The 57,489-nt window shown below is 58.2% G+C and carries 52 protein-coding genes and 2 tRNA genes (1 of these 54 only partly in view); 36 read left to right on the top strand and 18 right to left on the bottom strand.

Going from position 1 to position 57,489, the window contains the following annotated elements; all coding sequences use genetic code 11:
- From dnaE to ARC85_RS14825, 16 genes are all read left to right on the top strand, one after another.
- Positions 1–2,160: the 3' portion of a DNA polymerase III subunit alpha gene (gene dnaE / locus ARC85_RS14900; protein WP_286715278.1), read on the top strand. 1,323 nt of this gene lie to the left of the window's left edge; the window shows 2,160 of its 3,483 coding nt (coding positions 1,324–3,483); the start codon falls outside the window, past its left edge; its stop codon occupies positions 2,158–2,160.
- 102 nt (positions 2,161–2,262) lie between these two features.
- Positions 2,263–3,216 (top strand): acetyl-CoA carboxylase carboxyl transferase subunit alpha, encoded by a 954-nt coding sequence (gene accA, locus ARC85_RS14895; protein WP_011784433.1) that lies wholly within the window; start codon positions 2,263–2,265, stop codon positions 3,214–3,216.
- Positions 3,161–4,537 (top strand): tRNA lysidine(34) synthetase TilS, encoded by a 1,377-nt coding sequence (gene tilS, locus ARC85_RS14890; protein WP_353744306.1) that lies wholly within the window; start codon positions 3,161–3,163, stop codon positions 4,535–4,537. The genes accA and tilS overlap by 56 nt, the downstream gene beginning before the upstream one ends.
- Positions 4,538–4,625: 88 nt before the next feature.
- Positions 4,626–6,254, top strand: coding sequence for a CTP synthase (gene pyrG, locus ARC85_RS14885; RefSeq protein ID WP_011784435.1), 1,629 nt, complete (start codon positions 4,626–4,628; stop codon positions 6,252–6,254).
- 2 nt (positions 6,255–6,256) lie between these two features.
- Complete coding sequence (gene kdsA / locus ARC85_RS14880) at positions 6,257–7,102, top strand: 3-deoxy-8-phosphooctulonate synthase (protein ID WP_199451760.1); 846 nt, start codon at positions 6,257–6,259, stop codon at positions 7,100–7,102.
- Positions 7,103–7,350: 248 nt separating this feature from the next.
- Entirely contained in the window at positions 7,351–8,646 is a 1,296-nt protein-coding gene (gene eno / locus ARC85_RS14875; protein ID WP_011784437.1) for a phosphopyruvate hydratase, read from the top strand.
- Between the two features lie 199 nt (positions 8,647–8,845).
- Positions 8,846–9,118: a septum formation initiator family protein gene (locus ARC85_RS14870; protein ID WP_011784438.1), complete on the top strand. Its 273-nt coding sequence runs from the start codon at positions 8,846–8,848 to the stop codon at positions 9,116–9,118.
- 144 nt (positions 9,119–9,262) lie between these two features.
- Positions 9,263–9,964 carry a 2-C-methyl-D-erythritol 4-phosphate cytidylyltransferase gene (ispD, locus tag ARC85_RS14865; protein ID WP_199451761.1) on the top strand — a complete coding sequence of 234 codons (702 nt, stop codon included), beginning with the start codon at positions 9,263–9,265 and terminating at the stop codon, positions 9,962–9,964.
- Between the two features lie 34 nt (positions 9,965–9,998).
- Positions 9,999–10,478, top strand: a complete 480-nt coding sequence (gene ispF, locus ARC85_RS14860) for a 2-C-methyl-D-erythritol 2,4-cyclodiphosphate synthase (protein WP_199451762.1) — start codon at positions 9,999–10,001, stop codon at positions 10,476–10,478.
- Complete coding sequence (truD, locus tag ARC85_RS14855) at positions 10,475–11,530, top strand: tRNA pseudouridine(13) synthase TruD (protein WP_199451763.1); 1,056 nt, start codon at positions 10,475–10,477, stop codon at positions 11,528–11,530. Before ispF ends, truD begins: the two co-directional genes overlap by 4 nt.
- A 20-nt stretch (positions 11,531–11,550) precedes the next feature.
- Positions 11,551–12,321, top strand: coding sequence for a 5'/3'-nucleotidase SurE (gene surE / locus ARC85_RS14850; RefSeq protein WP_286715276.1), 771 nt, complete (start codon positions 11,551–11,553; stop codon positions 12,319–12,321).
- The gene (locus ARC85_RS14845) at positions 12,318–12,974 is read left to right on the top strand and encodes a protein-L-isoaspartate(D-aspartate) O-methyltransferase (RefSeq protein ID WP_014421914.1); all 657 of its coding nucleotides are present in this window, start codon (positions 12,318–12,320) and stop codon (positions 12,972–12,974) included. Before surE ends, ARC85_RS14845 begins: the two co-directional genes overlap by 4 nt.
- Complete coding sequence (locus ARC85_RS14840; protein WP_286715274.1) at positions 12,974–13,963, top strand: DUF368 domain-containing protein; 990 nt, start codon at positions 12,974–12,976, stop codon at positions 13,961–13,963. The genes ARC85_RS14845 and ARC85_RS14840 overlap by 1 nt, the downstream gene beginning before the upstream one ends.
- A gap of 287 nt (positions 13,964–14,250) precedes the next feature.
- Positions 14,251–15,024, top strand: coding sequence for a peptidoglycan DD-metalloendopeptidase family protein (locus ARC85_RS14835; protein WP_041656697.1), 774 nt, complete (start codon positions 14,251–14,253; stop codon positions 15,022–15,024).
- 194 nt (positions 15,025–15,218) lie between these two features.
- Positions 15,219–16,217, top strand: a complete 999-nt coding sequence (gene rpoS / locus ARC85_RS14830; RefSeq protein ID WP_011784446.1) for an RNA polymerase sigma factor RpoS — start codon at positions 15,219–15,221, stop codon at positions 16,215–16,217.
- Between the two features lie 195 nt (positions 16,218–16,412).
- A complete protein-coding gene (locus tag ARC85_RS14825; protein ID WP_011784447.1) occupies positions 16,413–16,988 on the top strand; it encodes a chalcone isomerase family protein in 576 nt (191 codons plus the stop codon).
- Positions 16,989–17,061: 73 nt separating this feature from the next.
- Here ARC85_RS14825 and nth read toward each other — a convergent pair whose 3' ends face one another.
- From nth to metG, 8 genes are read right to left on the bottom strand one after another with little or no spacing between them, the layout of a single operon-like run.
- Entirely contained in the window at positions 17,062–17,700 is a 639-nt protein-coding gene (gene nth, locus ARC85_RS14820) for an endonuclease III (RefSeq protein ID WP_011784448.1), read from the bottom strand.
- Between the two features lie 16 nt (positions 17,701–17,716).
- Positions 17,717–18,433 (bottom strand): electron transport complex subunit E, encoded by a 717-nt coding sequence (locus tag ARC85_RS14815; protein ID WP_011784449.1) that lies wholly within the window; start codon positions 18,431–18,433, stop codon positions 17,717–17,719.
- Positions 18,434–18,435: 2 nt separating this feature from the next.
- A complete protein-coding gene (rsxG, locus tag ARC85_RS14810; protein WP_011784450.1) occupies positions 18,436–19,137 on the bottom strand; it encodes an electron transport complex subunit RsxG in 702 nt (233 codons plus the stop codon).
- 2 nt (positions 19,138–19,139) lie between these two features.
- A complete protein-coding gene (rsxD, locus tag ARC85_RS14805; RefSeq protein ID WP_011784451.1) occupies positions 19,140–20,192 on the bottom strand; it encodes an electron transport complex subunit RsxD in 1,053 nt (350 codons plus the stop codon).
- A 20-nt stretch (positions 20,193–20,212) separates the two neighbouring features.
- Complete coding sequence (gene rsxC / locus ARC85_RS14800; protein ID WP_011784452.1) at positions 20,213–22,042, bottom strand: electron transport complex subunit RsxC; 1,830 nt, start codon at positions 22,040–22,042, stop codon at positions 20,213–20,215.
- A complete protein-coding gene (gene rsxB, locus ARC85_RS14795) occupies positions 22,042–22,620 on the bottom strand; it encodes an electron transport complex subunit RsxB (protein WP_199451764.1) in 579 nt (192 codons plus the stop codon). Before rsxB ends, rsxC begins: the two co-directional genes overlap by 1 nt.
- 15 nt (positions 22,621–22,635) lie before the next feature.
- On the bottom strand, positions 22,636–23,217 hold the full coding sequence (gene rsxA / locus ARC85_RS14790) for an electron transport complex subunit RsxA (RefSeq protein WP_022990084.1): 582 nt from the start codon (positions 23,215–23,217) through the stop codon (positions 22,636–22,638).
- Positions 23,218–23,239: 22 nt separating this feature from the next.
- A complete protein-coding gene (gene metG, locus ARC85_RS14785; protein ID WP_011784455.1) occupies positions 23,240–25,276 on the bottom strand; it encodes a methionine--tRNA ligase in 2,037 nt (678 codons plus the stop codon).
- Between the two features lie 180 nt (positions 25,277–25,456).
- On the opposite strand from metG, the gene apbC reads away from it, so the two are divergent.
- From apbC to ARC85_RS14765, 4 genes are all read left to right on the top strand, one after another.
- Positions 25,457–26,557, top strand: coding sequence for an iron-sulfur cluster carrier protein ApbC (gene apbC, locus ARC85_RS14780; RefSeq protein ID WP_041656205.1), 1,101 nt, complete (start codon positions 25,457–25,459; stop codon positions 26,555–26,557).
- Between the two features lie 260 nt (positions 26,558–26,817).
- Positions 26,818–27,384 (top strand): dCTP deaminase, encoded by a 567-nt coding sequence (dcd, locus tag ARC85_RS14775; RefSeq protein ID WP_011784457.1) that lies wholly within the window; start codon positions 26,818–26,820, stop codon positions 27,382–27,384.
- Complete coding sequence (locus ARC85_RS14770; RefSeq protein ID WP_011784458.1) at positions 27,381–27,980, top strand: YjaG family protein; 600 nt, start codon at positions 27,381–27,383, stop codon at positions 27,978–27,980. Before dcd ends, ARC85_RS14770 begins: the two co-directional genes overlap by 4 nt.
- A gap of 63 nt (positions 27,981–28,043) precedes the next feature.
- Positions 28,044–29,321, top strand: a complete 1,278-nt coding sequence (locus ARC85_RS14765; protein ID WP_286715272.1) for a valine--pyruvate transaminase — start codon at positions 28,044–28,046, stop codon at positions 29,319–29,321.
- Here the strand turns inward: ARC85_RS14765 and ARC85_RS14760 are convergent.
- The 3 genes from ARC85_RS14760 to purM form a co-directional block, all read right to left on the bottom strand.
- Positions 29,318–30,058, bottom strand: a complete 741-nt coding sequence (locus tag ARC85_RS14760; RefSeq protein ID WP_199451766.1) for a DUF3108 domain-containing protein — start codon at positions 30,056–30,058, stop codon at positions 29,318–29,320. The two genes, ARC85_RS14765 and ARC85_RS14760, sit on opposite strands and share 4 nt — an antisense overlap.
- Positions 30,059–30,131: 73 nt before the next feature.
- On the bottom strand, positions 30,132–30,794 hold the full coding sequence (purN, locus tag ARC85_RS14755; RefSeq protein WP_014421897.1) for a phosphoribosylglycinamide formyltransferase: 663 nt from the start codon (positions 30,792–30,794) through the stop codon (positions 30,132–30,134).
- Entirely contained in the window at positions 30,791–31,855 is a 1,065-nt protein-coding gene (gene purM, locus ARC85_RS14750; protein ID WP_199451767.1) for a phosphoribosylformylglycinamidine cyclo-ligase, read from the bottom strand. Before purM ends, purN begins: the two co-directional genes overlap by 4 nt.
- 188 nt (positions 31,856–32,043) lie before the next feature.
- Between purM and ARC85_RS14745 the strand changes: the two genes are divergently transcribed.
- The 5 genes from ARC85_RS14745 to ARC85_RS14725 are packed head-to-tail and all read left to right on the top strand — an operon-like array spanning position 32,044 to position 35,833.
- Entirely contained in the window at positions 32,044–33,363 is a 1,320-nt protein-coding gene (locus ARC85_RS14745) for a DUF2066 domain-containing protein (RefSeq protein ID WP_153741331.1), read from the top strand.
- Between the two features lie 21 nt (positions 33,364–33,384).
- A complete protein-coding gene (locus tag ARC85_RS14740) occupies positions 33,385–33,945 on the top strand; it encodes a CDP-alcohol phosphatidyltransferase family protein (protein WP_011784464.1) in 561 nt (186 codons plus the stop codon).
- A complete protein-coding gene (gene hda, locus ARC85_RS14735) occupies positions 33,942–34,640 on the top strand; it encodes a DnaA regulatory inactivator Hda (protein ID WP_153741332.1) in 699 nt (232 codons plus the stop codon). The genes ARC85_RS14740 and hda overlap by 4 nt, the downstream gene beginning before the upstream one ends.
- Positions 34,641–34,683: 43 nt before the next feature.
- Positions 34,684–35,481, top strand: a complete 798-nt coding sequence (locus tag ARC85_RS14730; protein ID WP_286715271.1) for a ParA family protein — start codon at positions 34,684–34,686, stop codon at positions 35,479–35,481.
- A 10-nt stretch (positions 35,482–35,491) separates the two neighbouring features.
- A complete protein-coding gene (locus ARC85_RS14725; RefSeq protein WP_022991712.1) occupies positions 35,492–35,833 on the top strand; it encodes a YqcC family protein in 342 nt (113 codons plus the stop codon).
- A 16-nt stretch (positions 35,834–35,849) separates the two neighbouring features.
- Here ARC85_RS14725 and nadC read toward each other — a convergent pair whose 3' ends face one another.
- The gene (nadC, locus tag ARC85_RS14720; protein ID WP_023011365.1) at positions 35,850–36,689 is read right to left on the bottom strand and encodes a carboxylating nicotinate-nucleotide diphosphorylase; all 840 of its coding nucleotides are present in this window, start codon (positions 36,687–36,689) and stop codon (positions 35,850–35,852) included.
- A 223-nt stretch (positions 36,690–36,912) separates the two neighbouring features.
- Between nadC and ARC85_RS14715 the strand changes: the two genes are divergently transcribed.
- The 4 genes from ARC85_RS14715 to ARC85_RS14700 all read left to right on the top strand — a co-directional run bounded on the left by ARC85_RS14715 (position 36,913) and on the right by ARC85_RS14700 (position 42,964).
- Positions 36,913–39,213, top strand: a complete 2,301-nt coding sequence (locus ARC85_RS14715; RefSeq protein ID WP_153741334.1) for a DUF1631 domain-containing protein — start codon at positions 36,913–36,915, stop codon at positions 39,211–39,213.
- A 105-nt stretch (positions 39,214–39,318) separates the two neighbouring features.
- Complete coding sequence (gene ampD, locus ARC85_RS14710) at positions 39,319–39,930, top strand: 1,6-anhydro-N-acetylmuramyl-L-alanine amidase AmpD (protein WP_114435067.1); 612 nt, start codon at positions 39,319–39,321, stop codon at positions 39,928–39,930.
- Positions 39,930–40,817 (top strand): histidine kinase, encoded by an 888-nt coding sequence (locus ARC85_RS14705; RefSeq protein WP_199451768.1) that lies wholly within the window; start codon positions 39,930–39,932, stop codon positions 40,815–40,817. Before ampD ends, ARC85_RS14705 begins: the two co-directional genes overlap by 1 nt.
- Positions 40,818–40,933: 116 nt before the next feature.
- Entirely contained in the window at positions 40,934–42,964 is a 2,031-nt protein-coding gene (locus ARC85_RS14700; protein WP_011784472.1) for a methyl-accepting chemotaxis protein, read from the top strand.
- 30 nt (positions 42,965–42,994) lie between these two features.
- Here the strand turns inward: ARC85_RS14700 and ARC85_RS14695 are convergent, their stop codons facing one another.
- The 5 genes from ARC85_RS14695 to ARC85_RS14675 form a co-directional block, all read right to left on the bottom strand.
- A complete protein-coding gene (locus ARC85_RS14695; protein ID WP_011784473.1) occupies positions 42,995–43,552 on the bottom strand; it encodes a cob(I)yrinic acid a,c-diamide adenosyltransferase in 558 nt (185 codons plus the stop codon).
- A 23-nt stretch (positions 43,553–43,575) separates the two neighbouring features.
- Entirely contained in the window at positions 43,576–44,460 is an 885-nt protein-coding gene (locus ARC85_RS14690; RefSeq protein ID WP_286715268.1) for a ketopantoate reductase family protein, read from the bottom strand.
- A 4-nt stretch (positions 44,461–44,464) separates the two neighbouring features.
- On the bottom strand, positions 44,465–47,317 hold the full coding sequence (locus tag ARC85_RS14685; protein ID WP_286715266.1) for a valine--tRNA ligase: 2,853 nt from the start codon (positions 47,315–47,317) through the stop codon (positions 44,465–44,467).
- Positions 47,318–47,720: 403 nt separating this feature from the next.
- Positions 47,721–48,230: a DNA polymerase III subunit chi gene (locus ARC85_RS14680; protein WP_286715265.1), complete on the bottom strand. Its 510-nt coding sequence runs from the start codon at positions 48,228–48,230 to the stop codon at positions 47,721–47,723.
- Positions 48,220–49,710, bottom strand: a complete 1,491-nt coding sequence (locus tag ARC85_RS14675) for a leucyl aminopeptidase (protein ID WP_041656703.1) — start codon at positions 49,708–49,710, stop codon at positions 48,220–48,222. The genes ARC85_RS14680 and ARC85_RS14675 overlap by 11 nt, the downstream gene beginning before the upstream one ends.
- A 225-nt stretch (positions 49,711–49,935) precedes the next feature.
- Between ARC85_RS14675 and lptF the strand changes: the two genes are divergently transcribed.
- Positions 49,936–51,039, top strand: coding sequence for an LPS export ABC transporter permease LptF (gene lptF / locus ARC85_RS14670; RefSeq protein ID WP_114435061.1), 1,104 nt, complete (start codon positions 49,936–49,938; stop codon positions 51,037–51,039).
- Positions 51,032–52,093, top strand: coding sequence for an LPS export ABC transporter permease LptG (lptG, locus tag ARC85_RS14665; RefSeq protein WP_022991724.1), 1,062 nt, complete (start codon positions 51,032–51,034; stop codon positions 52,091–52,093). Before lptF ends, lptG begins: the two co-directional genes overlap by 8 nt.
- An 8-nt stretch (positions 52,094–52,101) precedes the next feature.
- On the opposite strand, the gene ARC85_RS14660 is transcribed toward lptG, so the two are convergent.
- Positions 52,102–52,638, bottom strand: coding sequence for an RDD family protein (locus ARC85_RS14660; RefSeq protein ID WP_011784480.1), 537 nt, complete (start codon positions 52,636–52,638; stop codon positions 52,102–52,104).
- A 158-nt stretch (positions 52,639–52,796) separates the two neighbouring features.
- Here ARC85_RS14660 and alaS point away from each other — a divergent pair, with 158 nt between their 5' ends.
- The 5 genes from alaS (at position 52,797) to ARC85_RS14635 (ending at position 57,489) form a co-directional block, all read left to right on the top strand.
- A complete protein-coding gene (alaS, locus tag ARC85_RS14655) occupies positions 52,797–55,427 on the top strand; it encodes an alanine--tRNA ligase (RefSeq protein ID WP_199451769.1) in 2,631 nt (876 codons plus the stop codon).
- Between the two features lie 105 nt (positions 55,428–55,532).
- Positions 55,533–56,771, top strand: coding sequence for an aspartate kinase (locus ARC85_RS14650; RefSeq protein WP_011784482.1), 1,239 nt, complete (start codon positions 55,533–55,535; stop codon positions 56,769–56,771).
- A gap of 172 nt (positions 56,772–56,943) precedes the next feature.
- Positions 56,944–57,141, top strand: coding sequence for a carbon storage regulator CsrA (gene csrA / locus ARC85_RS14645; RefSeq protein WP_011784483.1), 198 nt, complete (start codon positions 56,944–56,946; stop codon positions 57,139–57,141).
- A gap of 126 nt (positions 57,142–57,267) precedes the next feature.
- Positions 57,268–57,357 (top strand) — tRNA-Ser (locus tag ARC85_RS14640).
- Positions 57,358–57,412: 55 nt separating this feature from the next.
- Positions 57,413–57,489 (top strand) — tRNA-Arg (locus ARC85_RS14635).

Raw genomic sequence — 57,489 nt, 5'->3', positions numbered from 1 at the left:
GTGGTGCGGGATGTGGCCCGGGTACAGGGCAAATCCTACGGACTGGCGGACAAGCTCTCCAAGCTGATTCCCTTTGAAGTGGGCATGACCCTGAACAAGGCGATCGAGCAGGAGCCCCAGCTCAAGGAATTTCTGGAACAGGACGAAGAAGCCCAGGAAATCTGGGAGATGGCCCTGAAGCTCGAAGGCGTGTGCCGTAACGCCGGTAAGCACGCCGGGGGGGTTGTGATCGCGCCCACCAAGATCACCGATTTCTCACCGCTTTACTGTGATGATGAAGGCGGCAGTCTGGTGACCCAGTTCGACAAGGGCGATGTGGAAGACGCCGGCCTGGTGAAATTTGACTTTCTGGGGCTGCGAACCCTGACCATCATCAAATGGGCCCTGAACATGATCAACCCGCGCCGGCAGCAGCGTGGGGAAGGCGAGCTGGACATCAGCGCGATCCCGCTGGACGACAAGCCCTCTTTTGACATGCTCAAGAAGGCAGAGACCACGGCGGTATTCCAGTTGGAATCCCGGGGTATGAAAGACCTTATCCGCCGCCTGCAACCGGACTCCCTGGAAGACATGATCGCCCTGGTCGCCCTGTTTCGGCCCGGTCCGCTGCAGTCCGGCATGGTGGACGACTTTATCGACCGGAAGCACGGTCGGCAGCCGTTGTCTTATCCGCATCCCGATTACCAGTATCAGGGCCTGAAGCCGGTTCTGGAGCCCACCTACGGGGTTATCCTGTACCAGGAGCAGGTCATGCAGATCGCTCAGGTGATGGCGGGCTATACCCTTGGCGGCGCCGACATGCTGCGCCGGGCCATGGGTAAGAAAAAGCCGGAAGAAATGGCCAAGCAGAAAGCCATCTTCCTGGACGGTTGTGAAAACAACGGCATCGACAAGACCCTGGCGGAAAACATCTTTGACCTGGTGGAGAAATTCGCCGGTTACGGCTTCAACAAATCCCACTCTGCCGCATACGCACTGGTGTCGTACCAGACCCTGTGGCTGAAAGCACACTATCCGGCCGAATTCATGGCTGCGGTTCTCACCGCCGATATGCAGAACACCGACAAGGTGGTGACGCTGGTGGAAGAGTGCCGCAACATGAAGCTGGACTTGCTGGTGCCGGACGTCAGCCGGTCCGCTTATACCTTTACCGTTAACGATCAGGGCCAGATTGTGTACGGCCTGGGCGCAATCAAGGGCCTGGGTGAAGGTCCCATCGAGAGCATTGTGGAAGCGGCCAAAGCAGGCCCCTTCCAGGATATCTTTGATTTCTGCCGCCGGGTGGATCTGAAAAAGGTCAACAAGCGGGCCATGGAAGCCCTCATTCGCTCTGGCGCCATGGATAAACTGGGTGCCGATCGCGCCAAGCTGATGGCCAGTATCGACAAGGCCATCCAGCAGGCAGACCAGCAGTCCCGCAACGATGCCGCCGGCATGGTGGACATGTTCGGAGAAATGCTTGAGGGCGGTGGCGACGATGAAGACACCTATGCGGACGTTGCCCACGTTCGGGAGTGGCCGGAGAAAGAGCGCCTGAAAGGCGAAAAGGACACTCTGGGCCTGTACCTTACCGGCCACCCATTTGATGAATACGAACGGGAAGTGCGTCGGTTTGTCCGTTGCTCAATCGCCGATCTGAAGCCCAACAAATCGCCCCAGCGGGTGGCCGGGCTGGTGGTGGCCCAGCGCACCATGAAGACCAAGACCGGCTCTACCATGTGCTTCATTACTCTGGATGATCGCAGCGCCCGGATCGAGGCTACCCTGTTTTCCGAGGCCTTCTTCGAGAACCGGGAGTTACTGCAGTCGGACCAGGTAATTGTGGTGGAAGGACAGGTCAGCCACGATGATTATTCCGGCCAGATGAAAATGCGGGTCAGCAGCGTGATGGATGTGGCGACCGCCCGTCAGCAGTTCAGCCGGGGTATCAAACTGGCGTTGCGTTCAGAGCAGTTGCAGAATGGACTTCTGGACAAGTTGGACGATACCCTCAGGCCGTTTCGCAGTGAAGGCAGCCCGGTCTGGATTGAGTACCGCAGTGCCGAGGCCAGCACCCGTATTGAACTGGGTGAAAGCTGGCGGGTACAGCCAGACGACACACTGTTGTTCGAGCTGAAGCACCTGGTGGGCGACCAGTCTGTGGAACTGGTCTATGATTAAGACCAATGTCCGCTTTAGCCTTGCCGGCAGCGCTGCTATCTTTGTCCCAAATTCTGGTTTTGGCGGGTTTCGGCCCGCCTGGCAATAAAATGATGGAACATCATGAACCCTAACTACCTGGATTTCGAACAGCCGATCGCCGACCTGGAAGCCAAGATTGAAGAGCTTCGCATGGTGGGTAACGACACCGATATCAATATCACCGACGAAATCAGCCGCCTGAAAAAGAAGAGCATCAGTCTGACCGAGTCGATCTTCTCCGACCTTAAGTCCTGGGACATTGCCCGTCTGGCCCGGCACCCGCGCCGGCCCTATACCCAGGATTATATTGACCTGATCTTCGAGGATTTTGACGAACTGCATGGTGACCGACGCTACGCCGATGATCTGTCGATCATTGGCGGCACCGCTCGCCTCGATAACACGCCGGTCATGATTATCGGCCACCAGAAGGGTCGTGAAGTGCGGGACAAGGTCAAGCGCAACTTCGGGATGCCTCGTCCGGAAGGTTATCGCAAGGCTCTGCGCCTGATGGAAATGGCTGAACGTTTCAAAATGCCGATTCTGACCTTTATCGATACCCCGGGTGCTTATCCCGGTATCGGTGCCGAAGAGCGCGGACAGAGTGAAGCCATCGCATTCAACCTCGCGGTGATGTCGAGACTGAAAACTCCGATTATCTCTACCGTGATCGGCGAGGGTGGTTCCGGTGGCGCACTGGCGATCGGTGTCTGCGACCAGCTCAACATGTTGCAGTACTCCACCTACGCCGTTATTTCTCCGGAAGGCTGCGCCTCCATCCTCTGGAAGAGCGCCGAGTACGCTGCTCAGGCGGCTGAGGCCATGGGCGTTACCGCCGATCGTCTGAAAGAGCTGGGTGTGGCGGATCACGTGATCGATGAGCCGCTGGGCGGCGCTCACCGTAATCCGGAAAAAATGGCGGAAACCCTGAAGACGTCGCTGGCCCAGGGCGTGGCTGAGCTGAGCCGATTGCCGCTGGATGAACTGGTTTCCCGCCGGTACGAGCGTCTTACCCGCTATGACGGCGGGCGGTAACACCGCTCGACGGGATACCTGGCCCGAAGACCTGATCGGGCCGGTTCAGAAACTTCCCGCCTGTGATGAACTCTGGGTCGCCCTGAGCGGCGGCCTGGACTCATCCCTGCTTTTGCATGTCGTTGCGGCCGCCTATCCGCGCGTCAGAGCGTTGCATATCAATCATCAGTTACAGTCCAATCACGATCAGACGGAGCGCGCCTGTATCGATCTCTGTGCTGGACTGGGCGTCGAACTTCAGGTGCGTCGAGTGAATGTAGCTACGGGCTCGGGGAGCCTCGAAGAGTCAGCAAGAGCGGCGCGCTACGAGGTCTTCAGGGAGGTTCTGGGAGACAACGACCTTCTACTGATGGCGCACCATGCAGACGACCAGGCAGAAACGGTTCTGTTCCGGCTGCTGCGTGGCACTGGCGTAAACGGTCTGGCCGGAATGCCTGCCGCCCGGTCGCTCGGGTTGGGGCATCTCTACCGGCCCTGGCTTGGCGTATCCCGCAGTCGATTGGAGCAGGTGGCGCGTGAGCAGGGGGTAAGCTGGGTAGAAGATCCTAGCAACCAGAGTGAAGTACACGACCGCAATTATCTGCGGCACTCGGTAATGCCGGGCCTTAAACAGCGTTGGCCGGGTTTGTTGAAGCGCGTTGCTCACAGTGCTCGGGCCTGCGCCGAGAGTGAAACCCTGAGTCAGCGGCTGGCGGAGTTGCAATGGCAGAGTTGCGGCGACGATAAAGGTCGAATCCGCCTGGCCCCGTTCTCGGCACTTGGGCAGATCGAGCGCCGGAACCTGGTGCGCTGGTGGATTCATGGCCGGGGATTGCCGGTTCCGGCGCTGTCAGATTGGTGCTCAGCACTCGACCAGTTGATTCACGCAGGTTCGGATCGAACTCCGGAAATTCGTGGAGACGGATTCTGTATCCGCCGTTATCGGGATCACCTTTACCTGGTGCCCCAGGTCGCAATCCCTGTGGGTCCCAGGTCCTTGTTGCCGGGCCAGGTCATGGAGTGGGGGTGGTGGACCCTTCGGCTTGTGCCTGCTTCGCAGAGCACTACAACGGAAGCCTCCTGTCCGGAAATAAGGGTATCTACGAGGCAGGGCGGCGAGCGAATCCGGTTCGGCAGCAATTTACCCTCCCGACCGCTGAAAACCTGGATGCAGGAGCAGGGCGTGCCACCCTGGGAGAGAGCGGCTCTGCCGCTGGTTTACGAGGTCTCGGCGGCTGGAGAGGCATGGATTGCCATTGGCGATTTGTGGTGTTCTGAACAATACTCCGGAGGCGCCCATGCCGCCGGCTGGCGGCTGATTGTGGAGCGGGATTGTGATTGAGTAGAGAGGGGCTTTCTGGTAGTCTGGCGTCCCATCTTGAGATGAATAATCTCCCTCCTTCACCGAACCAGATAATCACGGAATCTGCATGACGCGTTATATTTTCGTCACCGGCGGTGTCGTGTCCTCATTGGGGAAAGGTATTGCGTCTGCCTCACTGGCAGCCATCCTTGAGGCACGCGGCCTGAAGGTCACCATTCTCAAGCTGGACCCGTACATCAACGTGGACCCCGGCACCATGAGCCCGTTCCAGCACGGTGAGGTTTTCGTCACCGAAGATGGCGCGGAAACCGACCTCGACCTTGGCCACTACGAGCGTTTCATTCGCACTCCAATGACCAAACGCAATAACTTCACCACCGGCCGGGTGTACGAAGAGGTTATTCGCAAGGAGCGTCGGGGCGATTATCTGGGTGGTACCGTTCAGGTCATTCCGCACATCACCGACGAAATCAAACGCCGTGTGGTGGAAGGAGCAGCGGGTGCCGACGTGGCACTGATTGAAGTCGGTGGCACGGTAGGTGATATCGAATCCCTGCCGTTCCTGGAAGCCTGCCGTCAGCTGAAGGTGGAAGTAGGCTCCCAGCGTGCACTGTTCATGCACCTGACGCTGGTTCCTTACATTGCTACCGCCGGCGAGATCAAAACCAAGCCGACTCAGCATTCCGTGAAAGAAATGCGCTCCATCGGCCTGCAGCCGGATATCCTGCTGTGCCGCTCTGAGCACGAAGTAGACGCCAGCTCCCGTCGCAAGATTGCCCTGTTCACCAACGTGGAAGAGCGCGCGGTCATCCCGATGCAGGACGCCAGGTCCATCTACGCCATTCCGCGCATGCTGCACGAATACGGTCTGGACCAGCTGGTTATCGAACGCTTCGGCCTGGATGCCCGTGAAGCAGACCTGAGCGAATGGGACGCGGTTGTGGATTCACTGATGAATCCGCAGGACGAAGTCACCATCGCCATGGTCGGCAAATACATGGAGCTGCTGGACGCCTACAAGTCCCTGATCGAATCCCTGCTGCACGCCGGTATCAAGACCCGCACCAAGGTCAACATCAACTACATCGATTCCGAAGACATCGAACGCGACGGCACCTCCGTGCTGGAATCCGCGGATGCTATTCTGGTGCCCGGTGGCTTTGGTGAGCGTGGCGTGGAAGGCAAGATCCGCACCGTACAGTACGCCCGTGAAAACAAGGTGCCGTATCTGGGCATCTGCCTGGGTATGCAGGTGGCGGTTATCGAATACGCCCGCAACGTGGCCGGCCTGAAAGACGCCCACAGCACGGAATTCCGTGAACACACACCGGAGCCGGTTGTCGGCCTGATCACCGAATGGCTCGATGCCACCGGTGAAAAAGAAGAGCGCACCGAAGAATCCGACCTCGGCGGCACTATGCGTCTGGGGGCCCAGGATTGTGTGCTGACCGAAGGCTCCACCATCGTTGGCTGTTACGGCAAGAAGACCATTCGTGAGCGCCATCGTCACCGTTACGAAGTCAACAACCACTTCCTGCCGAGACTGGAAGAAGCAGGCCTGCAAATCTCCGGCCGCTCTGCCGATGGCAAACTGGTTGAAGTGGTGGAAGCACCTGATCATCCCTGGTTCGTGGCCTGCCAGTTCCACCCGGAATTTACCTCAACACCCCGCGACGGCCATCCGCTGTTCAAGGGCTTTGTTGAAGCCGCGCTGGCGAACAAGAAAGGATCCTGATTATGGCGCGCAGCAACCTGAACGTCTCGGGCATTGAGATCGCCAACGATAAGCCGTTTGTGCTGTTCGGCGGCATGAACGTGCTTGAGTCCAGGGAACTGGCGTTTGAAGTCGCGCAAAAGTATGTGGATGTCTGCACTCGCCTGGGCATCCCGTACGTATTCAAGGCGTCCTTCGACAAAGCCAACCGCTCATCCGTCAACTCCTTCCGCGGCCCCGGCCTCGACAAGGGGTTGCAGATCCTGGCTGATATCAAGAGCAAGTATGGCGTACCGATCATCTCGGACGTGCACGAGCCCGGCCAGGCTGCCCCGGCGGCGGAAGTCTGCGACATCATACAGTTGCCTGCTTTCCTGAGTCGCCAGACTGACCTGGTGGTGGCCATGGCCAAAACCGGTGCGGTCATCAACATCAAGAAAGCCCAGTTCCTGGCACCCCAGGAAATGAAGCATATCATCACCAAGTGCGAAGAAGCCGGCAACGACCAGATCATCCTCTGCGAACGCGGCACCAGCTTCGGCTACAACAACCTGGTGGTGGACATGCTCGGCTTTGGCATCATGAAACAGATGAACGTGCCGGTGTTCTTCGACGTCACCCACGCCCTGCAGATGCCGGGCGGTCGTGCCGACTCCGCCGGCGGGCGTCGTGCCCAGGTCACCGACCTGGCCCTGGCGGGAATGTCTCAGGGCCTGGCGGGCCTGTTCCTTGAGGCTCACCCAGACCCGGATAACGCCAAATGCGATGGCCCCTGCGCGTTGCGCCTGAGCCAGCTGGAACCGTTCCTTGAGCGAGTGAAAGCTGTCGACGATCTGGTAAAAAGTTTTAAACCTATCGACACCGCCTGATTGGCGGTGTTGGCAATTTAAAAGCCCGCAGATTTCTGGCGTTAAACAGTTTGACGGCATACTGCAGGTTTCGTGAGCAAACGGCTGGAAGGCCTTGGCGAAAATTTCGAAGGCCAAGGATGGCCTGAGAGAAGCGCACATGGATGTGCTCGTAGCGGTTTTCGCCAAGGCCTTCCAGTTGTTTGCTCTTGCACCAAAATTCAAAGCTTGTTCAGTGTTTAGAAGATAAAATCTGGAGAACCATACGAATGACCAAGATTGCCAACATCAAAGCCCGTGAGGTTCTGGATTCCCGTGGTAACCCCACCGTGGAAGCAGACGTCATCCTGGAAGACGGTACACTGGGCCGCGCTTGCGCACCGTCCGGCGCCTCTACCGGTTCCCGCGAAGCTCTGGAACTGCGCGATGGTGACGCCTCCCGTTACCTCGGTAAAGGTGTTCGCAAAGCCGTTGAAGCCATCAACGGTCAGATTCGTGACGCCCTGCTGGGTAAAGATGCCGCCGACCAGCGCAGTCTGGACCAGATCATGATCGACCTGGACGGCACCGAAAACAAAGCCAACCTGGGCGCCAACGCCATCCTGGCCGTATCCCTGGCTGCTGCCAAAGCCGCAGCTGTCTCCCTGGGCAAGCCTCTGTATGAGCACATCGCCGATGTAAACGGCACCTCCGGCAAATTCTCCATGCCGGTGCCGATGATGAACATCCTCAACGGTGGTGAGCACGCCGACAACAACGTCGACATCCAGGAATTCATGGTCCAGCCGGTCTCCGTGAACAGCTTCGGTGAAGCCCTGCGCGTTGGTGCCGAAATCTTCCATAGCCTCAAGAAAGTGCTGAAGGCCCAGGGCCTGAATACAGCCGTAGGCGACGAAGGCGGTTTTGCCCCCAACCTGCCGTCCAACGAAGCAGCCCTGGCGGCGATCAAGGAAGCCGTCGAGAAAGCCGGTTATGAACTGGGCAAAGACGTCACTCTGGCGCTGGACTGTGCCTCTTCCGAGTTCTACAAAGATGGCCAGTACCAGCTGTCTGGTGAGGGCAAGAGCTTCGATTCCGAAGGCTTTGCCGATTACCTGTCCGGCCTGTGCGACCGTTACCCGATTGTGTCCATCGAGGATGGTATGGACGAGAGCGACTGGGACGGCTGGAAAGTGCTGACCGACAAACTGGGCAGCAAGGTTCAACTGGTCGGGGATGACCTTTTTGTCACCAACACCAAGATTCTGAAGCAGGGTATCGAGAAGGGCATTGGTAATTCCATTCTGATCAAGTTCAATCAGATCGGTAGCCTGACCGAGACTCTGGATGCCATCAAGATGGCTCAGGATGCTGGCTACACGGCGGTCATTTCTCACCGTTCCGGCGAAACCGAAGATACCACCATTGCGGATCTGGCCGTGGCTACCTGTGCTGGCCAGATCAAGACTGGTTCTCTGTGTCGTTCCGACCGGGTTGCCAAGTACAACCAGCTGCTGCGTATTGAAGAGGCGCTGGAAGGCAAGGCACCTTACCGTGGCCTGAGCGAAATCAAAGGTCAGGGTTGAGGATTAGCAACCTTTTCTGACCCGCCGGTCCATTCCGGCAGGTAACAAAATGTTAAGGCCATCGCGTTCTGAATGAAAATTCAGACACGATGGCCTTTTTGTACAGTGACTTACAGAAAATTGTTGCTAATCTACTATAAGGTCTATACTTGACCCTCGACTCGTTTATATTGTTGTTCATTTTCTGTACGGATTCGGCATGAAATCGCTTTGGGCCATTCTGGTAGTGCTGATACTCCTGCTGCAGGTTCGCCTGTGGATCGGGGAGGGCAGTTTTGCGCAGGTGTGGGCCCTGGAGCAGTCGATTGCCGAGCAGCGGGAGGAGAATGCCGAGTTGGCGGCCCGGAATGACCGGCTTTATGCGGAGGTGCGGAATCTTCGCAATGAGCAGGGCGCCGTTGAGGAGCGGGCCCGGATGAATCTTGGCCTGATTCGTGAGGATGAGACGTTCTTTCTGGTCGTCGAGAATTAACTTCGGTGCATAGAGCATCATGGGCCTTCTTTCCGGGAACCGCTACAAGCACTTCCCTGTGCGCTTCTCTCCGGCCATCCATGGCCTCCGAAATTCCCGGAAAGAAGGCCCATGATACTCTCCGTACCTTGTGCAGAGCCGTCTATGAGTACCCCAGATCTCTGGCTTATCGTCCCCGCCGCCGGTATCGGCCAGCGCATGAAAGCCGAATGCCCCAAGCAATACCTCAGGATCAATAACCGTTTTATCCTGGACATCACCCTGTCCCGTTTGTTGGACAACGCCCCGTTTAAAGGTTGTATGGTGCCGCTGAATCCGAAGGACCACTGGTGGCCGGAGAGTGAGTCGGCGAGGGATGATCGGGTGCAGACCTGTACTGGGGGCAAAGAACGGGCGGATTCGGTGTTGTCGGCTCTGGTAGCCCTGGAGGGGCAGGCCGCGGATAATGACTGGGTGCTGGTACATGATGCGGCGCGGCCCTGTGTTCATTCTGAAGATCTGTCCCGTCTGATTGAGACGTTGTCTGAGCATCCGGTGGGTGGTTTGCTGGCGGCGCCGGTGGCGGATACGTTGAAGCTTGCCGAGGCCGGATCATTGCCGGTGGTGAGTGAGACCATTGACCGGAGCAGGTTGTGGCGGGCGTTGACGCCGCAGATGTTCCGGTTCGGAGCGTTAAAACAGGCGTTGTCATTGTGTCTGGAACGTGGCCAGGCGATTACGGATGAGTCCTCTGCCATGGAGTTTTCCGGTAACATGCCGGTTCTGGTGGAAGGGCGCCCGGATAATCTGAAAATTACGGTCCCCTCGGATCTGGCGTTGGCGGAGTTTATCCTCGGGCGTCAGTGATTCCCTGCATTCTGTTCTGTTTTCGGAGATGATCATGCGCATTGGTCAGGGCTTTGATGTCCATGCCTTCTGTGAGGGCGATTCTGTCATTCTTGGGGGTGTGACAATTCCCCATAGCCACGGTCTCATGGCGCACTCGGACGGGGATGTTCTGTTGCATGCGCTTGCGGATGCGCTGTTGGGCGCGGTGGCGCTGGGTGATATTGGCCATTTCTTTCCGGATTCCAGCGAGGAGTGGGCCGGTGCAGACAGCCGGGATTTGTTGCGGCGGGTGATGCAGCGGGTGCTGGATGAGGGGTACGCGGTCACCAATATTGATGCCACGATCATTGCCCAGGCGCCGAAAATGGCGCCCCATATTGAGGCCATGCGGATGAACATTGCCGAGGATCTGGGCGTGCCGGCTAATCGGGTGAGTGTGAAAGCCACCACCACAGAAAAGCTGGGCTTCACCGGGCGTGGGGAAGGCATTGCCTGTCAGGCCGTGTGTCTGCTGGAGGCGGTTCCCCAGTGAGTGAGGATTCTCAGTGGCTGTTGGACTGGCCGGTGTCTGGCGGAGCTCGGGTTGGTCGGGCCGAACTGAAAACGTCGCCCGAGGATTTTCGGGTTACGGAGTTGCTCTGGCCGGAGCGGGAGGAGGATGCCGCGGCACCAGGTCCGGTTGAGGTATCCGGCGACGGTGAGCACCTTTGCCTGCGGCTGGAGAAAACCGGTGACAATACCGAGTACGTCGCCCGGGAGCTGGCGGCTCTGGCGGGCTGTCGTTCTTTCGATGTTGGTTTCTGTGGCCTGAAAGACCGGCATGCGGTGACGGTTCAGTGGTTCAGTCTTTATCGGCCAGGCCAGGAGGCGGACGATCAGGCGTTGATGGCAGAGGTTGGCCAGCGTTGGCCGGTTCGGGCCGCGGTTCGCCATTCCCGCAAACTGAGGCGGGGTGATCATCAGGCCAATGGTTTTGAGATTGTGCTGCGCAATGTGACGGGCCAGCGCGAGCTTGTGGAAGCCGGGCTTGAGCGGTTGGCGAGTCAAGGTGCTCCGAATTATTTTGGTCCCCAGCGGTTCGGTTTTCAGGGAGGGAATCTCGACCGTGCGGTACAGATTGATCCCTCACGGCTCAATCGCAAGCGCGGACGCGCTGGCAGAAGCGCGTCGAAAAACGTATTGTACTTTTCGGCGGCACGTTCCTGGCTGTTCAATCAGGTACTTGCGGAGCGGGTCAGCAATCGAACCTGGACCGAGGTGTTACCGGGAGAGCCGGAACCCTCAGGTGCCGGGCCCACCGGACCACTCTGGGGCGATGGCGGTACGCTGGCCTCGGGCGAGCAGGAAACCCTTGAGCGTGGTGTGGTGGATGCCTGCCCGGGGTTGGCCAGGTTGTTCCAGTCCACCCGCATGAAACCGGAGCGGCGCCCCCTGGTTGCCCACCCGGGTGAGTTCAAATGGCAGTGGCTGGATACCACCACCCTGCGAGTTCAGTTTGTGTTGTCGCCCGGGCAATACGCCACAACGGTATTGGGCGACCTTTTCGAGCTTGAGGACCTGAGCCTCAGCCGTGATAACAAGTAGTAAGGCTAGCGGAGATAATTGTGCGAATTCTGTTGTCCAACGACGATGGCGTTCATTCGCCGGGTCTGGTGGCGCTGTATGAGGGTCTGAAGGGCCTCGGGGAGCTGAAAGTTGTTGCCCCGGACCGGGATCACAGCGGTGCCAGTAATGCCCTGACACTGAACCGGCCTCTTACGGTAGAGCAGCATCCCAATGGTTTCCGGTCTGTCGACGGAACGCCAACAGATTGCGTACACCTGGCCGTTAACGGTCTGTTCGACACGGCGTTTGACCGGGTTGTATCGGGCATCAATACCCACGCCAATCTTGGTGATGACATCATCTACTCGGGTACGGTGGCCGCGGCTACAGAGGGGCGCCATCTGGGGCTGCCTGCCATTGCTGTATCGCTGGTCAACAATGGCCACTTCCATTACGACACGGCTGCCCGGGTAGTGCGGCTGTTGCTGGAGTACAAGCAGGCCCTGAAACTGGGCCCCCGTTCCATTCTCAATGTAAATGTGCCGGATCTGCCCTGGGAACGGCTTAGCGGGTTCCGCGTGACCCGTCTGGGACACCGTGAACGGGCCGAGGGTGCGGTGCCGATGACCTGCCCGAGAGGCAAGCAGAGATACTGGATAGGGGCAGCGGGGCAGGGCGGAGATGCAGGCCCGGGTACGGATTTTCATGCGGTGCGTGAGGGCTATGTGTCCATCACCCCGGTGCACATCGATATGACCCGGCACGAAGCCTTGTCCGGCCTCAGGGAATGGGTTGACGGTCTGGATATGACTACCGGAGGTCAGTCATGACGGCCCAGCTCGAAGGCATCGGCATGACCTCACGGCGCACGCGCATGCGTCTGGTGCAGCGTCTACGTGAGGGGGGAATAGAGTCTGACCGGGTGCTTGAGGTGATTGGCCAGGTGCCCCGGCATATCTTTCTGGACGAAGCGTTGTCACACCGGGCCTACGAGGATACCTCGCTGCCCATCGGGCATGGCCAGACTCTTTCCCAACCCTACATCGTCGCCCGGATGACTGAGCTGTTGCTGGCCCATGCGCCGCAACGGGTGCTGGAACTGGGGACCGGCTCCGGCTACCAGACGGCCGTGCTTTCGCAACTGTTCCCCGAGATCTACAGTGTTGAGCGTATCCGCCCGCTCCAGGATCGCGCCCGGGACCGGCTGCGCCAGTTAAACGTGCGCAATGTCCTGCTTAAACATGCGGATGGTGGTATGGGCTGGCCAGAACGAGGGCCCTTCGATGGCATCATCGTAACGGCAGCCCCGGTGGAAGTTCCCAGAGAACTGCTGGATCAGCTGGCCGATGGTGGCGTGCTGATAGCCCCGGTGGGGGAAGAGAATCAGGTGTTGGTTGAGATTATCCGCAAAGGCAATCGCTTTGAGCGCCACAACCTTGAACCGGTGCATTTTGTGCCTTTGTTGGGTGGAGTTATCCGTTAATGTCAGAACCGTCGGTGTCGGAAACAGACCAAAACCAGACTGAGTATCATCATCGCCTGCCTGCGATATTTCTGAGGGGCATGGCGATGGGTGCCGCGGATATTGTGCCAGGTGTTTCCGGTGGCACCATTGCCTTCATCACCGGTATCTACTTCCGCTTGCTGGAGGCCATCAGTGCCGCGCCCGTAGCCTTTGTGCGCCAACTGGTGCGGGGTAATGTGGCCGGCTTCTGGCGAGCCATCGACGGGACGTTTCTGGTCTGTTTGCTGGCGGGGATTGTGTCGAGTATTGCCAGCCTGGCCTCTGTCATTACCTGGTTGCTCGAAACCCAGCCAGTTCTGATCTGGAGCTTCTTTTTCGGTTTGATTGTGGCCTCGGTCTGGCATGTTGGTCAGCAGGTCCAGCGGCCCCGGGCCGGTTTGCTGGTGCCGTTTGTGGCGGGGGCTGTCTTTGCCTGGTGGGTGACGACCTTGCCGGCCAGTGAACTTGCGCCCACGGGCATTGCCTTCCTGGGAGCTGGCGCGCTGGCTATCTGCGCCATGATTCTGCCCGGTATCTCCGGTAGCTTCCTGCTGTTGATTATCGGCATGTACGCCCCTGTTCTTGCCGCGATCAAAAACCTTGAAGTGACCCATCTGGGGCTGTTTGTGCTGGGTTGCCTGATTGGGTTGTTGTCGGTTGCGCGCCTGATTACGCTGGCCTTTCGGCATTTTCACGACACAGTGTTAGCGCTGCTCACCGGCTTTATGGTGGGCGCCTTGAGTAAGGTTTGGCCCTGGCAGGAAACCCTCAGCTGGCGTACCAACAGTGCCGGGCATCAGGTACCGTTGAGCCAGACCCCGGTGACACCGGAAACCTGGACAACGCTTTACGGGCAGGATCCCCAGATTCTGCTGGCGGTGTTAATGGCGGCGCTCGGGCTGGCGTTGGTATTAGTGATTGAATTGGCCGGCAAAAAGGCAAGGCCTGCGGAGAGTGGTTCGGCCTGAGCAAGAGAAAATGTTACCTGGCGCACAAAAAGACTGTTCCCGAGGGTAACAATCCTGTGCACAGGGTAACTTGGAATTGCCCGATAATCGTGCAATATATTAGTAAGTTAGTCCTGAATGATAAGAAACTGGATAAAATCAGGGCGATTCTTAAGACGGATTTTTCATAACCGGGCAGCTTTTAATACGTGACTCTTTTTAACGGGCGCATTCAATTCGAGCATTTCCCCGTTTGGTGGTCTGAAGTCCCGGCTTCTGAGCGCCGGAGCCCTCCATTGTTCCGGGCCATGATGACTGCGCTCCTGGCCGTCGCTGTGCTTGTGCTCTCAGGCTGCAATACCAGTGCAATCTATCAGGACGATCTGTATAACCCTCCGGTTTACTGGGGCTCCCATGTGGTCAAAAAGGGCGAAACCCTGTATCGGATCGCCTGGCAGTACGGCCGGGACTATCGGGAGCTGGGTAATGCCAATGGCATCGGGCCGCCCTGGAATATTCGTCCGGGGCAGGTGCTTCGACTTGATCGCAAGGGCACGATCCCCCGGACCGCGCGGACGACCGCGCCCTCCAGGCCCGCGGCATCACCACCCCCTTCCCGTTCAGGTGCAGGCGCGACGGTGTCGAAACCGGCTGCCAAACCCGCGACCTCCGCTCCGACGGCCAGGTCATCCGGTAGTCAGGTGGTGGCCAATGTGCGATGGCACTGGCCGCATTCTGGCACTGTAATTGCAAACTTTTCTTCGTCTGGCAAAGTCAATAAAGGCATTGATATCGCCGGCAATCCCGGTGATGCTGTCAAGGCGGCGGCTGATGGAAGCGTGGTGTACGCAGGAAACGGGTTGCTAGGTTATGGCAATCTGATTATCGTGAACCATAACGAACATTATTTGAGCGCCTACGCACACAATCGGAAAATTCTCGTTAAGGAAGGGGAGGGTGTGAAAGCTGGACAGGTAATCGCCGAACTGGGCAATACCGGAACCGACAAACCGAAGTTGCATTTCGAGATACGCAAGAATGGCAACCCGGTGGATCCATCCAGGTATTTGCCAAGGCGCTGAAAAACGCGCACGGGCCCGAGGCCCGGAGGGTATTACCCAACAGCCTGACTGAAACCGCGAAACAGAAGAACAAAAACGGCAACGGTAATTGCCAGCCAACAAGTAAATGTCCTGAAGAAAACCAAAACTGAAACACTCCCGGAATAAAAAGAAGTAGCGGGTGACAACAGGATTATTGAGAGGCGGGGTAAACAATGTCAGTAGAACAGGAAGATATCATCATTGATCGCGTAGCAGATCTGGAAGACGCCGACGATCAACTGTTAGCCGAAGACAAGCCTGAAAAAGCTTCTGCTGAAGACGAAACTGCAGAAGTCGAAGACGGATTTCCCGCACAGGGAAAGTACTACTCCAACCAGAAGCAGCTGGATGCCACTCAGCTGTACCTCAACGAAATTGGTTTTTCTCCCCTGCTTACTCCGGAAGAAGAGGTGTACTTCGCGCGGCTTGCCCGTAAAGGGGAAGAGAGCGGCCGTAAGCGCATGATCGAGAGTAATCTCCGGTTGGTGGTCAAGATTGCGCGCCGCTACGTCAACCGTGGGCTGACACTGCTTGATCTGATCGAGGAAGGCAACCTGGGGCTGATTCGGGCGGTTGAGAAGTTCGATCCCGAGCGTGGATTCCGTTTCTCCACCTACGCTACCTGGTGGATTCGCCAGACCATCGAGCGAGCCATCATGAACCAGACCCGCACCATCCGTCTGCCGATTCATGTGGTCAAGGAATTGAACCTGTACCTGCGGGCCGCCCGTGAGCTGACCCAGAAACTGGACCATGAACCGACCGCGGAAGAAATTGCCCGCATGGTCGACAAGCCGGTTGACGACGTAAAACGCATGCTCGGCCTCAACGAGCGCGTTGCCTCCATGGACACTCCGATCGGGGCCGGGAGTGACAAGTCCCTGATGGATACCGTGGCCGATGAGGGCGCGTCGGATCCTGCGGATCTGCTGCAGGACAACAACATGTGTTCATGCCTGGAGAAGTGGATTGATCAGCTCAGCGACAAACAGCAGGAAGTGCTTTCCCGCCGTTTCGGGCTGAGGGGCTATCCCATCAGTACCCTGGAAGAGGTTGGCCAGGAGATTGGCCTGACCCGGGAAAGGGTGCGGCAGATTCAGGTGGAAGCCTTGCGTCGCCTGCGGGAGATCCTTGAGAAAGAGGGATTGTCCGGAAGTCTGCTGTTCAAATAGACTGGATTGACGAGATCAGTGAAAAAGCCGGCCATGGAAACATGGTCGGCTTTTTTGTTAAATGTGGCGGCAAATGAGAACCAGGTGGCGATCAGGCCGCAAAGTTCGTTGTTAGAATGGGCCACCGGGCAGATCTAGGGAGTCGCCCTGGTGTCGAATGAAACACTCAATAATAACGATCGAAAGGAAAGGACTATGAAGAAGGCTCTTACTGCAGGATTTGCATCCCTTTTGCTAACCGGTGTTCTGTCAGCCCCGGCTTCCGCCCTGACCGTAGGGGATGTCGATGTGCCCGATACCTATTCTGCCATGGGGCAGGAACTCAAGCTCAATGGCGCCGGCACCCGTTCCAAGTGGTTTATGGATCTTTATGTGGGTGGTCTCTATGTACCTGAACAGGTGAGCGATGGCGAAGCGGTTATCAACGCTGATGAGCCCCAGGCCATCACGCTGCACATTACCTCGGGGATGATCACCAGCGAGCGCATGACCGAGGCGACCATGGACGGCTTCAAGGCATCCACCGATGGTGACCTGTCTGCTATCCAGTCGGATGTGGACCAGTTCATGGCGGTATTCCAGGAAGAGATCACCGAAGGTGATGTGTTTGATCTGGTTTACCTGCCCGGCGAAGGCGTTCGCGTACTCAAGAACGGCGAGCAGAAAGATACCGTTGGCGGCCTGGAGTTCAAGAAGGCGCTGTTTGGTATCTGGCTGTCAGACAAGCCCGCCCAGGAAGACCTGAAAGAGAAAATGCTGGGCCAGCGTTGATCGCAACCCAGATCTGAAAAAGCCGGCATTCGCCGGCTTTTTTTTGTTCCTGTCAGTTCGCTTTCAAGACAGTCTACTGGTAGTCCCGCTTCTGCTTGAATTCGCACAGATCCTCAATAATGCAGGCGCCACATTTTGGCTTTCGGGCTGTGCAGGTATACCGGCCGTGAAGGATCAGCCAGTGGTGAGCGTCCATCAGGAACTCTTTCGGCACCAGCCTGAGCAAGCGTTTCTCGACTTCCAGTACATTCTTGCCCGGCGCGATACCGGTACGGTTGGAGACCCGGAAAATGTGGGTGTCCACGGCCATGGCTGGCTGCCGGAACGCTGTGTTCAGCACCACATTAGCCGTTTTACGGCCGACGCCGGGCAAGGCTTCCAGGTCTTCCCGCCGGGCCGGGACTTCACTGCCGTGTTTCTCGATCAGAATGCGGCAGGTCTTGATCACATTCTCGGCCTTGCTGTTAAACAGCCCGATGGTCTTGATGTATTCCTTCAGGCCGTCAACGCCCAGGGCAAGAATGGCCTCGGGCGTGTTCGCTACCGGGAACAGCTTGTCGGTGGCCTTGTTCACGCCTACGTCTGTGGCTTGAGCGGAGAGAATGACCGCAATCAGTAGCTCAAATGGCGTGCTGTAATTGAGCTCCGTGGTCGGATTGGGGTTAGCGTCCCGCAACCGGGAGAAAATCTCGGTACGTTTTTCTTTGTTCATGCTGGCCCGATCTGGTTCAGGAAATAGTGCCGGTTACGCGCACCCGTTTGCTACCTGTGCTGGCCGGAGCGGGTTCGGCGGCTTTTCTGCGTTCTTTGAGGTGATTGTCGATGCCGTTCTTCAGGGCAATCAACAACCCGAGGCCCACAAAGGCGCCCGGTGGAAGCACCATGAACAGCATGTCGGGGTACTGTTCGAGCGGCCGGATGACCCAATCCGCCGCCATGGGGCCGAGGAGCAGGTGCATGTCGGCGAACAATGTGCCCTGGCCGATCAGTTCCCTCATAGCGCCCAGGGTCATCAATACCGCAAGGAAGCCGATCCCCATCATGGCGCCGTCCAGAATGGCCGGTAACGGTGGATTCTTGGAAGCAAAGGCATCGGCACGGCCAAGAATGGCGCAATTGGTAACGATCAGCGGGATGAAGATGCCGAGAATCTGGTACAGCTCATAGGTGAACGCTTGCATCAGCAGTTCGGCGCAGGTTACGAACGAGGCAATGATCATGACGAACGCCGGCAGTCGAACGGATTCGCTGACGAAGTTCCGGATAAGGGAGACCGACAGGTTTGAGCCCATTAACACCAATAGTGTGGCCAGGCCCAGGCCGATGGCGTTGACGACCGTGCTGGTGACGGCAAGCAGCGGACACAACCCGAGAACCTGCACCAGGGCAGGGTTGTTGTGCCAGAGGCCATCCTTGATGATTTCGCTGGACGTTTTCGTGCTCATGATCAGGAGTGCTCCGCTGGTTGAGTATCGGCGGCAATGGCTTCCGGAGACAGGCGGCGCTTACCGGGCTCCGGGGGCGCGTTCACCCGTTCGCGGATGATCTCACGGTTCTGGCGAAAATAGACCAGGGTTTTCTGTACCGCTTTCACTACGGCTCTCGGAGTGATGGTGGCTCCGGTGAACTGGTCGAAGATGCCACCGTTCTTCTTCACGTTCCAGGCGTTGGGGGCAGGGTTACCGAGAGACTTCCCGTCAAACCCATAGATCCAGTCAGACTTGCGGGTTTCGATACGATCGCCAAGCCCCGGTGTTTCCTTATGGCTGGTGACCCGAACCCCCAATACCCGGCCTTGAAGATCCAGGCCAACCAACAGGCGGATATTACCGGAGTAGCCGTCTGGTGCCACGGTGGGCAGTATCATGCCGATAGGCCGGCCGTCTTTTCTGGCAACCCAGGCCCGCACGGGGCCTTCAACGGGTAGCCGCTCGCTGGCAGGCAGGGCGACCACATCTTTCAGCAGGTCATTATCATGCTGGCTTTCCGGAATAATCTCGAACAGTGCCCTGGCCTCGGCGCGGGCCGCCTGCTCCTGAATCCGGTCTTTGGTCAGCCCCTGAGTCAGGGCAATGGTGCCGCCGGTAATAATGGCAAACAGGCCCAGGCCGATGGCGCTTCGACGGATGGCGGTGGTTACTGCACTCATGGTCAACCTCCACTCCGGCCCGGGACACCCCGGCGGGCCTTGTGATGGCCGTAAGTGCGGGGTGGTGTGTAATGGTCGATAAACGGGACCGCGAAGTTCATCAGTAGCACGCTGAACGCGACCGCATCGGGATAGTTGCCCCAACTGCGAATCAGGTACACCAGGACACCGATGCCGGCACCGTATATCAGCTTGCCCTGATGGCTGGTGGCTGCCGAAACCGGGTCGGTGGCAATAAAGAACGCGCCAAGCATGGTACCACCGGCCAGCAGGTGCAGTTGCAAAGGCGCGTACTGGTCGGCGTTGCTGCCAAAGGCCAGGCTCATGGCGGCAATACCGGCCAGGAAGGCGACCGGAATATGCCAGGTTATGATTCTAAGGGCGATCAGCAGGACGCCGCCGGCCAGGAAGGCCAGATTGACCCACTCCCAGCCCCGGGCAATCAGGTCGCCAAAGGTGGGGTGGCCGAGCACTTCCACTGACGTGTGACTGGCAATCTTGTGTTTGTATTCGTCCAGCGGTGTTGCCATGGTCCAGCCGTCGACGGCGGTCTGGCCCCCGGTGAAAATCTTCGCGAGGGTCTCACCGAAGCCGGGCGCGCCGCCCCAGAGCGTGGCTGCTTCGGCCCAGTTGGTGGTCATGGCGACCGGAAACGAGATCAATGCCAGGGCATAGCCCACCATGGCCGGGTTAAAGGGATTGGAGCCCAGACCACCGTAAAGCTGCTTGGCCACTACGATTGCTGAGACCACGGCAATACCGGAGACCCACCAGGGCGTGAACTGGGGCAGGGATAGCCCGAGCAGCAGGCCGGTGACCGCCGCGGTGTTGTCACGCAGGAAAAAGGCGACGGGTTTGCCGCGCAGCTTCAGGAAGGCGGCTTCAGAGCCCAGCGCCAGGGCAATGCACCAGACGACATTGATCAGGTTGCCCCAGCCAAAGAACAGAGTCTGGGCCAGCAGGCCGGGCAGAGCGGCCAGAATGACCCAGAGCATGACCCGTGACGTGGGCCGCGCGCGACGAGCATGGGGTGAGGACTGTTGAACAAGAGCCATGAAGTTCCAGCCTGATTGAATTATTGAGACGACGCGGGTTCTTCCGCCACTTGCTTGCGAGCCTGATCAAGCGCCTGCTGAGCCCGTTGCACCCGATCATGGTTCTTGGCGACAGCACGTTCCAGTTTCTCAACATTATCCGCCTGCTGAGACCGGGCCTCATCGAGCATGCCCTGCATGGTGTTGAGCTTGGCTTCTGCCTGGGTGAGTTGCTTCTCCAGCGCCTCTATGTCGGGTTTGTCATCGGCCACTTCAGTGCTGCTCGGTACCGGTTGCTCTTTGGTGTCGGCGGCTGTTTTGGCCTTCTTGCGTTCCAGGGCCTGCTGTACCAGGGCGGCTTTGGCTGCCCGGTCGTCGCTTGCCTGGCCATCGGCGGCGGCCATTTCTGCTTCCGCCTGCTTTTTGGCCTGAGCTTCGGCAGCAGCCTTGGCCCGCTCCTTGCGCCGTAATTCCTTTTCCTGTTGCTCCCGTTCCAGGCGGGCCTGACGTGCCTCGAAGCGCTCGCGAGCGCGATCCGCTTTCAGCTGTTCCGCGCGCTGGGTGCGAATCTCGCCTTTGGCAAACCGATAGTACTGGACCAACGGAATGGAGCTGGGGCAGACGTAGGAACAGGCTCCGCATTCGATGCAGTCGAACAGGTTCAGGTGTTCTGCTTTCTCGAATTCACCCGCCTTGGAATACCAGAACAATTGCTGCGGCAACAGTTCCATGGGGCACGCCTCGGCGCACTGTCCACAACGGATGCACGGCTGCTCTGGCGGCGGAGCCGGCAGTTCTGCCGCGGTTGCCGCGATCACGCAGTTGGTGGTTTTTACCACGGGCACGGAATCGGTGGTCAGGGTATACCCCATCATGGGGCCGCCAAGAATCAGCCGCTCAAGACGTTCCTGCGCCATCCCTGCCGTTTCGAGCAGGTGATGGATCGGCGTGCCAATCAGGACTTCAAAATTGCCGGGTTCCCGCACGGCCTCGCCGGTAACGGTTACCACACGGGATATCAGCGGCTTGCCCTCAAAGACAGCACGGCCCACGGCGACGGCAGTTCCGATGTTCTGGCACATCACCCCGATATCGGCAGGAATACCGCCACTGGGGACTTCCTGGCCGGTCAGAATCTGTATCAATTGTTTTTCACCACCAGACGGGTACTTGGTGGGCACCACCGCAATTTCAATCTGAGTGCCCGCCACCGCCTTGCGCATGGCGGCAATGGCCTCGGGCTTGTTGTCTTCAATGCCGACAACGCACCGGGAAGGCCGGAGAATCCACGCCATCACTTTCAGGCCGGCAACCACCTCGGCGGCCTGCTCGCGCATGGTCATGTCATCGGCGGTGATGTAGGGCTCGCACTCCGCGCCGTTGAGAATCAGGGTATCGACCTTGCGATCCCTTGGTGGCCTCAGCTTGATATCGGTAGGGAAACCGGCGCCCCCCATGCCGGAAATGCCGGCCTCGCGAATTCGCTGCAGCACCGCTTCCCGGTCAAGTTGTTTGTAATCGTCAATCGGTGACAGGGCGCACCACTGGTCTTCGCCATCCGGTTTCAGTACCACGCACCAGTCCGCCATACCGGACGGGTGGGGAACCGGACGCTGTTCAATGGCTTCGATCACCCCCGAAGTGGGAGCATGCACCGGCACACCCATGCCATTGGTAACGTCTGCGATTTTCTGACCTTTCAGCACCCGGTCGCCCACCGCAACCACCAACTCTGCCGGTTCGCCGATGTGTTGTTGCAATGGCAATACCAGGCGATCGGGCATGGCGCCCTTGCGGATCGGGCGGGCCGTGGACTGATGCTTGTTCTCGGGCGGATGAATGCCGCCGGTGAAATCCCACAGCTGAGTCATCAGGCGCTGGCTCCCTGGCGATCGGTGGCGATGATTTGGGGCGCTGGAGGTGTCCAGGTCCAGGTACGGATATCCGGCTCGATGGTGATCATGTCGATGCAATCCACCGGGCAGGGTTCCACGCACAAGTCACAGCCGGTGCACTCGCTTTCGATGACGGTGTGCATATGCTTGGCGGCCCCGAGGATGGCGTCTACCGGGCAGGCCTGGATGCACTTGGTGCAGCCGATGCATTCATCTTCACGAATGACTGCGACACGCTTGGCCTGTTCAACGCCGTGTTCGGCGTCCAGGGGCTGGGGTTCTACATCCAGCAGGTCTGCCATGGCCTTGATGGTGCTTTCGCCGCCTGGCGGGCACTTGTTGATGGCTTCGCCTTGGGCGATAGCTTCGGCGTAGGGGCGGCAGCCGGGGAAGCCGCACTGGCCGCACTGGGTCTGCGGCAACAGTGAATCGATCTGGTCTACCAGCGGATTGCCTTCAACCCTGAACCGCTCAGCGGCAAACCCCAGCAACCCGCCAAAGACCAGCGCCAGTGCCAGCAGAACCACAACGGCAATCAGAAAGCTTGTCCACATAAAACAATTGCTCCGTCAGACCGTAACCAGGCCGGTAAAGCCCAGAAACGCCAGCGACATGAGACCTGCGGTAATCATACCAATGGCGGCGCCACGAAAGGCAACCGGTACATCAGACACGGCAATCCGCTCGCGCATGGCCGCAAACAGCACCAGCACCAGGGAGAAACCGGCCGCTGCGCCAAAGCCGTACAGCACGGATTCAACGAAGTTGTTGTTTTTATTCAGGTTAAGCAGGGCCACGCCCAGAACCGCGCAGTTGGTGGTAATCAGCGGCAGAAAAATACCGAGTACCCGGTACAGCAAGGGGCTGGTTTTGCGCACCACCATTTCGGTGAACTGAACCACCACCGCAATTACCAGGATGAAGGTGATGGTTTTCAGGAAAGCCAGGTCCAGCGGTGCCAGCAGATAGGTATAGGCCAGGTAACTGCACACCGAAGACAGCGTCAGCACAAATGTGGTGGCCAGCGACATACCCATGGCGGTTTCCAGTTTCCCGGAAACCCCCATGAAGGGGCACAGTCCCAGAAACTGCACCAGCACGAAGTTGTTCACCAGAATGGTGCTGACCAGTATCAGCAAATACTCTGTCATCGGAGCGTCTCAGCCTTGCTGCTTACATTACCCGCATGCCGGGTGTGGCGCCGGAATCCGGAGACAGGATGAAAATCTCTTTGCCACCCGGGCCTGCGGCCAGAACCATACCTTCAGACATGCCGAACTTCATTTTCCGGGGTTTCAGGTTGGCCACCATCACGGTCATACGGCCTTCCAGGTCTTCCGGTTTGTAGGCGGACTTGATACCAGCAAACACGTTGCGTTCGCCATGGCCTATATCAAGTGTCAGGCGAAGAAGCTTGTCTGCGCCTTCCACATGCTCGGCTTTGACGATCTTGGCGACCCGCAGGTCCACCTTGGCAAAGTCGGGGAATTCGATCTCCTCAGCCACAGGTTCCAGGTCTGCGGTCGGCGCCGCTGAGGGCTGACCGACGGCTGCCGGCATTTCTTCTTTCGAAGCGTCCAGCATTTTCTCAATCTGCGCCATATCCACCCGGTTCATCAGCGGCTTGAACTTGTCGATGCCGTGATTTTCCAGCAGGGCGGCGCGGTTGTTCCAGTCCAGGCGGGAGTTCAGGAACGACTGCGCGGCATCTGCTGTCTTCGGCAGCACCGGTGCCAGGTAAGTCATCAGCAGGCGGAACATGTTCAGGGCGTTGGTGCAGATGGCCTGCAGCTTGTCGTCCTGGCCTTCCTGCTTGGCAATCACCCAGGGCTGCTCATCGTTCACATACTGGTTAGCAATGTCTGCCAGCTCCATGATCCGGCGCATGGCACGGCCGAACTCGCGGGCTTCGTAGAACTCGGCGATCTGCTCACCGGCATCGATAAACTCTTTCAGTTTGTCCTGCTCGGTGACCTTGCCCAGCTTGCCGTCGAAGCGCTTGGTAATGAAACCGGCACTGCGGCTGGCGATGTTCACCACCTTGCCGACCAGGTCCGAGTTCACCCGTGCGGCAAAGTCATCCAGGTTCAGGTCCATGTCATCAACGCCACCGGTCAGCTTGGCGGCGAAGTAGTAACGCAGGTATTCCGGGTCCAGGTGATCCAGGTAGGTGCGGGCCATGATGAAGGTACCGCGGGACTTGGACATCTTCTTGCCGTTCACCGTCACGAAGCCATGGGCCCAGACCGCGGTTGGCGTGCGGAAGCCTGCATCGTGCAGCATCGACGGCCAGAACAGGGCATGGAAATTGATGATGTCCTTGCCGATAAAATGGTACACCTCGGCGCTGGAATCCTTCTTCCAGAAATGCTCGAAATCGATGCCTTCGCGGTTGCACAGGTTCTTGAAGCTGGCCAGGTAGCCGATAGGCGCATCCAGCCACACGTAGAAATATTTACCGGGTGCATCCGGAATCTCAAACCCGAAATAGGGCGCATCCCGGCTGATGTCCCACTCCTGCAGGCCCGCATCCAGCCACTCAGCCAGCTTGTTGGCCACCTGGGGCTGCAGGGCACCGCTGCGGGTCCACTTGCTCAGAAAATCGTGGAACTCCGGCAGTTTGAAGAAGTAATGCTCGGATTCTTTTTCCACAGGGGTAGCGCCAGACACCGCAGAGCGGGGATTGATCAACTCGGCGGGTGTGTAGGTGGCGCCGCAGGCCTCACAGTTGTCACCATACTGGTCTTCGGTTTTGCACTTGGGGCAGGTGCCTTTGATGAAACGATCCGCCAGAAACATCTCCTTTTCCGGATCAAAGAACTGCGTGATCTTGCGCGTGGCAATGTGATCATTGTCCTTGAGCTGGCGGTAGATGTACTCCGAGAAGTACTGATTCTCCTCCGAGTGCGTGGAGTAATAGTTGTCGAAACGGATGTGGAAGCCCGCGAAGTCTTCCTGATGCTCCTGACGAATCCGGTCGATCAGCTGCTCCGGGGTAATTCCCTCACGCTCGGCCCGCAGCATAATGGCGGTGCCGTGAGCATCGTCTGCGCAAACGTAGTAGCAGTTGTGGCCACGCATGTTCTGGAAGCGCACCCAGATATCGGTCTGAATGTATTCCAGCAGGTGCCCCAGATGAATGGGCCCGTTGGCGTAGGGCAGGGCGCTGGTAACCAGAATATCGCGCTGTTGCTTGCTCGCTTGCGTCATGGTGATGTCCGAACCTTATGTTGAGTCGGGTTGGAAAGACAAAAACGGGGTTCCGGCGCCAATCGCAATTGATTGTTCCAGGTAAAGACCCCATATGGTCAGAAACGGGCACAGATGATACCTTCCGAGCCATCATTTTTCACCTGCATTCAAGCTTATGAGCTTATTCCGGAGACTCCGATGACCCAGATTTCCCAACAGGCCCTAGAAGCCGCCGTTCGCGAATACCGGGACCCCTACCTGAACAAAGACCTGTACGAACTGGGAGCCGTGAAAAACCTGAGCGCAGACGACAGCGGCAACGTAACCCTGATGGTCGAACTGCCATACCCTTCCAAAGGCATCGCTGGTGGCCTGAAACAGATCGTCGCCAACGCTCTGGAATTTGTCGATGGCGTTGAAAGTGCCGAGGTACACGTAGCCCAGAAAATCCACAGCTACAAAACCAACAAAGACCTGCCGGCCGTCCCCGGTGTGAAAAACATCATCGCCGTCGCCTCCGGCAAGGGCGGTGTGGGCAAATCCACCACCGCCGTCAACCTCGCTCTCGCCCTGCACGCCGAAGGCGCCCGGGTCGGCATCCTTGACGCCGATATCTACGGGCCCAGCATCGGCATGATGCTCGGCGTACCCGAAGGCAAACGCCCGGACGTACGCGAAAACAAATACTTCGTCCCCATGCTGGCCCACGGCCTGCAAGCCAACTCCATGGCCTTCGTCACCACCGACAAAACCCCCATGGTCTGGCGCGGCCCCATGGTCAGCGGTGCGGTGATGCAGTTGCTCCAGCAAACCCTGTGGGATGAACTCGACTACCTCATCATCGACATGCCTCCCGGCACCGGCGACATCCAGCTCACCCTGGCCCGGAAAGTCCCGGTCACCGGCGCCGTCATCGTCACCACCCCCCAGGACATCGCCCTGCTGGACGGCAAAAAAGGCATCGAAATGTTCCGCAAAGTCGACATCCCGGTGCTGGGCGTAGTCGAAAACATGAGCGTCCACATCTGCTCCAACTGCGGCCATGAAGAGCCCCTCTTCGGCCACGGCGGTGGCGAACGCATCGCGGAAGAATACGAAACCGCCCTCCTGGGCCAGCTACCCCTGCACATGACCATCCGCGAGCAGACCGACAGCGGCGCCCCGACTGTGGTCGCCGAGCCGGATTCGGAAGTGGCAAGACGCTACCGCGACATCGCCAGAAGGGTGGGGGCGGAGCTGTCCACCCGCGAGCGGAATCTTGGTGGGACGATTTCCAGTGTCTCCGTGACGGAGCATTAACCAAGACCGGGTACAGAGGGACTCCAGCTCCATAGTCTGTTCGCGGCATCAGGCCCTTCTGTCCAAAAATGTCGGAGGCCATGGATGGCCGGAGAGAAGCGCACAGGGAAGTGCTCGTAGCGGTTTTTGGACAGAAGGGCCTGATGGCGCAGCCCCCAGTGCGCGGTGTTGGGCAACCAGTCCTATATCTTCGACAGTCACCGCACGACAAGGTAAACTACGCCCCAATTTTCCCACCAGCTGGAAACGAGAATTCACCCATGAGCATCAAATCCGACAAGTGGATCCGCCGGATGTCCGAACAGCACGGCATGATCGAACCCTTCGAAGCCGGACAAGTTCGGGAAAGCGAAAAAGGCCGCGTCATCTCCTACGGCACCTCAAGCTACGGCTACGACGTACGTTGCAGCAACGAATTCAAAATCTTCACCAACGTCCACAGCGCCACCGTAGACCCGAAGAACTTCGACGAAAACAGCTTCGTCAACTACACCGGCGACGTCTGCATCATCCCGCCGAACAGCTTCGCCCTGGCGCGCACCGTTGAATACTTCCGCATCCCCAGAAGCGTACTTACTATCTGCCTGGGCAAAAGCACCTATGCACGCTGCGGCATCATCGTGAACGTCACCCCGCTGGAGCCGGAGTGGGAAGGTCAGGTAACCCTGGAATTCTCCAACACCACCAATTTGCCAGCGAAAATCTACGCCAACGAAGGCGTTGCCCAGATGCTGTTCTTCGAATCCGATGAAATCTGTGAAACCAGCTACAAAGACCGCGGCGGCAAGTACCTTGGCCAGACCGGCGTGACCCTGCCCAGGACATGAACGCCAACCAGTTTCTCAAAGCCGTCTCACAGCTGCAGGGCTGGCGCGAATGCGCCTTCCTGCTGGCCCTGGCCGAACGTTCCTTTCCCAACTACGCCCTGTTCGCCGACGCCGTTGGCCTGAAAACCGGCGGCAAGATGCGCCAGTTGCTCGATCTGGCCTGGGACATGCTCCAGAAAGACGTAGCCGATGCCGCAATTCCGCAGCTGCTCAGTAAGCTAGAAACCCTGTGCCCCAATGTGGATGAGTACGATGCCTACGGTGTCTACCCAGCCTTCGATTTCTGCCAGTTGCTTGAGCAGGCGCTGCTGAACCGCCTGAATCCGAACAAGCATCGCGCCACCGAAGCTTCCCAGTTGGCGACCCGCACCGTCATGGATTTTGTTGAAATGTCCGAAGGTGAGGGAATGGATGAAAACGAACTGGTGCGCGTGTTTGAACACCACCCCCTGCTCAAGGACGACAAACTGTTTCAGCGTGACACCGTCATGGCGCTGAAAAAGCAGCGAACACCCAAAGAAGCCTTCCTGGCTGAACTCCGAGCCGGTGCCGCCAACGACGGTGTCAGCAATCTGGGAATCTCCCTGGAAGGCTGACATAAGGCAACCAAGCTACACTGCCTGTAACCTCCCTCAGTACTTTATTGAACGGAATGAATCATGAAACTCTCTGCTTTCGGTCGTAAATTCACCGCTGATGCCGGCATTACTTCCCTGATGGACGATCTCGGGAATGCCATGGCCTCCGGTGAGGACATGATCATGATGGGCGGTGGTAACCCCGGCCACATTCCGGAGATCCAGCAGAGAGTTCAGAGCATTCTGGTGGAGATGGCCTCCAGTGAAGCGGACGTACGTCGGCTGGTGGGTATTTACGACCCCCCTCAGGGGGAAAAACAGTTTATTGCCTCCCTGGCCCAGTTGCTGAATCAGGAATACGGCTGGGGCCTGAAGCCCGAAAACATTGCGCTGACCAACGGCAGTCAGGCTGCCTTCTTCATGCTTTTCAACATGTTTGGTGGTGACTACGGTGATGGACATCGCAAGCATATCCTGTTGCCGCTGGCGCCTGAATACATTGGCTACGCCGATGCCGGCATTGAGCAAGGGCTGTTCCACGCGGTACAGCCGGACATCTCCTTCACCGATGCCCATGAATTCAAATATCGGGTGGATTTTGACGCCGTGGAGGTGACCGGAGAAACCGGCGCTATCTGTGTATCCCGGCCCACAAACCCCACGGGAAACGTCATCACCGATGAGGAGTTGGCCCGGCTGGAAGAACTGGCCCGGCAAAACGATATTCCGCTGATTGTCGACGGAGCCTATGGAACGCCATTTCCGAGCCTGCTGTTTGTCGACGCGCAGCCGAGCTGGAACGAGCAGGTTATCCTGTGTCTGAGCCTGTCAAAGCTGGGCTTGCCGGCGGCGCGAACCGGGATTGTTATTGCCGAAGAGTCCATTATCAAGGCATTGTCGGGTATCAACGCCATCATGAACCTGGCCACCGGAAGCTTTGGTGCGATGCTGGCAGAACCGCTGGTGCGCTCCGGAGAGATTCTGTCCCTGAGCCGGGATGTGGTTTGCCCGTTCTATAAAGCAAAAATGGAGCGGGCGGTATCGGTGTTCCGGGACGCCATGGGCGAAGACAGTTGCCGCTGGTACATCCACAAGCCCGAAGGCGCCATGTTCCTGTGGCTCTGGTTCCCGGATTTGCCAGTCTCCAGTCTGGAGCTTTATCAGCGCCTCAAGGCTCGGGGTGTGCTGGTGGTCTCCGGGCATTATTTCTTCCCGGGCTTGCCCGAGGATGGCTGGCGTCATCGCCATGAGTGCCTCAGGGTCACCTATTCGCAGGACGATGCCCGGGTGGCTGAGGGCCTGAGAATCATTGCTGAAGAAGTAAAAGCGGTGTGGGCCGAGCAGGGACTGGCCGGTTAGTCGGCCAGTGTCGCGTCTTTGAGTTTCAGCTCGTACTCGCTGCCGTCCGGCTCTACCTGGAGCAGGCGAACCAGCAGGTAATCCCGGGCCGGATCAAACCACATCAGGGTCTGGCGTTTGGAGTCTTCGTCCCGGACCTTTTCCGCCTTCAGGGTGTTCATGGTGCGGCCATTGTCGCCCAGGCTATCTTCGTCGATGACAGCAAAGCGGTCGTCGTCGTAATCCCCCTTGTCCAGCACCTGGTAGGTGACATCGCGTTTGCCCGCCTTGAGATCCTGATGGAGCTGTAACTGGTAGCCCAGTGGGTCCAGGGTCTTATCCCGCAACTCGACTTCAAACTTCTCGCCGCGATAGCTGCCGGTGGCAGTGCCTGCCTGCCAGTCAAAATCAATGGACTGTTTGCGATCCTTGATCAGGAAGCCGGAGAGGTGATAGCGGTAGCGCAGGGGAATTACCTGGCCATTTTCCCAGCGAAAAATCAGTGATTCGTTGATATCGGCGATGAAGGAGTCGACATCCGTACGGTAGAGCCAGACGTTATTGCCCTGGTCTGTCAGTTCCCGAACACCTTCGCCGTTGAGGCTGACGCCCTTGGACATGGAGGCGGTGTAGCGGGCCTCATAGGGTGCCAGAGGGGCATAATCAACATCGCCGGCGGACGCCGGCAGTGCAATCATGCCGGCAATTAGGGCTGCCCAGAGCTGAAAACGTGGTTTGTGGGGGGTGTCTGTGTGCATCAAAAAGCCTCTTTGACCGTCTACGCTAGCGACAGTGTAGTTGGTTCGGCGAGGCCTTGTGATGACAATCTGTTCAGTTCGCCGGCAGTCGCATGGGACGCTCGATGGGCGCGCCGTCAAACAGAACGCCCTCAGCGCCCAGCTGTATGCGACCCTCGCAGAACCAGCGCACGACGATGGGGTAGAGCACGTGCTCCTGTTGCTGAACTTTTTCCGCCAGGGACTCCGGAGTGTCATCCTCTGCCACGGCAACTTCCGCCTGGGCGATGACGGGCCCGCCGTCCAGTTCCTCGGTCACAAAGTGAATGGATACACCGTGGGTGCGGTCACCGGCTTCCAGGACCCTTTGGTGGGTGTTCAGTCCGGTGTAGGCCGGCAACAGGGACGGGTGAATGTTAAGCATTCGGCCACGGAATGCGCGGACAAAGTCGCTGGTCAGAATCCGCATGAAGCCGGCCAGCACTACCAGATCCGGATTGTGGCGAAGGATTTCGGCCAGCAGGGCGGCGTCGAATTCTTCTCGGGAGCCGTATTTTGTATGGTCGACCACAAAGGTGGTGAGATTGGCCTGGGCGGCGCGCTCCAGGGCAAACGCGCCCGGTTTGTTGCAGCCAACGGCAATGATCTCACCCGGAAAGTCGCGTTCACGGGTGGCGTCGATCAAAGCCTGCAGGTTGGTGCCGCTGCCAGAGGCGAGCACCAGGATCTTCGGAACGGGGGCCGGATCTGCCTTCATGCCGTCAAAAGCCCCGGTGCGTAGCGAACAACGGGCTCAGCATCGCTGGATTCGGCTACTTCCATTACGCCGATCTGCCATACCTTTTCACCCATGGCATTCAGGGTGTCCATGGCCAGTGCCTTCTGGTCTTCCGGTACACAGATGACCATGCCGATACCACAGTTAAAGGTGCGATACATTTCCTCCTGGGCTACGCCGCCGGCATTCTGAAGCCACTGGAATACCGGGGGCAGCTCCCAGCTCTGGGTGTCGAGTGCGGCTATGGTGCCCTTGGGCAGTACCCGGGGGATGTTCTCGGGCAGGCCGCCGCCGGTAATGTGCGAAAGGGCCCGAACATCGACTTCGCGAATCAGTTTAAGCAGATTCTTAACATAGATGCGTGTGGGCGCCATCAGGGCGTCGGCCAGTGTGGTGTCGCCCATTGACTGGCTCAGGTCTGCGCCACTGACTTCGATAATCTTGCGAATCAGCGAGTAGCCGTTGGAGTGGGGGCCGGAGGAGCCCAGCGCCAGCAGGGCGTCACCCGGCTGCGCGCGGCTACCGTCAATGATCTTGTCACGCTCCACAATGCCTACACAGAAGCCGGCCAGATCGTAATCGTCGCCTTCATACATGCCCGGCATCTCGGCGGTCTCGCCACCAACCAGAGCACATCCGGCCTGCTCACAACCCTGGCCAATGCCTTCTACTACCTGGGCGGCAACGTCAACATTCAGTTTGCCGGTTGCGTAGTAGTCCAGAAAGAACAGAGGCTCGGCGCCACCGACCACCAGGTCATTCACGCACATGGCCACCAGGTCGATGCCGATGCTGTCATGCTTCTGCAGTTGCATGGCAAGCCGAAGCTTAGTGCCTACGCCGTCCGTGCCAGAAACCAGTACGGGCTCTTTGTAGCCTGCCGGAATCGATACCATGGCACCAAAGCCGCCGAGGCCGCCGAGTACTTCCGGGCGACGGGTGCGCGCTGCAGTGCTCTTGATTCGGTTGACAAGATCGTTACCTGCGTCGATGTCCACGCCGGCATCGCGGTAGGTCAGGGAGGGCTTCTGTTCGCTCATGGAAAATAACCGTAGGCCTGTGAGTCAAGGCGCGGATTTTAACAGGTGCGCACGGGGGCTCCAAATGGAATTGGGAGCACAGGCAATATTGCCGGTTTCAGATTGCCTGACTGCAACCTGTGCTTGCTACTCTCGGCTCTGGTGATGGTGTATCCTGTGCGCCAACCATGGGAATGGCAAGGTGTTTCATGACCGAATCAGTGAAAACAGCCAGGAACGGGCGAGTTGCTGCGTTTCTGTTGGCGGCAGTATGTTGGGTACTCTCGGCCGGCCCGGCATCGGCGGTCAGCGTGTCGGGACTTTACACGGCCGATGTTCCGGTTGCAGGCACCTCGGCGGATGCCTTGAAGGCCGGATACGCTGAAGGGCTGCGTCAGGTAATGGTGAGGGTGTCCGGGACCCGTGAGGTGCTGGAACTCGAAGGGATAGACGAGGTACTGGCAGACGCCGAGTCCATGTTGCTGTCTTATCAGGTGAACCGTACCGCGGGGCAGTCGCGTTTGCAGATGAGTTTCGGGGCCGTGGGGGTTAACCGCGCGCTGGCGTCTGTGCAGGCGCCGGTATGGGGCGCCAACCGCCCCCTGACACTGGCCTGGATTGCCGTGGAAGACCGGGGAGACCGGCAATTACTGACCCGTTCAGCAGATTCAGCGGCGGGCAGTAACGAGGGGCTCTGGGCCCAGCATCTCTTATCAGCAGCGGCCGATCGCGGTCTGCCCATCGCCTTCCCGCCGGAGACCTATGCCGGTGACCGGGCCTTGCTGTCGGATTTGTGGGGCCAGTTTGTCGGCCGCATCGAACAAGCTTCAGACGATCTGTCCCACGACGCCCTGGCTCTGGTGCGTATCAGTCGTTCCGGCGGCCAATGGCGCGCAGGCTGGGTGGTTGAAGGCATGGGGCTCGATGCGGGTGAGCAGTCGGTCAATGCCGATACGCCGGAACAGTTGGCGCAAGCTTTGATCGATCGCTGGACAGAGCAATACGCCAGCCGATATGCGGTTACAGCCGGCGAGGCGGGTGAGGCTCCGAAAGTTGATATGGTGCTTGAGGGTGTAACGACGCTGGCAGATTACGGTCAGGTGACCCGGGCCCTACAGGACATGACTCCGGTAGTGTCTGTTGGTGCGTCACGGGTTCGTGGCAACCGGCTGACCGTGGAGGTAGCATTCTCTGGAGAACTTGACCAGTTGAAGGAGCATATCGCGCTGGACGCACGATTTGTGCCGGCGGAGCAGCCTGCAGAGCCGATAACGGCCAGCAAGAACAGCCAGACTGCTGGCTCGGACGGGGATGGTGAGGCGCAAACAGGCGAGCCCGGTTCCCGCAATGAAACCGAAGCACCGGCCGGAACGGATGCGCAGGATAGTGCTTCGACGCCTGGGTTCAGCTATCAGCCCCTGGCTCCGGGCGATGAGCAGGATGCCGAACAGGCTTTTGAGTCTTTGTACCAGGTACTTTATTACCGCTGGCAACCCGCTCCCGGCGCCACTGGCGGCGACCGAAGCTGATGGCTTGATGGAGGCAGCCCGGTGAGTTCTAAGCAGTGGCGCTGGATCCCGAATGCACTGACATTCCTGCGAATGGTGCTGATCGTGCCGTTCGCCGGCGCGCTGCTGGAAGGTAACTATCGGCTGTCTCTGGTGATATTCTTCGTTGCCGCACTGACCGATGCCTTTGACGGGTTTCTGGCCCGTCATTTCAATTGGCGCTCCCGGCTTGGCGCTGTGGCCGACCCTCTCGCGGACAAGGCGCTGTTGATTTCGGCCTACCTCATGCTCACCATTACCGGTGTACTTCCGCTGTGGCTGTTTGCCCTGGTGCTGGGTCGGGATCTTGTCATTGTCTGCGGCGGCCTGGCTTTTCATTACGGCATCGGCCGCTTCGATATGGAACCCAGTATTCCGGGCAAGATCAACACGTTTGTGCAGATACTCGTGGCGCTCGCCATTATCATCCTGCTGGCGGGTTTGCCCATGCAGCCCTGGGTCATCGACACCGGGATCTGGCTGGTTGCCGTCAGCGCGCTGGTGAGCGGGGGGCACTATGTGGCAGTGTGGAGTTTGCGGGCCTGGAGGGCGAAGCGGTCATGAAAGCCTCACAAATGGTATTGGGGGTCAAGCTCCGGGACGATGCCCGCTTCGACAACTTTCACGGCGACCGTAACCGTTCGGCCGCCCAGCGGCTTAAGCTGGTGTGCCGGGAGCCGTCGGGGCTTCCGGTGGTCGTGATCTGTGGCGATTCCGATACCGGTAAAAGCCACTTGTTGCAGGCGATTTGCCATGAGTCCGAGCAAATGGGGAAAACTGCCGTCTGCATCAGCATCGTCGAGTTGTTGCCGTTTGGCCCGGATGCCCTGGCGGGCCTGGACAGTCATGATGTGATCTGTCTTGACGATCTGGAACATGCCGCGGGGGATCCCGGCTGGGAGGAGGCGGTTTTCCACCTGTACAACCGGGTGTTGGACCGCAATGGCCTGCTGGTGGTCAGTCTATCCGAGGTGCCTGCTTCGCTGCCGTTCGGGCTGGCAGACCTGGGATCTCGCCTGGCGCATGGCTTGCTCATTCAGTTGGGCGTGTACCGGGATGAGGACCGGCAGCGAATCCTGATGGCCCGGGCAGAGCAGCGCGGGCTGGTGATGAGTGAGGATGTTGCCGGCTTCATCATGCGCAGGGCCCCTAGAAAGCTGGGTGATCTGCTGGGGCTGCTGGATACATTGGATGAGAATTCGCTGCAGGCCCAGCGACGTTTAACCATTCCGTTTGTTAAAGCTGTGATGGGATGGTAGCGGTAAAGGGATTAATAACGATAAAGGCCATTGGAGAGACGACATGAGACGGGTTGTATTCAATCAGAAAGGTGGCGTTGGCAAGTCCAGTATCACTTGTAATCTGGCGGCCATCAGCGCCGCAAGAGGAAAGCGTACCCTGGTGGTGGATCTGGACCCGCAGGGCAACTCCACCCACTACCTGCTGGGCAAGCCGGCGGCTGAACTGAAAGATACCGTTGCCGATCTGCTGGAGCAGACGGTCGCCTTCAGTGTCTTCAATCGTCGACCTGACGAGTTTGTACACGCCTCGTCATTCGACAACCTGTACGTGTTGCCATCCAGCCCTGAGCTGGATTTTCTGGAACGCAAACTCGAAGCCAAGCACAAGATCTACAAGCTCAGGGAGTTCCTGAAAAAACTCAGCGACAGTTTCGATGAGATCTATATCGATACCGCCCCGGCCCTGAATTTCTACACTCGTTCTGCCCTGATTGCTGCCCAGCGCTGCCTGATCCCGTTCGACTGCGATGATTTCTCCCGCCAGGCGCTCTACAACATCCTCCATGAAATCCGCGAATTGCATGAGGATCATAATGAGGAGCTGGTTGTTGAGGGCATCATTGCAAACCAGTTCCAGCCAAGGGCGAGCCTGCCCAGGCAGTTGGTCCGGGAGCTGACGGAGGAGGGGTTGCCGGTGCTGCCGGTACGCCTGTCCAGTTCCGTCAAGATGAAAGAATCACACCAGAGTCGCCAACCGCTGATTCACATGGCTCCGAAACACACGCTCACACGCCAGTATGAGGACCTATACCGTGTGCTGCATGGGGAGTCTGTTGAGCTGGAGCCATTGGCAGACTGAGAGGAATCCCATGAGTGAAAAAGCACGCCACCTGGATCAGGTGACCGACGGTTTGCTGCAGATTGAAATTGAACTTCGGCAACTGGGTGTCTGGCAGACAGAAAGCCTGCCACCGGAGGCGTTCCAGAGTACCCAGCCGTTCTGCCTGGATACCATGGACTTCACCCAGTGGCTGCAGTTCGTGTTTCTTGAAAAAATGAAGGCGCTGGTGGAAGCCGGTCACGCGCTGCCAGAGGTATCTGGTATTGCGCCCATGGCAGAAGAGCATTTCCGTGGGCGTGAGCAGTCCGGCCGTGAACTGATCTCAGCGCTTGAGGAGATGGATCGGCTGTTGTCCTCTGGCGGCCGCTGATTATTCCGGGACTGGATTACTCCAGGCGCATGGACAAATCGATGGCTCGTACGTCTTTGGTCAGTGCGCCAATAGAGATGTAATCCACGCCGGTTTCGGCAACGGGCACCAGCGTGTGCGCGTTGATGCCACCGGAAGCTTCAAGGCGGGCTTTTCCGGCATTCCGCTTTACCGCTTCAGCCATGTCGGCAAGCGAGAACTCGTCCAGCATGATGATGTCGGCCCCGGCCTCAAGAGCCTGGTCCAGTTCGGCGAGCGATTCGGTTTCCACTTCCACGGGTTTGCCTGGTGCAATGCGGTGCGCTTCGGCGACCGCATTGGCAATGGAGCCGCAGGCGGCAATGTGGTTTTCCTTGATCAGGAAGGCGTCCCAGAGCCCCAGCCGGTGATTGTCGCAGTCACCGCAAGTCACCGCGTATTTCTGGGCCAGTCGCAGCCCTGGCAGGGTTTTCCTGGTGTCCAGAAGGCGGACGTTGGTATGGGACACCCGGCGAGCGTAATGGGCACAGGCCGTTGCCACGCCAGACAGGGTCTGCAACCAGTTAAGAGCAGCTCGTTCAGCGGTCAGAAGCGAGCGGGCCGGGCCTTGCATGCGGAAAATCACGGCGTTGGCGGGTACGTCGTCGCCATCGTGAAACTGCCACTGAAGTGTCACTGAGGGATCCACCTGGCGAAAAACCTCCTCCACCCAGGCGCTTCCAGCCAGGCGGGCGTCTTCCCGGGTGATTACCCTTGCGGTTGCCAGTTTTTCGGCAGGAATCAGCTGGGCAGTGATGTCGCCATCGCCAATATCTTCCCGCAGACTCTGGGCAACGGATTCGATACGGGCCTGGCGCAGCAGTTCGGCAGAAATCATTGGGACGTCCGGAGGTTGATGGTGGCTTGGAAAAGTGTGGAGGGCAATTCTACTGCCAGCGCTATCGATTCGCCAAATGGAGGTGTGAGGGGTCTGAAGTGTGATGCAGTTCCTGCTGACACAAAAGGTGACAAATTCTGACACAAGGTGACGACACTCGCCCGTATGATGTAATCCTATAAAGGTTTAAGTACCATCAGCTGTTCGATTCCGGAGCATCCACATGGCGCACGATAACAAGGTAGTCCGCTTGGCCGGTCAGAAGCCGGTGAGCCGGTTCTCGTTACCGGTAGAGCTGGTGCGACTGCGTGACACATCGGGTCAGTCACTCAAGGCGGTACTTGCCAGTTTTTTCGAACAGGCTGACGACAGTTTGTTTGCCCTCGCAGACCGGGCCGGCTCCAACCAGGACCAGACTGCTTACTTCGACGCCATGCGGGAGCTGCGACTGCGCCGGAAGGCAATGACAGTGTCAGTCCTGCAATACGTCAGCCAGGCCTTCAACGAGCTGGGTAAGTTCAAACCTGCCCGCTCCGGTGGTTCACTGGAAGAAGTGGACCAGGACTCCCTCAGCCTGGTGGATCACTCTGATCTTGAACAGCAGGTAGCGATAGATAACCTGACCAATCGCCTGCGGAATCGATACCAGGAGCCGGTAAGGATGTTGGCGGCCCGGATTCGCCATCTTGTTCCACAGTTGGATCTCTCTGACGATCAAATGCCTCTCAGCCCGGAAGTCATTTGTGGCGCTATTTCGGATGCTTGCACCGATCTGGATATTGATATCCGTGCCAAGCTTGTGGTTTTGAAGCTGTTTGAGCGCCTGCTGGTGGACAAGCTCAGTGATTTCTACCAGGAATGCAACAAAACCCTGATCGCCGCCGGCGTGCTGCCTGACATGAAGCGGGCTCCGGTGGGTGGTGCTCAGGTAGCGCCGGGTCGCAGTGCGCCAAAGGCAGGCGGTTCGCCAGCGCCCGCCCAGGAAGCCCCGGCTGCCGAAGGTACTGCCAATGGCCATGGACCGTCGCCTACTTTCAGTGAGCTGAGTGCGCTGTTGCACCAGGGAGAGACCAGTAGTGCCGGTATGGCACAAACCGGCGCTGTTCTGGATACCGATCGTCTGATGGCGCGCCTGAACGAACTGCAGGGCGCAGCGCCGCAGGGTGAAGGCGACAATGTGGTGCCTTTGCGCCAGCAGTTACAGCCGCTGTTGCAGGGTCCGGAAGGGAAGCGATTCTCAGTAGGGCAGGTCGACAGTGATGTGATCAACCTGGTCTCAATGCTGTTTGATTTCATTCTCGAAGATCGGCAGTTGCATCCGGTTATGAAGGCGCTGATCGGGCGGCTACAGATTCCGGTGCTCAAGGTCGCACTCAGCGACAAGAACTTTTTCAATCGTGGTGGCCATCCGGTTCGCAAGCTCCTCAACGAACTTGCCCTTGCCGCCATTGGCTGGAGCGAGAAACGTGCCGGAATGCGTGATCCGCTTCGGGAAAAAATTGAGGAAGTGGTGGGTCGGGTGCTCACCGAATACACCGATCAGGTAGGGCTGTTCGAGGAATTGCTGAAGGACTTTGGTCACTTCATGGATCTGGATCGCCGGCGTCGCGAGCTGGTTGAGCAGCGCCTTCGGGATGCCGAAGAAGGACGCGCCAGGCAGGAACGTGCCAGTCAGGCTGCTACCGATGTTATCCGTGAGCACACGGCAGGCCGGGACATTCCCGATCCGGTTTTACAGGTGCTGAACGAGCCCTGGACCCGCTACCTGCAGTGGGTGGTGTTGCGCGAGGGTGAAGAAAGCGAGCGTTGGCTGCAGGCAAAGGCCATCAGCGAGCGGCTGGTGTGGAGTGTTGACCCGCGACCGGTGTCTTCTGATACCCGGGCGGAACTGTTGCGAATGATTCCAGAGGTGGTGGAAGAGCTCCGCAAGGCGCTTCAGGAGATCTCCTGGGATCCGTTTGCAACCGATGCGGCCATCCGGGACCTGGAGCTTGCCCATGTCGATGTTTTCCAGAAACTGGTGACCGCGCCGGTTGTTGAAGACAAGGCACCCACGATTGAGAATTTTGAGGTACCTGAAGCTCCGGCAGAGCCGGCGGAAACTCCCGAGCAATCGGAACCTGCGCCGGAGGTGATTGACGAGGTGACTGAACCTGCGTCAGTCAAGCCTGCTGAGATCTCAGCCGGCGTTGAGACGGCAGCCGTCGCCGAGGAATTCGCGGAGATCCAATCACCAGTAGCGTCGGCGGAATGGCTGGCGAAGGCGGACGGCCTGAGAGTTGGATCCTGGGTTGAGATGGCCAGAGACGAGACCAGGGTCCGTTGCAAGCTGGCGGCCTTCATCAAGGCCACCGGCAAGTACATCTTTGTTAACCGCAGTGGTGCGAAGGTGGCGGAATATCATCGGGATGACCTGGCGATTGCTCTGCAGGAGCAGGCGATCACCATGCTGGATGACGGCCTGATCTTTGATCGGGCGCTGGAGTCCATCATCGACAACCTGCGTCATAACCGAAAAGACTGATCTCCGGTACTGAGTGCCCGCGCAGGGCACCGGCGACGTCGTGGCATCCATGGGCGCTTTGTGATTCAATCATCTGCATGAGTCCCCTGCGCCGATGGAAACACGTTGTCTAGTATCCAGAACGATCATCACCCACACTCCCTGAAAGATGCGGCAGCACTTTTGCGTTCCAGTGGCCGGTTCCCCGGCGTGCGCTGGTGTCCGTCGCCCAATTTTGGTCCCCGCCCGGACGGTTCCTCTATCTCACTGCTGGTGGTTCACAACATCAGCCTGCCGCCGGAACAGTTTGGCGGCCCGCACATCGAGAATTTTTTCTGTAACTGTCTGGATACTGCTGTCCACCCCTATTTTGAAACGATCGCAGAGCTGAAGGTGTCTGCACACGCGTTGATTCGCCGGGATGGTTCCGTTATTCAGTTTGTCAGCTGTCTGGACAGGGCATGGCATGCTGGCCGTTCCAGTTTTCAGGGTAAGGAGGAGTGCAACGACTACTCCATTGGTATCGAGCTCGAAGGTGCGGATGACGTTCCCTATACCGATGATCAGTACCGTGCGCTGGCGCGTCTGGCGCTCCTGGCAATGACAGCCTGGCCGGAAATCACGCCGGGTCGCATTGCCGGCCACAGTGATATTGCTCCGGGCCGAAAAACCGATCCAGGGCCCGCGTTTGAGTGGTCTCGCTTCCGGGCACTGCTGTCGAACGAGGAGATGGCCTGATGTCGTTGGTTGTTTTTCTGATTGCGTACGTGATTCGCCGCAGGCTGGACCGCGCCGACCACCTGGCCAGCGATGAGATCTGGCGTCGCTGGTTTCATCGTTGGGGCCGGGTAGAAGCGGGTCAGGAGCGGTCAGTCTGGAGAGGGGCGCTGCTGGTTGTGTTACCTTCTCTGGCGCTCGCTGGCGCGTGGGCGCTGTCCAGTGAGGCGGGCTACCGCTATGCCCTGTATCCGCTTGAACTGGTGCTGATGGTGGTACTGATGGGAGCGCCGGGCTGGCGCAAGGTGCTGCGAGCCTATTCCGATGCCTGGCGGCGCGGAGATATGCAGGCTGCCTGGCACCATGTTCAAGAGCGCCTGCCCGCCTCCGAAAGAGGAGCGGCGCTATCGCCAGAAGCCATGCACCTGTCGGTGTCGCGGGCGCTGATGGTCTCGGTTTTCGAGCGTTTCTTCCTGGTGGTTTTCTGGTACGCCGTCGGCGGCATAGCGCTGGCTTTTCTGGCTCGCGGGCTTGTAGCTCTGGCGGGCCAATGGCCGCAGGCGGCCGCGCGGGAACGCTATCAGCGGGCGGCCCGGCTTATCGGCTGGATTCCTTCCCGCTTGCTGTCATGCACATTCGGACTCGCCGGTGACCTGGCCGGCTGGTCCCGGGAAATACGCAAGGTATTCCCGGGATTCGGGAAAAAGACCGCGGATGTGCTCATGATTTCCGCCAACGGGTCGTTAACTGGTTATGCACTTGATCCTGCGCGCTTTTCGGAGTTGCACCCGGAAGAGTGGCCCGATTTTGGCGGACGGAGCCTCAGCGCCATAAGGGACCTCCTCAACCGGAGCATGCTGGTGTGGATATGTGCGTTTGCATTGCTGGTGATCGCAGGCATGGCCTAGCCGGAAAGCAAAAACGGATTACAGAATAACACTAAATAGTGATTAAGTTTTTCCGGCAACGGGCGATAATCAAACAAAAGAATAAAGATTCAGTTGTTAGAAGCAGCGAGGGCTCTGTGAACTATATAATCAATCCGGCTGTAGCACTGATGAATCGGCTGCCCATGGTTTACAAATTCAGCCTCATCAGCATTCTCTTTCTTGGCCCTATCATCGTGCTTTGCTGGTTGGTGATTTCCGGGCTCAACCAGTCGGTTCAGACCATGACCCGCGGCATTGAAGGTCTTGCAGAACTCCAGAAGGTGGAACGCCTGCTGGTGGCGTCGATGGATTACCGTGACTATCAGGCCCCTGGCATTCTGAAAGACGAACAACCCCTGCTCGAAAAAGCCAACGAAGCGGCCAGTCGTATGGACGCCCTGTTGGCAGATCTCGCCGAACCACAGCGTTCTTTTGACACCTCCGGCTCCTGGCAGGAGCAGATTCTGGCTGTAAGGGAAGAATGGGAGACGCTCAAAGCCAACGATAACTATCAGGGCAACATTGACCCCCAGTTCAAGTACTACCAGGAATTTGTGCAGAAGGTGATGGCCTTGCTGCCGGCGACCATTGAAATCAGCGGGTTGGGGCAGGATGCGTCCCGGGAAAACCTGCTGCTGTTAGGGCTGGTGCGTTCTGCGTTGCCTGAGTCTCGCACTGTTGTTGGCGGCGCCCGTTCATACGGTATTTTTGCGCTGGTGGAAGGTCAGGTGGGCTATGCACTCAGCGAAACCCTGAATGAAATCTACGATCAGTTGACCAACCGCAGTTCGCTGCTTTCGCCGGCCCTTTCCGTTGCTGTGGAGGCGTCGCCCCAGCTGGCAGAGAGTGCGAGCGGTGCGTTGACCCGCACGGAAGAGAGCCTGATGACAGTGCGTGATGAGCTGGACCTGAATGTCATTACGCCTATGCGCCTGGAGCTGCCCTGGCAGGAATTCGACGAGACCGTATCGGCGCAGATGGGATATTACGATACCCTCAGCGATCGTATCTTCGATGTGGTTGCCGGTAATCTTGAGGATCGCCTGGCTCGCCAGACCGGGCAGCGCACCCTGATTCTGGTGGCGCTGATTGCTGTGATGCTGGTGGTGGTCTACCTCTATGTGGGCTTCTTTATGTCTGTGCGGATTGCCATCAACCGGTTCAGCGAAGCTGCAAGAAATGTGGCCGCCGGCGATATGACCACCCATATCCGGTTGAACAACCGGGACGAACTGGGGGAGCTCACCTCTGAGTTCAACAACATGACCGATCGTATTGCTGAGCTTGTCCGGTCGGTGGGCTCTACAACAGCAGATGTTGATCAGCAGGCGGTCCGGGTGAATGACACCGCATCGGCTAACAGTCAGGCCGTGGCCCGACAGATGGAAGAGACCGGTCAGATCAACGAGGCCATGGGCCAGATGGTGGAAGCGGTCAATGAAGTTACCGAGAGTGCGCACCGGGTGGCGGATAGTGCGGGGAATGCCGAGAAAGATACCGAGAAGGGTCGGGAAGTGGTGGCCGATACGGTGGCGACCATTAACCGGCTGGCTACGGAGATTGCAGGCGCCGTTGATGTCATCAACCGGGTGAGTGCGGACAGTGACAATATCAGTCAGGTTCTGGTTGAGATTAAAGCAATTGCCGAGCAGACCAACCTGCTGGCGCTGAACGCGGCCATCGAGGCAGCGAGGGCGGGAGAACAGGGGCGTGGCTTTGCGGTGGTGGCGGATGAGGTTCGCTCATTGTCCCAGCGTACCCACAAGTCCACTGAGGAAATTGAAGGCATGATTTCCCGGCTTCAGGGTGGTGTAAAAGAGGCGGTATCTGCCATGACCTCAAGTCACGATGCCACGGAGAAGACGGTACAGAAGTCTGGTGAAGTGACCGAAGCGCTGGATCGGATCGCCTCGGGCATTTCCGAAATCGTGGATATGAGCCACCAGATTGCCCAGGCGGCGGAGGAACAGTCGGCCGTGGCCAGGAACGTGAATGCCAACGTGGAGCGCATTGGCGAATTTGGCCAGAGCACTGCCTCCAACGCCGAAGAGACTCTGGCTTCGTCCAGACAGATGTCGGAGCTTACCGCGTCGCTTCAGCGCCTGGTGGAAGCATTCAAGGTGTAATCTGCGGTTGTTGTTGTGAAAAATCCGGCCTCAGAGGCCGGGTTTTTTTTGCTCCCAGAGAATCTCCTGGCTGCCATCCCGGCGAGCCAGCACTCGGGCGATGACAAACAGCAGATCGGATAACCGGTTCAGGTAGTGACGCGAGGCAGTATTGATGGAGTCCTCGTGGCCAAGGGCCACCACCACGCGCTCGGCCCGGCGACAGACCGCCCGTGCCAGATGACATTGTGCTGCGGCAGGGCAGCCCCCAGGCAGGATGAAGTTTTTTAGCGGCGGCAGGTCGGTGTTGTACTCGTCCAGAGTCTGCTCCAGCCACTCAATGTGATTGTCGCTGATCACCTTGCTGCCCGGGATGGCAAATTCGCCGCCCAGATCAAACAGGTGATGCTGAATGCGCCGGAAGGTATCGATCAGACGGTCACCAGAGGGAAGCGTCTCAATCAAAACGCCGATATGGCAATTCAGCTCATCTGCCATACCCATGGCTTCCACTCGCTGGGCATTTTTGGCGATACGGTTGCCATCGGCCAGGCCGGTAGAACCGTCGTCTCCGGTTCGGGTGTAGATCTTCGACAGGCGATTGCCCATGGTCTTGCTCCCTCTGGTAAAAGTCAGTTCAGTTGTTGTACCTGTTCGGCGAGCATTTGGTTCACCTGTACCGGTATGCCATGTTGATGGCCGAGCCGCGCCAGGTAACCGTTAATGAAGTCGATTTCCGTGGTTCTGCCTGCCTTTACATCAGCCCGCATGGAAGACGTGTTGGCGGCGGTTTTGCGGGCGACAGCCTCAATAGTCTCGCGCAGGTCTTCCGGGGCTTGTTGCGGTTGTCCGGCAGCAGGGAGCAGGCGGCTGATCTCCTCGCACAAGGGGGCAATCCATTGCAGGTAAAACGGTTGTGTCAGGATCTCTCCGTTGGGGCAATCCAGAATGGCCGTAAAGGCGTTTATGCCGGCGTTGATCACCAGTTTTTGCCAGAGCCTTGCCAGTATGTCGTGTTCAGGGTGGACCATGAGGCCGCTGCTGGCGAGCTGTTGGGCAACCCATTCGACCGATGGGTCCCCCGCCGGGTTCAGGGCACCGACCCAGGTTGTGCCGCGGCCAGCGTGAACGGTCAGCCCGGGGGCGGGCCGGTTTGCGCCTTCGGTCGTGGATGCGGCCAGTACCGGCCGGTCCGGCCATGTTTCGGTGACCTGCTGCTGGCTCCCAAGCCCGTTTTGGAACAACACAATGGGAGTCTGTTTGGCAATGGAGGGCAGGGCCGCCTTGAGGGCTTCGAGAGTGTTGCCGGCTTTGGTCGTCACCAGGAGTAGATCAGGAGATTGGCCGGGTTGTAGCCAGGGAATAATGGTACTGCCTGATTCGCCGTCAATGGGCTGAAAGCGATAACAGACGAGGGCAGGGGCCTGCCCCGGACGGGGCACAAACGCTACCTGCCCGGCAGGTAGCGTTGCCGCCCAGAGCCGGCCCAGGGAGCCGGCACCGAGGATGGCGATCATGGCCTTACATGGCCTCGATTTCTGCCCGTTGCGCACTGAGCCGCTGCAGGCTGCCCTGGGCATCCTTCAGCTTCTCTTTTTCCTTCTCTACGACTTCGGCTGGTGCCTTGGCGGTGAACTTCTCGTTGTTCAGCTTGCCTTCCAGGCGACCGATTTCCTTGTTCAGGCGTTCCAGCTCCTTGTCCAGGCGCTTGAGTTCGGCGTCCTTGTCGATCAGGCCGGCCATGGGCACCAGCACTTCCATTTCGCCTACCAGTTGGGTGGCGCTCATGGGAGCTTTGTCGCCCTCGAACCATTCCAGCTTCTCAAGTTTGGCCAGGGAAATGAGGAATTGGCGGTTGTCGTTCAGGCGGCGCTGATCGTCGGCGTTGCCGCCTTTCAGAAGTACCGGTACCTGCTTACCCGGGGAGATGTTCATCTCGCCGCGGATATTACGCACCGCTACAATCACGCCTTTCAGCCACTCGATATCGGCGGCCACGGCGGCATCCTGCTTGCTGGCATCCGGCTGCGGGTAGGGCTGCAGCATGATGCTGTCGCCCTGCTTGCAGGCCAGCGGTGCAATGCGTTGCCAGATTTCTTCGGTAATGAACGGCATGATCGGATGCGCCAGGCGGAGTACGGCTTCGAGTACGCGTACCAGGGTACGACGGGTGCCCCGTTTGGCCTCGGCACTGGCGCTGTCATCGCTCAGGGCTGGTTTGGACAGTTCCAGGTACCAGTCGCAGTATTCGTTCCAGATAAACTCGTACAGGGCGTAGGCGGCCAGGTCAAAGCGGTACTGGTCCAGGTGACGGATCACCTCCTGCTCGCAGTGCTGCAGTTCGCTGATGATCCAGCGGTCTGCCAGTGACAGTTCCACCGGCTCATTGTTCACGCCGCAGTCTTCGCCTTCCGTGTTCATCAGCACATAGCGGGCGGCATTCCACAGCTTGTTGCAAAAGTTACGGTAGCCTTCCAGGCGCTTCATATCCCAGTTGATGTCACGGCCGGTGGTCGCCATGGCGGCGAGGGTGAAACGCAGGGCGTCAGTACCATGGGCGGCGATGCCTTCCGGAAATTCCTTCTCGGTGCGCTTGCCGATTTTCTCGGCCAGCTTGGGCTGCATCAGGTTGCCGGTGCGTTTTTCCAGCAGGTCCGGCAGGCTGATGCCGTCGATCATATCCAGCGGGTCGATCACGTTACCCTTGGACTTGGACATCTTGTCGCCGTGCTCGTCCCGGATAAGACCGGTCACGTACACGGTCTTGAACGGAACCTGCGGAGTACCGTCTTCATCCTTGATGAAGTGCATGGTCATCATGATCATCCGGGCAACCCAGAAGAAGATGATGTCGAAACCGGTCACCAGCACGTCGGTGGGGTGGAAGGTCTTCAGCCGTTCGGTGATTTCCGGCCAGCCCAGAGTGCCGAAGGTCCACAGGGCGGAGCTGAACCAGGTGTCCAGTACATCGTCGTCCTGCTTGAGTTCCAGTGTGTCCGGGAGCTGATGTTTGCTGCGAACCTCAGCCTCGCTCCGGCCCACATAGATATTGCCTTCAGCGTCGTACCAGGCAGGAATCCGGTGCCCCCACCAGAGCTGGCGGGAGATGCACCAGTCCTGAATGTCGCGCATCCAGGCGAAGTACATGTTCTCGTACTGTTTGGGTACGAACTGGATGCGACCGTCTTCTACCGCTTCAATAGCCGGCTTGGCCAGGGTCTTGGCGTCTGCAAACCACTGATCCGTCAGCATCGGCTCGATGATCAGCCCGGAGCGATCACCGCGGGGTACGCTCAGCACGTGGTCTTCGATTTTCTCGACCAGGCCTGCCAGTTCCATGTCGGCAACAATCTGCTTGCGGGCTGCTTCCCGGCTCAGGCCGGCATAGGCGGCCGGGAGGGCGCTGTTAATCTCGGAATTTTCGGTGCCGTCCGCATTGAAGACTTCGGCGATTTCACGAATGTTGGCGTCCTGCGTCATGACGTTGATCATGGGCAGGTTGTTGCGTTTGCCTACGGCGTAATCGTTGAAGTCGTGAGCGGGGGTGATCTTCACGCAGCCGGAACCTTTTTCCGGATCGGCGTGGTGGTCGGCCACGATGGGAATGCGGCGGTTAACCAGCGGCAGCAGAACGTGCTGGCCAATCAGATGCTGGTAGCGCTCATCGTCCGGGTGGACGGCTACGGCGGTGTCACCCAGCATGGTTTCCGGGCGGGTGGTGGCGACGATGACGTAGTCTTTGCCGTCCTGGGTTTTCTGGCCGTCGGCCAGCGGGTAGCGCAGGTGCCAGAAATAGCCCTTTTCTTCCTTGTTTTCGACTTCCAGATCAGAGATAGCGGTGTGCAGCTTCGGGTCCCAGTTCACCAGCCGTTTGCCGCGGTACACCAGGCCTTCATCGTACAGGCGGATAAAGACTTCCTGTACGGCTTTGTAGAAGCCATCGTCCATGGTGAAGCGTTCGTTGCTCCAGTCCACGGAGTTGCCCAGGCGACGCATCTGGCGGGTGATGGTACCGCCGGAGTGTTCTTTCCAGTCCCAGATGCGCTTGATGAATTCTTCCCGGCCGAGATCGTGGCGGGTTTTGTCTTCTTCTGCAGCCAGTTTGCGTTCGACGACCATCTGGGTGGCGATGCCGGCATGATCGGTGCCGACGGTCCACAGTGCGTTACGGCCCTGCATGCGCTTGAAGCGGGTGAGGGTGTCCATGATGGTGTGCTGGAAGGCATGGCCCATGTGCAGGCTGCCGGTCACGTTGGGTGGCGGGATGGCGATGCTATAGGAATCGCCTTCTCCGCTGGGGCGGAAATAGCCTTTGGATTCCCAGTTTTCGTACCACTGGCGCTCGATGTTTTCTGGCTGGTAGGTTTTTTCCATGGGATTATGCAGTGACCGTTTTGGTTGATTCACATAGGGAAATTCTGAATTGGCCGATTATACATGGTCGCTGTTGATGCGGCGAACCTCAGTGAAACGAAGACTGCGGATGTGGTGCAGTGTGAGGTTGGGGGTAGGCTTTCCAAAAAGCGCTCCTTGCGGCACCCCTTCGGGGCCCGGCCCACAATCACAGATTGTGGTCGCTCAGCTTTCGCATGAAGCTTCGCTTCATAAGCGCTCGGCTGAGCCCCTGTGGCGCTTGTCTCCGGCCATCCATGGCCTACGAAATTTTTGGAAAGCCTACCCCCAACCTCACAGGTCGAACTTTTTGCTGGTCGCTGGTGAGTTTTGCTTTTCGTTTGCTGTTCGTGTGGGTCCGTGAGCGTCCGTGGCAAAAAACGAATTACCTCCGCCGCATATCATGCACCTTCGCCTCAATTCCCATTGTTCGGAGTTGCTTGTAGTGCCCCCGAGCTTGGTTCAATACGGCCGGATCATTATAGGCCACCAGTGCTAGGCGGCGGTATTGGTCAGCGTCTTCAGGCAGGGTTGAGGACAGGACGATAACGGTATCCCAGTCCACCGCGGCTGGCGGGTAGAGCAAAATGCCGACGGGGTCGGTGCAAGGTGTGGTTGGTTCTTTGGCGATGCTGTGAGGGATGAAGGCTTCGGGGGTGAAGTTCCACAGCAGGTCGTCGAGTTCCTGGGCCTGGTCTTCGGAGTCGCAGAGGATGCACACGCGGTCGCCCTGCTGCCAGGCTTTGTCCACGAGTTTGGCGGCGTGGAGGTTGCGGGCGGCGGGGGTGTTCTGGGCGAGGATGTGGAACCAGTAGCGCTGGTTTTTATCGTCCCGGCCAGAGGGGCCGGCAGCGTGGCTGCCGGGCTCCGGTGGGTTTGGCTGGTTACCCTGCATGGGTCATCAGGTAGTCGACCAGCAGGGGGACCGGGCGGCCGGTGGCACCTTTGGCTTTGCCGGAGTTCCAGGCGGTGCCGGCGATGTCCAGGTGGGCCCAGCGGTAGTCTTTGGCAAAGCGGCTCAGGAAACACGCGGCGGTGATCGTACCGGCCGGGCGGCCGCCAATGTTGGCCATGTCAGCGAAGTTGCTGTCGAGCTGGCTCTGGTATTCGTCCCACAGCGGCAGGCGCCAGGCGCGGTCGCCGGTGCGTTCGCCGGCGGCGAGCAGTTCGTTCGCAAGCTCGTCGTTGTTGGACAGCAGGCCGGTGGCATGATTGCCCAGGGCGATAATGCAGGCGCCGGTGAGGGTGGCCATGTCGACCACGGCTGCCGGGTCAAATTTCTTCACGTAGGTGAGGGCGTCGCACAGTACCAGGCGGCCTTCAGCGTCCGTGTTGAGGATTTCGACGGTCATGCCGCTCAGGGTTTTGACGATATCGCCGGGGCGGGAGGCACCGCCGTCGGGCATGTTTTCAGCGGCAGCGATCACGGCAACCACGTTGATCTTGGGTTTGGTTTCAGCCAGGACTTTCATGGTGCCGAATACGCTGGCAGAACCGCCCATATCGTATTTCATTTCGTCCATGCCTTCGCCAGGCTTGAGGCTGATGCCGCCGGTATCGAAGGTGATGCCTTTCCCCACCAGTACGTAGGGTTTGTCTTTGGCCTTGCCGCCACGGTATTCCATCACGATCAGGCGCGGAGGCTGCTTGGAACCTTTGCCTACGGCCAGGATGGTGTTCATGCCCAGTTTTTCCATCTGCTTCTCGTCCAGAACTTCGGTCTGGATGGAGTCGTAGTCTTTGGCCATGGCCTTGGCCTGTTCGGCAAGCCAGACCGGGTGGCAGATGTTGGGTGGGGTGTTGCCCAGGTCTTTGGTGTAGTTCATGCCGCGGCCGGTGGCCAGGCCAAGGTTGAAAGCATCTTTCAGGGACTTGCCGGCGCCGGATGCCTGTACCACAACTTTTTTCAGTTTGCGGGCGGCAGGCTTGTCGCTTTTGAATTCGGTGAAGGTGTAGAGCTGGTCTTCCAGAATCCGGCCAATCAGGTTTAGCCGGGCTTCTTCAGAGCTGACCGCAGCTTCGCCCTGAACCGCAGTATCGGTCAGGCTGATCAGTGCACTTTTGGAGGGGCCATCTTTCAATGCGCCGGTCATGGCAATCAGGCTCTTGCGGTAGGCTGTGGCTGTGCGGTCTGCATCTTTGCCGGTGCCAATTACCACAACGCGCTGCCAGGGCTGATCCACCAGGGGCAGGGTATTCACGGAGGCGTTCTTGCCGGTCAGGTCGCCGGCTTTCTCGAGTTGCTTGATCAGTCCGCCCAGCGCGTCGTCTGCCGCTTTGGTGGATTCTGGCCACTCGCCTTTCTCAGGCAGGCCGATAACCAGGCAGTCGGCTTTGGTGGCTGTGATGGCTTTGCTGCTCAGGCTGAAATTCATGGCAACTCCGTTGTCAGATTGTGCTTTATTCAATTGAATTGAATGTTGATGGCAATGCTCATAAGGATTGGGGCAAAGCCTTTATTAATCAAGCCGGGTGCCCGCTTCGTTACGATGGTTTTATCGTGTAGGCCCCGTACTGTCATTCGTCGGCGAGGTTACATAGAATACGCGCTGTTCTCCTTAACCTCCATCTCCAATGACGGCGCCGCCAGAGAGACTGATTTGAGTATTATCTTCCGTTACCTCATTCGCCAGATCATGGTCAGTATGCTTGCGGTGTCTGGCATTCTGTTGCTGGTGTTTATGAGTGGGCGTTTTATCAAGTATCTGGCCGATGCTGCTGAGGGCGAGATTGCGGCCGGCGTCCTGTTTGCGATTATGGGGTATCGTTTCCCCGGGTTTCTGGAATTAATTCTGCCTCTGGGCCTGTTTATCGGAATTCTGCTGGCCTATGGGCGGATGTACCTCGAAAGCGAGATGACGGTGTTGTTCGCCTGCGGTGTGAGTGAAAAGCAGTTGCTGGCGAAAACGTTGCTTGGAGCGCTGCCGGTCATGCTGGTGGTGGGGGCCATGAGTCTTTACATCTCTCCCTGGGGCATGAAACAGGTGGAGCACATCTTTAACGAGCAACGAAAGGCCACCGAGTTTGAAATGCTGGCCCCGGGGCGGTTTCAGGACTTTACCTCCGGCGATCGGGTTACTTACACCGAGGCCCTGAGCGACGACAAGCGCCAGTTGCAGGGGGTGTTTATTGCCGAGTACGACAAGGATGGTAAGGGTGTCACTCTGATCACTGCGGAGTCTGGTTCCCAGTTTATTGATGAGGAAACCGGCAGCCGGTTTCTGGTGCTGGAGGATGGTGGTCGTTTTCAGGGCACTCCCGGCAGGCTTGATTACAATGTCACTGAATTTGAAGCCTACGGTTTGAAGATTGTCAGCGGCCAGGAGGGCAGTAAGGAGCTGGAGGAAGGCCTGAGCACTCTGGCACTGTGGCATTCAGATAATCCGGAAGATCGTGCTCTGCTGCATTGGCGAATATCGCTACCGCTGATTGTGCCGATCGTTACCTTGCTGGCCGTTCGGCTCAGTCGGGTGAATCCCCGCCAGGGGCGTTTTTTCCATTTATTGCCGGCAATGCTGGTTTACATCACCTATCTGGGTTTACTGATTGTGGCCCGGGATGCGCTGGCGGATGAAAAGGTGCCTGAGTGGGTGGGTATGCTCTGGGTGCATGCGCTGTTCCTGGCGCTCGGCCTGTGGCTGCAGTTTGGCCCCGGGTGGCTGAACCGTCGTCGTCTTGAGAGGGAGGGGCGCCAGCGTGCATAAGATCGATGGTTATGTCATGCGTACCGTTGGCGGCGCCATGTTCCTGGTTATGGTTGTGGTGTTGTCGCTGGATGTGATCTTTGCGTTCATTGCTGAACTGGAAGATACGCGCAACGAATATCAAACCCTGCAGGCGTTGTGGTATGTGGCGCTGACCTTGCCCCGGCGAATCTACGATTACCTGCCTCTTGGTGCCTTCATGGGGTGCCTTGTCGGCCTCGGCTCCATGGCCAGTTCCTCGGAGCTGACGGTGATCCGGGCAGCCGGCGTGTCGCTCAAACGCATTGTCTGGTCCGCCATGAAGCCGGCATTGATCGTGGTTCTGCTCGGCGTGGCGATAGGTGAGTATGTCGCGCCGATCACCGAACGCATTGCCCAGAGTGACAAGGCGGTGGCGTTAGGTGCGGGGAGCAGCATGGCTTCCGCCGAAGGGGTGTGGCATCGCGAAGGCAATACCTTCATGCACCTGAATGCGGTTCAGCCAAACGGTGTGTTGCATGGGGTTTCGATGTTCCGGTTTGACGATGCCCGGCAACTGCAGGTTGCCAGCTTCGCCGAGCGTGCCATCTACCAGGGCGACTACTGGTTGCTGGAGAACGTGACTTCCACCCGTATTGAACCGGAGCGGACCGTGCGTGATGTGAGTGCGTCACTGCGTTGGGAGACCGGCCTGTCGCCGAGCGTGCTGAGTGTACTGATTGTGAAGCCGGAGAATCTGTCGATGACGGGCCTGTATACCTACGCGGCCTATCTCGGAGAGCAGGGGCTGAGTGCGGCACAATACTGGCTCGCGTTCTGGAAAAAGGCACTGATGCCCCTGGGCACGGCGGTGATGGTGTTGGTCGCCATCTCCTTTGTGTTCGGGCCACTGCGGTCTGTGACCATGGGGTTCCGGGTATTTACCGGTCTGCTGGTGGGATTGCTGTTCAAGTATATGCAGGATCTGCTGGGGCCGATGAGTATGGTTTATGGCTTTAATCCGCTGATCGCGGTGCTGGCTCCGATTGTTGTTAACGGTATTGTCGGAGCCGTCCTGATGCGTCGGGCAGGGTAGTGCCGGACCTATTTTTTCTCGGGCCTGGCCACCTGAACAACCACGCTGTTGGAGGTGCGGTCGGTCAGCGACAACCCATTGATGGGATAGAACAGCGCGATGATGGCCGGGATGCTGAGCAACAACGTCAGCGCGCCCAGGTAGTAGGCGCCGAGAATGCTCAGGAAAACGATGATCGCAGCGGTAACATAGCGAATCAGGGCCTGGGTCCAGCTCACGGAGGTGCCATCAAGATTCTCGATGCGAACGCGCCATACCTGCATGCCGAGGGTCTGGCCGATGCGGGTCCAGAAGTAGGCGAAAAACAGATACAGCACCAGAAACAGAACGAAGGTCAGCCCCGGGTCTCCTGAGAGTTCACCGGCTTCGGCCATTTGTTCATAGCGATCCCAACCCGTAATCCATCCAGCAATCATGGTGTATACCCAACTGGCGACAAGCAGCACGGCGATACTGATCAGTCCATCGTAAATAATGGCCAGGGCGCGTTTCAGGCCGGTCGCCGGTGGCAGAAGTTCATCGGCTTCATGAAAGCGTCGGGGCATGGCGTCTCCTGTGAGTTTTCACGTTTTTCAAGTTCTCGGCGTGTGCTAGAGTAGCCGATTTGCACACGCATGTAAGTAATCGCATTTAACCTCAGACCCGGCGGTTCATTCGGCGGGTGTCTGGCAAGGTGTATCAGGTCGAAAGGTATCAAAGGTCTATGAAAACCGCAGAGTTGCGACAAGCATTCCTCGAATATTTCCAGCAGCAAGGGCATGCCATTGTGCCCAGCAGTTCACTGGTACCCCACGATGATCCCACTCTGCTGTTTACCAACGCGGGGATGAACCAGTTCAAGGATCTTTTCCTCGGCCGCGAGGAGCGCGACTATACACGAGCGACCAGCTCCCAGAAATGTGTGCGTGCCGGTGGCAAGCACAATGATCTGGAGAACGTGGGCTATACCGCGCGCCACCATACCTTCTTCGAGATGCTTGGCAACTTCAGCTTCGGCGATTACTTCAAGCGCGAGGCCATTAATTTTGCCTGGACTTTCCTGACTGGCGAACAGCACCTCAACCTGCCCCAGGAGAAGCTGTGGGTAACGGTTTACGCCGAAGACGACGAAGCCTTTGATATCTGGAACCAGGAAATCGGTGTGCCGGCGGAACGGATTGTGCGCATCGGCGACAACAAAGGCGCCCGCTACGCCTCCGATAACTTCTGGCAGATGGGTGATACAGGACCCTGTGGCCCGTGCACCGAGATTTTCTTCGATCACGGCCCGGATGTGGCAGGTGGGCCTCCCGGCAGCCCGGAAGAAGATGGCGACCGCTACATCGAAATCTGGAACGTGGTTTTCATGCAGTACAACCGCACTGCCGATGGCGAGATGCTGAACCTGCCCAAGCCCTCGGTGGACACCGGCATGGGGCTTGAGCGGATTGCTGCGGTTCTGCAGGGTGTTCACAGTAACTACGAAATCGACCTGTTCCAGGACCTGTTGAAGGCGGCATCCGACATCCTGGGTGGTGCGGCCACCACAGAAGCGTCTCTGCGCGTGGTGGCGGACCATATCCGTTCTTGCGCCTTCCTGATTGCCGACGGCGTGATGCCGTCCAACGAAGGTCGCGGCTTTGTTCTGCGCCGAATCATTCGTCGCGCAGCTCGCCACGGCAACAAGCTCGGTGCTACCCAGCCGTTTTTCTACAAGCTTACCGGCGCTCTGGTTGAACTGATGGGCGAGGCTTATCCGCAGCTGGTGAGTAGTCGCAAGCAGATCGAAAAGGTGTTGCTGCAGGAGGAAGAGCAGTTCGCCAAGACCCTGGACAAAGGCCTGCGCCTGCTGGAGCAGGACATTGCGGAGCTGAAGGGTACCGAGATTCCCGGTGAAACCGTGTTTACCCTTTACGATACCTATGGGTTCCCGGTCGATCTGACCAACGATATTGCCCGCGAGCGTGGCCTGACTCTGGATTACGAAGGCTACGAAAAAGCCATGGAGGCCCAGCGCGACCGGGCTCGTGCCGCCAGCAAGTTTGGTATCGACTACAATGCCGCCGGCATCACGATTGAGGGCAAGACCGAGTTTACCGGTTATGACCACGTCGACGGCCATGAACGTATCCGCACGGTGCTGGTCAACGGTGAGGAGCGTAACGCGGAAGCGGGTGATGAGTGTGTGGTGGTATTGGAGCGCACGCCGTTCTATGCGGAGTCTGGTGGTCAGGTGGGTGATACCGGCCTGCTGACCTGGAGCGGTGGCCGCTTCCAGGTAACCGACACCCGCAAAGAAGGGGATAACCATCTGCATGTGGGCACCCTGATTGAAGGTGAGCTGTTCCCCGGGCTGGAAGTGGATGCGCGGATTGATCATGCCCGTCGTGAGCGCACCAAGCGCAACCACTCGGCTACGCACCTGCTGCATGCGGCCCTGCGCAATATCCTGGGTGAACACGTTACCCAGAAGGGCTCGCTGGTCGACCCGGACAAACTGCGATTCGACTTCTCCCATTTCGAAGCCGTGACGCCGGAGCAGCTGAGAGAGATCGAGCGTACGGTTAACGAACAGATCCTGGAGAACACGCCGGTAGATATCGACATTACCGATATGGATACCGCCAAGGAAAAAGGAGCGATGGCTCTGTTCGGCGAGAAGTACGGCGATGTAGTACGGGTGCTCACCATGGGTACCGACAAATACTCTGTTGAGCTGTGTGGTGGTACTCACGTTGCCCGTACCGGCGATATCGGGTTGTTCCGCATTACCTCCGAAAGCGGCATTTCCTCTGGCGTTCGTCGTATTGAGGCTGTAACCGGGTTGGGTGCGCTGGAATGGGTTGATGAAACCGAGCGTACACTGCGCGAGACCGCACGTCTGGTGAAGGGCACCCGTGATTCTGTCGTCGACAAGGTCAAGCAGGTTCTGGACCGCAATCGCCAGCTTGAGAAGGATGTCGATGCCCTGAAAGCAAAACTGGCGAGTTCCGCGGGTACTGATCTGGCTGGTTCCGCGGTCGAAGTGGCAGGCCTGAAAGTGGTGGCCTCCGAGATGGAAGGCGCTGACCGCAAGGCCTTGATGGAAACTGCGGATCAGCTCAAGAACAAGCTGGGCGAGGGCGTTGTGGTGCTGGCCACTGTCGAAGACGGAAAGGTGGTGCTGGTGGCCGGTGTTACCAAGTCCGCCACCAACCGCATCAAGGCTGGCGTTTTAATGAAGCATCTGGCCTCGCTGGTAGATGGCAAAGGCGGCGGTCGCCCCGACATGGCCCAGGGTGGTGGTAATGATCCATCCCGTCTGGCCGAAGCCCTGGCTGGTGTACCGGCCTGGGTTGAGCAAAATATCGGGTAAACAACTGTTTTCTGATACGGGCGGAGGTTTATAATCCCGCCCGTTTGTTTTTAATGGCGGGGCGCCTAGCCCCGTTGTGACACCCCGTTTCGGAGTTTGGGAAACATGGCTCTGCTGGTTCAGAAATTTGGTGGTACGTCCGTCGGGACAACCGAGCGGATTGAAGCGGTAGCTGACAAGGTCTGTCGGTTCCGCAAAGAAGGGCACGATGTCGTGGTTGTGGTCTCGGCCATGAGCGGTGAAACCAACCGTTTGATTGCACTCGCCAACGATATTATGGATGAGCCTACCCCCCGTGAGATGGACGTTCTGGTTTCCACCGGCGAGCAGGTAACCATTGCCCTGTTGTCCATGGCTCTCCAGAAGCGGGGCTGCGATGCCCGGTCCTACACCGGTTCCCAGGTCAGGATTCTCACGGACAGCAGCCATACCAAGGCGCGTATCAAGCAGATTGATGAGCAGCGCATGCGGGAAGATCTGGATGCCGGTCGGGTGGTTGTGGTAGCCGGCTTCCAGGGCATTGATGACAACGGCAATATCACCACGCTCGGCCGTGGCGGTTCTGACACCACGGCGGTTGCCCTGGCGGCGGCACTGAAAGCCGATGAATGCCAGATCTATACTGATGTAGATGGTGTTTACACAACTGACCCCAGGGTAGTGGACAGTGCCCGCCGGTTGGAGCGCATTACATTTGAAGAAATGCTCGAGATGGCTAGTCTGGGTTCTAAGGTACTCCAGATTCGCTCAGTTGAGTTTGCAGGTAAATACAACGTTCCATTAAGGGTGTTGTCCAGCTTTCAGGAAGGCGAGGGCACCCTGATTACTTTTGAGGATGAGAACGCCATGGAACAACCGGTTGTTTCCGGCATTGCTTTCAATCGTGACGAAGCCAAGCTGACTATCTCTGGTGTACCCGATACACCGGGCAGCGCACTGCGGATTCTCAAGCCCGTCAGTGATGCTAATATCGAAGTAGATATGATCGTTCAGAACGTGGGCGAGGATAACAAGACTGCCTTTACGTTTACGGTGCATCGCAACGATTTCAAACGGGCCCAGGAAGTGTTGCGCGGTGTTACCGCCGAGCTGGGTGCCGGTGAAGTGGGTGGAGATACCAAGATCGCGAAGGTCAGCATTGTGGGCGTGGGTATGCGCTCCCATGCGGGCGTTGCAACCAAGATGTTTGAAGCGCTGTCCAATGAGGGCATCAATATTCAGATGATCTCCACGTCAGAAATCAAGATTTCGGTGGTGATTGATGAGAAGTATCTCGAGCTTGCCGTTCGCGCACTGCACAGTGCGTTCGAGCTGGATAAAGCCGGGGTGGAGGAGAGTGCCTGAGGCGGGAAGTCTCAAATGCTCTCTGATCAAGGTCATTGAAGATAGCTATCAGGGTTCAGGTAAGTATAAGTATTTCTGCGTCTTTAGTGTCTGAAGTGATCTCATTATAAAAGCAATAAGTAAACAGTAGTGTTTGTCGGAACAGGTAGCTCTGGAATAGGGAGTAAGGGATATGTTGATTTTAACTCGCCGTGTTGGCGAAACCCTCATGATCGGCGACGAAATTACCGTCACCGTTCTGGGTGTAAAGGGGAATCAGGTACGCATCGGTGTGAACGCGCCAAAAGATGTGGCGGTTCACCGCGAAGAAATCTATCAGCGAATTCAATCTGAAAAAGGCTCCGAAGAGCCGGAATCGGGCAATCGTTGATCAGTTAAAAAGCCGTTCGAGGGTAACCCGGACGGCTTTTTTGATTGTGGGGAAAATCGGCCAGAAAAAAGTCGTGTCAACCCTATGAAAACAGAAAAATTATGGTAGTATACGCCCCGTTCTCAAGGAGAGGTGGGTGAGTGGCTGAAACCAGTTCCCTGCTAAGGAACCGTACGAGCAATCGTACCGAGGGTTCGAATCCCTCCCTCTCCGCCATTTTCTCCCCGGAGAGAAGTGAGAACAGTTGAGGTAGCACTCAACGTTGCGATGCGCGGCTGTAGCTCAGCTGGATAGAGTACCTGGCTACGAACCAGGCGGTCGGAGGTTCGAATCCTCCCAGCCGCGCCA

Source organism: Marinobacter sp. tcs-11, from assembly GCF_002049515.1.
Classification (GTDB): Bacteria; Pseudomonadota; Gammaproteobacteria; order Pseudomonadales; family Oleiphilaceae; genus Marinobacter; species Marinobacter nauticus.
Note: the sequence above shows the minus strand (reverse complement) of the source record. Positions and strands in the feature narration are given on the sequence as shown.

Excerpts from the sequence above, each read along its gene's own strand:
- ARC85_RS14835 (WP_041656697.1), top strand. The coding sequence starts at position 14,251 with ATGATGACTGCGCTCCTGGCCGTCGCTGTGCTTGTGCTCTCAGGCTGC.
- rsxB (WP_199451764.1), bottom strand. The coding sequence starts at position 22,620 with ATGTGGACAAGCTTTCTGATTGCCGTTGTGGTTCTGCTGGCACTGGCG.
- ARC85_RS14685 (WP_286715266.1), bottom strand. The coding sequence starts at position 47,317 with ATGGAAAAAACCTACCAGCCAGAAAACATCGAGCGCCAGTGGTACGAA.
- ARC85_RS14680 (WP_286715265.1), bottom strand. The coding sequence starts at position 48,230 with ATGCAGGGTAACCAGCCAAACCCACCGGAGCCCGGCAGCCACGCTGCC.
- ARC85_RS14770 (WP_011784458.1), top strand. The coding sequence starts at position 27,381 with ATGAACGCCAACCAGTTTCTCAAAGCCGTCTCACAGCTGCAGGGCTGG.
- rsxC (WP_011784452.1), bottom strand. The coding sequence starts at position 22,042 with ATGACTCAGCTGTGGGATTTCACCGGCGGCATTCATCCGCCCGAGAAC.
- rsxA (WP_022990084.1), bottom strand. The coding sequence starts at position 23,217 with ATGACAGAGTATTTGCTGATACTGGTCAGCACCATTCTGGTGAACAAC.
- ARC85_RS14725 (WP_022991712.1), top strand. The coding sequence starts at position 35,492 with ATGAGTGAAAAAGCACGCCACCTGGATCAGGTGACCGACGGTTTGCTG.
- nth (WP_011784448.1), bottom strand. The coding sequence starts at position 17,700 with ATGAACAAAGAAAAACGTACCGAGATTTTCTCCCGGTTGCGGGACGCT.
- tilS (WP_353744306.1), top strand. The coding sequence starts at position 3,161 with ATGAACTGGTTTCCCGCCGGTACGAGCGTCTTACCCGCTATGACGGCG.
- ARC85_RS14840 (WP_286715274.1), top strand. The coding sequence starts at position 12,974 with ATGTCAGAACCGTCGGTGTCGGAAACAGACCAAAACCAGACTGAGTAT.
- kdsA (WP_199451760.1), top strand. The coding sequence starts at position 6,257 with ATGGCGCGCAGCAACCTGAACGTCTCGGGCATTGAGATCGCCAACGAT.
- apbC (WP_041656205.1), top strand. The coding sequence starts at position 25,457 with ATGACCCAGATTTCCCAACAGGCCCTAGAAGCCGCCGTTCGCGAATAC.
- hda (WP_153741332.1), top strand. The coding sequence starts at position 33,942 with ATGAAAGCCTCACAAATGGTATTGGGGGTCAAGCTCCGGGACGATGCC.
- csrA (WP_011784483.1), top strand. The coding sequence starts at position 56,944 with ATGTTGATTTTAACTCGCCGTGTTGGCGAAACCCTCATGATCGGCGAC.
- ARC85_RS14765 (WP_286715272.1), top strand. The coding sequence starts at position 28,044 with ATGAAACTCTCTGCTTTCGGTCGTAAATTCACCGCTGATGCCGGCATT.
- ARC85_RS14660 (WP_011784480.1), bottom strand. The coding sequence starts at position 52,638 with ATGCCCCGACGCTTTCATGAAGCCGATGAACTTCTGCCACCGGCGACC.
- ispD (WP_199451761.1), top strand. The coding sequence starts at position 9,263 with ATGAGTACCCCAGATCTCTGGCTTATCGTCCCCGCCGCCGGTATCGGC.
- nadC (WP_023011365.1), bottom strand. The coding sequence starts at position 36,689 with ATGATTTCTGCCGAACTGCTGCGCCAGGCCCGTATCGAATCCGTTGCC.
- accA (WP_011784433.1), top strand. The coding sequence starts at position 2,263 with ATGAACCCTAACTACCTGGATTTCGAACAGCCGATCGCCGACCTGGAA.
- ARC85_RS14705 (WP_199451768.1), top strand. The coding sequence starts at position 39,930 with ATGTCGTTGGTTGTTTTTCTGATTGCGTACGTGATTCGCCGCAGGCTG.
- ARC85_RS14825 (WP_011784447.1), top strand. The coding sequence starts at position 16,413 with ATGAAGAAGGCTCTTACTGCAGGATTTGCATCCCTTTTGCTAACCGGT.
- ARC85_RS14675 (WP_041656703.1), bottom strand. The coding sequence starts at position 49,710 with ATGAATTTCAGCCTGAGCAGCAAAGCCATCACAGCCACCAAAGCCGAC.
- rpoS (WP_011784446.1), top strand. The coding sequence starts at position 15,219 with ATGTCAGTAGAACAGGAAGATATCATCATTGATCGCGTAGCAGATCTG.
- ARC85_RS14845 (WP_014421914.1), top strand. The coding sequence starts at position 12,318 with ATGACGGCCCAGCTCGAAGGCATCGGCATGACCTCACGGCGCACGCGC.
- rsxD (WP_011784451.1), bottom strand. The coding sequence starts at position 20,192 with ATGGCTCTTGTTCAACAGTCCTCACCCCATGCTCGTCGCGCGCGGCCC.
- eno (WP_011784437.1), top strand. The coding sequence starts at position 7,351 with ATGACCAAGATTGCCAACATCAAAGCCCGTGAGGTTCTGGATTCCCGT.
- ARC85_RS14650 (WP_011784482.1), top strand. The coding sequence starts at position 55,533 with ATGGCTCTGCTGGTTCAGAAATTTGGTGGTACGTCCGTCGGGACAACC.
- pyrG (WP_011784435.1), top strand. The coding sequence starts at position 4,626 with ATGACGCGTTATATTTTCGTCACCGGCGGTGTCGTGTCCTCATTGGGG.
- ARC85_RS14695 (WP_011784473.1), bottom strand. The coding sequence starts at position 43,552 with ATGGGCAATCGCCTGTCGAAGATCTACACCCGAACCGGAGACGACGGT.
- alaS (WP_199451769.1), top strand. The coding sequence starts at position 52,797 with ATGAAAACCGCAGAGTTGCGACAAGCATTCCTCGAATATTTCCAGCAG.
- ARC85_RS14745 (WP_153741331.1), top strand. The coding sequence starts at position 32,044 with ATGACCGAATCAGTGAAAACAGCCAGGAACGGGCGAGTTGCTGCGTTT.
- purN (WP_014421897.1), bottom strand. The coding sequence starts at position 30,794 with ATGAAGGCAGATCCGGCCCCCGTTCCGAAGATCCTGGTGCTCGCCTCT.
- rsxG (WP_011784450.1), bottom strand. The coding sequence starts at position 19,137 with ATGAGTGCAGTAACCACCGCCATCCGTCGAAGCGCCATCGGCCTGGGC.
- metG (WP_011784455.1), bottom strand. The coding sequence starts at position 25,276 with ATGACGCAAGCGAGCAAGCAACAGCGCGATATTCTGGTTACCAGCGCC.
- dcd (WP_011784457.1), top strand. The coding sequence starts at position 26,818 with ATGAGCATCAAATCCGACAAGTGGATCCGCCGGATGTCCGAACAGCAC.
- ARC85_RS14690 (WP_286715268.1), bottom strand. The coding sequence starts at position 44,460 with ATGATCGCCATCCTCGGTGCCGGCTCCCTGGGCCGGCTCTGGGCGGCA.
- ARC85_RS14870 (WP_011784438.1), top strand. The coding sequence starts at position 8,846 with ATGAAATCGCTTTGGGCCATTCTGGTAGTGCTGATACTCCTGCTGCAG.
- ispF (WP_199451762.1), top strand. The coding sequence starts at position 9,999 with ATGCGCATTGGTCAGGGCTTTGATGTCCATGCCTTCTGTGAGGGCGAT.
- ARC85_RS14760 (WP_199451766.1), bottom strand. The coding sequence starts at position 30,058 with ATGCACACAGACACCCCCCACAAACCACGTTTTCAGCTCTGGGCAGCC.
- ARC85_RS14815 (WP_011784449.1), bottom strand. The coding sequence starts at position 18,433 with ATGAGCACGAAAACGTCCAGCGAAATCATCAAGGATGGCCTCTGGCAC.
- ARC85_RS14715 (WP_153741334.1), top strand. The coding sequence starts at position 36,913 with ATGGCGCACGATAACAAGGTAGTCCGCTTGGCCGGTCAGAAGCCGGTG.
- ARC85_RS14730 (WP_286715271.1), top strand. The coding sequence starts at position 34,684 with ATGAGACGGGTTGTATTCAATCAGAAAGGTGGCGTTGGCAAGTCCAGT.
- purM (WP_199451767.1), bottom strand. The coding sequence starts at position 31,855 with ATGAGCGAACAGAAGCCCTCCCTGACCTACCGCGATGCCGGCGTGGAC.